The sequence below is a fragment of the Actinomadura sp. 6K520 genome, from assembly GCF_004349245.1.
In the GTDB taxonomy this organism is placed as follows: domain Bacteria; phylum Actinomycetota; class Actinomycetes; order Streptosporangiales; family Streptosporangiaceae; genus Spirillospora.
On record NZ_SMLC01000020.1, the window covers coordinates 1 to 57,671 of the forward strand.

A 57,671-nucleotide genomic window follows, 5' to 3' on the forward strand; every position below is an offset into this window, starting at 1 on the left:
GGGCGTGTGGCTGGCCGAGTCGTTCGTCCGGTTCGGTGACCCGGCCGCCCGGCTGGAGGCGATCCAGTCGCTCAACGGCGGGATGGGACTGCATTTCGTCCTGCCGCGTTACCTGGCGACGCTGAACGGACGGGAGTCGTGCCCGCCCACGACGGTGGACTGCGGCGCGGTCGGGTCCGCCACGGTCCTGTGGTGGGCCGGGGGCCTCGCGCTGGCGGGTGCGGGGTTGTGGGCGGCCAGGGGTGAGGCTCGCCGCGCCCTGCTGGTCTGCATCGGGACGGCCGCCGTCTTCGGTGGCGCCTATTTCGTGCTGACCGACCTGGCCGTGCCCCGCTACCTGCTTCCGGTTTTCGCCTTGATGTCCCTGCCGGCCGGTGTGGGGCTCACCGCGATCCTGCGCGGGGCGCGACGGTGGCGTGCGGGCTGGGTTCTGGCCGCCGGTGTGACAGCGGCGGTTCTCGTCCACGCGGGACTGCAGGCCGCCAGGGCCGGCCGTGTCGCGGATCGTGCCGAGGCGGCTCTGACCTGGCCCGAGGAGGCCGCCGGCGCCCTGGCCGTTCGCGGTGTCGGCGGGGACTGCGCCGTGCTCGGCAGGTTCGCGCCGCAGATCGCCTTCCTGCGCCGCTGCCAGGGCGCGGACATGCGCGACGGCCTCGGTGAACGCGACGCGTCCGCCGCACTCACCGCCGCCAACGTCGAAAGCCTGCAAAGCCGCGGGCTACGGGTGGCCCTGGTCATCGACGACCGCCCTGACCTACCCGGACACTGGCGCCCGGTCCCCGTAGCGGGCACTGGCCCACGCCTCTACCTCTCTCCAGTGCCCGGCCGCCCCTGATCCCCGCACCGGGATTCCCGCTACTCCAGGACGGCGCCCTTGGAGGCCGACTGGACGAGCTTTGTGTACTTCGCCAGGACGCCCCGCTTGTACGGGTGCGGTACCGGAGTCCAGGCCGGTGTTCGCCGGGCGGCGAGTTCGGTGGCGTCTACCAGGATGTCGAGTCGCTTGGCCTTCACGTCCAGGCGGATGCGGTCGCCGTCGTGCACGAACGCGATCGGGCCGCCGTCGACGGCCTCGGGGGCGATGTGGCCCGCGCACAGTCCCGTCGTCCCGCCGGAGAAGCGGCCGTCGGTGACCAGCAGGACGGTCCGGCCGAGGCCCGCGCCCTTGATCGCGCCCGTGATGGCGAGCATCTCGCGCATGCCCGGCCCGCCCTTCGGGCCCTCGTAGCGGATGACGACGACGTCCCCGGCCGTGATGGTGCCGTCCGCCAGCGCGTCGAGCGCCGCGCGCTCGCGCTCGAAGACGCGGGCCGTGCCCTCGAACACGTCCTCCTCGAAGCCGGCCGACTTCACGACGGCGCCTTCGGGGGCGAGCGACCCGTGCAGGATCGTGATCCCGCCCGTTGTGCGGATCGGGTCGCCGAGCGCCCGCACGATCTTCCCGTCCGGGTCGGGCGGGTCGAGGTCGGCGAGGTTCTCGGCCACGGTCCGCCCGGTGACGGTGAGCGCGTCGCCGTGCAGCAGCCCGGCGTCGAGCAGGGCCTTCATGACGACGGGGACGCCGCCGACGCGGTCGACGTCGTTCATGACGTACCGGCCGAAGGGCTTGAGGTCCCCGAGATGCGGCACGCGGCTCGCGACGCGGTCGAAGTCGGCGAGGGCGAGGTCGACCTCGGCCTCGTGCGCGATCGCCAGAAGGTGCAGCACCGCGTTGGTCGAGCCCCCGAACGCCATGACGACGGCGATCGCGTTCTCGAACGCCTCCCTGGTCATGACGTCCCGCGCGGTGACGCCCCGCCGCAGCAGGTCCACGACGGCCTCCCCCGACCGGCGCGCGAACGCGTCGCGGCGCCGGTCCGCGGACGGCGGCGCCGCCGACCCGGGCAGCGACATCCCCATCGCCTCGGCCGCGGACGCCATGGTGTTCGCCGTGTACATGCCCCCGCAGGCGCCCTCGCCCGGGCAGACCGCGCGCTCGATCCGGTCGACGTCCTCGCGGCTCATGAGTCCCCGCGCGCACGCGCCGACGGCCTCGAACGCGTCGATGATCGTGACGTCCTGCTCGGTGCCATCGGACAGCCTGACCCGGCCGGGCATGATCGAGCCCGCGTAGAGGAACACGCTCGCGAGGTCGAGCCGGGCGGCGGCCATGAGCATCCCGGGCAGCGACTTGTCGCAGCCCGCGAGCAGCACCGTCCCGTCGAAGCGTTCCGCCTGGACGACGGTCTCGACGGAGTCGGCGATGACGTCGCGGCTCACGAGGGAGAAATGCATCCCCTCGTGCCCCATCGAGATGCCGTCGGACACCGAGATGGTGCCGAACTGCAGCGGGTACCCGCCACCGGCGTGCACGCCCTCCTTGGCGCCCTGCGCGAGCCGGTCGAGCGACAGGTTGCACGGCGTGATCTCGTTCCACGAGTCGGCGATGCCGATCTGCGGCTTGCCGAAGTCCCCGTCGCCCATCCCGACGGCCCGCAGCATGCCGCGCGACGCCGCCGCCTCCAGCCCGTCCGTGACCTGGCGCGACCGCGGTTTGAGCTCGGCTCCGGGCTGTCCCGGCGATATGGCTGACATTCCCTGCCCCTACCCACGGAGCGCCACCTCGCCCCACTGCCGGACCGGCGGCTTCGGGGCCCGACGAGGGCGGTGTACTCGGCCGTCAATCCCGCTCGGCGAATCCCGCCGAGCAGAAGTCCCAGACCTCGTCGGCCGTGATCGGGTGCGCGTTCTCGTCGGCGGAGACGGCGCTGGACTGGGCGACGGACATGACGGTCTGCATCGTGAGGGCGGCCGCGCGGCGCGGCGTGGTCGCGGCACGCAGCCGGCCGGCCTCCGCGGCCTCCGTCATCAGCTCGGTGAGCCGCGCGAGCAGCGGGGTGTGCGCGACCCGCACCTCCGCCGGGTGCGAGACCAGCAGCTGGGGGGCGAACTCGGTGAACAGCGGGCGCCGGGCCGCCGGGTCCGGCCGGCAGAGCTCGAACAACACCTGCACGGCGACCTTCAGCCGCTCCAGCGGATCGGGCTCGCCGGACGCCGCGGTGCGGATCTGGTCGGCGGCCCGGCGCAGCGCGTCCTCGAACAGGGCGAGCAGCAGCTCGTGCTTGCCGTCGAAGTGCTGGTAGAAGCTGCGCAGCGACTGGCGGGACCGGTCGACGACCTCCTGCACGGTGAAGTCGGTGGTGCCCTTTTCCGTGATGGTCGCCTGCGCCGCGTCGAGGAACCGCTCGACCCGCTGCTCGGCGCGCAGCTTCGCGGCCTTCGTGGAACGCTCGACCGCGCGCTGCTTCCAGGCCGGTTCCTCGCTCGTCGAGCTCACTCCCTGTTCCGTTCCGTGCACCATGGGCGAGACTTTACTTCAGGGCACCGCGAATCCCCCTTCCGTGCGGTCATCGGTGGCCGATCGAGGATGCGACTCTTACTCTCCGGATCCGCGCGCTCCGGTCGCGGGGTGAAGCGGGCGGCGGCGAGGTCTCCACCGGGGCGTCCCCGGTCCCGCTGTGGCGGGCGGGTCGCGGGGGACGACAGACTTGGGTAGGTGGATCGGGTCTAGGAGGCTGTATGGGGTCGTCCCGGCGATTGCCTCGGCAGGTGTACGAGAGTGAGCTGCTCCGGCTCCAGGAGCAGTTGCTGATATTGCAGGAGTGGGTGCGCGAGGAGGGCGTGCGCATCGCCGTGGTGTTCGAGGGGCGGGACGCCGCCGGCAAGGGCAGCACCATCAAGCGCGTCACCGAGTACCTCAACCCCCGCGTCGCGCGCATCGTGGCGCTTCCGGTGCCGAGCGACCGGGAGCGGACCCAGTGGTACTTCCAGCGGTACATCCAGCACCTGCCCGCCGCCGGGGAGATCGTCCTGTTCGACCGGTCGTGGTACAACCGCGCGGGTGTCGAGCGGGTCATGGGGTTCTGCACGGGCAAGGAGTACCGGCGTTTCCTGCATCAGTGCCCCATATTCGAGCGGATGCTCGTCGAGGACGGCATCCTGCTGCGCAAGTACTGGTTCTCCGTCAGCGATGCCGAGCAGGAACGCCGATTCCGCAAGCGCCTCGAAGATCCGATGCGGAGGTGGAAACTGTCGCCGATGGACATGGAGTCCATCTCGCGCTGGGAGGATTACTCGCGCGCCAAGGACGAGATGTTCGTCCACACCGACATTCCCGAGGCGCCCTGGAACGTGGTCGACAGCGACGACAAGCGGCGCGCCCGCATCAACATGATCCATCACCTCCTGTCGAGCATTCCGTACCGCGAGGTGGAGCGTCCGGCGCTCCGGCTTCCAAAGCGCCCTCCGTCCAAGGGGTACGTGCGGCCTCCACGCGGCGAGCAGAACCACGTCCCGGATCACGCGGCGACCCTCGAACGCTGACGGGCAGGCGCCCGGACGCTCACACCCCTGCCGAAGGTCCCCTTGTTTCCGGACGGACGCCACTCGTGGAGACGGCCATGTGCGGGGAAGGCTGATGGTGACGGAACTTGGAGATGGGCCAGGAGGGACGAGCTATGAGCGCCGAGCCGGTCAGCGGGGTCGTCGTCGGCTATGACGGCTCCCAGGAAGCGATCCTTGCCCTGGACTGGGCCGCCGCCGCGGCCCGGACCCGGGGCCTGCCGCTCACCGTGATCCACGTGTGGGAGATCTACATCGGCAGCCCGGTGGCCATGCCGATGGTGGATCTGGGAGCGGTGGCACAGCAGACCCTCGACGGGGGAGTGGAGCACGTCCGCAAGGCGGCCCCCGACCTTGAGGTGCGGGGCGTTCTCGGGCGCGGGCAGGCGGCCGCCACGCTCATCGACGCGGGGAAGACCGCGGGCCTGATCGTGCTCGGGCCGCGGGGCATCGGGGGGTTCGTCGGGCTGGTGGTGGGATCGGTCAGCACCCAGGTTGTCGCGCACGCGTCCTGCCCGGTCGTGATCGTCCGGGGCGACTTCGAACCGCTGCCGGCGGAGGGGCCGGGACGTGTGGTGGTCGGCGTGGACGGTTCGCCCGCGTCCCGGGCCGCGCTGGCGGCGGCCTTCGCCGAGGCCCGGTTGCACGGGCTGTCCGTGCACGCCGTGGTGGCCTGGGAGTCGGTGCCGGTGGACGAGCTCCCGCCCCTGGCCGACGAGGCCGGCATGCGGCTGGCGGCCGAGACACGGCTGGCGCGCATGATGGACGCCTTGCGGAAGTCGCACCCCGGAGTGAACGTGCGCGCGGAGGTGGTCAGCGGGGCGCCGCGGGAGGTCCTGATGAAGGCCGCGGACGGCGCCCGCCTGCTCGTCGTCGGCTCGCGCGGACTGGGCGGCTTCCGCGGCCTGATGCTCGGGTCGGTCAGCCAGGCGCTGGTGCAGCACGCACCCTGCCCCGTCGCGGTCGTCCACGCACCGGACGAGGACACAGGCGACTAGGAGGAGATGCCCGGCTCTCTTGCGGGCCGCCGCAAGGGGACTCGTGCCGGCGGGTCGGTTCAGTCAGGTGCGCCCTGCGGCGCCTGGCTGCCCTGACCTCCCGTTTCGCTCACGGACCGAATAGGCTTCGGCGTCAATGTGATCATCCGTAGGCGGGCCGGAGCCGGCCGCGAGGAGTGAGCCATGAGTTCCACCCCGACCAGTGACGGCGGCCGGCTGGGGGAGCCCCTCACCCTGCCGTCGGGGCTGACCCTGCCGAACCGGCTGATGAAGTCCGCGCTGAGCGAGGGGCTCGCCGGGGCCGACGGGTCGCCCGGTACCCGTCTGGAGACCCTTTACCGCAGGTGGAGCACCGGCGGATACGGTCTGCTGGTCACCGGGAACGTCGCCGTCGACCTCCGGCACCTGAACGAGCCCGGCAACGTCGTCATCGAGGACGACCGCCATCTGGACGCGCTGGCCCGGTGGACCGGGAGCTACCGCGAGCACGGCGGGCCGATCTTCGCGCAGCTCAACCATCCCGGCCGCCAGGCCAACCGGCGCGCCGGGCGGAGCCGCCCGGTCGCGCCGAGCGCGATCGCGGCCCGTGTCCCCGGCGCCGCCAGGCCCCGCGCCCTCACCGACGAGGAGATCCGCGAGATCGTCGAGCGGTTCGGCGCCGCCGCCGCCGTCGCCGAGGCCGCCGGGTTCGACGGGGTGCAGATCCACGGCGCCCACGGCTATCTCGTCACCCAGTTCCTGTCGCCCATATCGAACCGGCGTGACGACGCGTGGGGCGGCGACCCCGAGCGCCGCCGGGCCTTCGTGCTGGAGGTCCTGCGCGCCGTCCGCGCCGGCGTGCGCCCCGGGTTCTCCGTGGGGATCAAGCTCAACTCCGCCGACTTCCAGCGCGGCGGATTCACCGAGGAGGAGTCCCGCGAGGTGGTCCGGGCCCTCGTCGCGGAGGGGATCGACCTCATCGAGATCAGCGGGGGATCCTACGAGGCCCCGGCGATGATGGGGGTGCTGGCCGAGTCCACCCGTGCGCGCGAAGCCTACTTCCTGGACTACGCCCGGACGGTCCGCGGGATCGCCGGCCGGACGCCGATCGCCGTCACCGGGGGGTTCCGCACCCGCGCCGCGATGGAGCGGGCCCTCGCCGACGGCGACTGCGACGTCGTCGGCATCGGGCGGCCCACCTGCCTCACCCCCGACGCGCCCAAGGCGCTCTTCGAGCGCGGCCGGGAACGGCTGGAGGTCCCCGCGATCGGGGTCGGCGCCCGCGGGGTGATCGGGCGCCTCACCGACATCCGCCCCCTGGACAGCGCGCTGAACGTGCAGTGGCACGCCGACCAGCTCCACCGGATGGCGGCGGGCCGGGACCCCGACCCCACCGTGCCGTGGTGGCGCACCCTCGGCTCGATGATCCGGCACGGTCCCGCCGCCCTGCGCCCCAAGCGGAGCTGACCGCCGGCCGGGACACGGCGGCCCGGTCAGCCGCCGATGCCGGTGAGGGCGATCATGAGGGGCAGGCCGAGAATGATCAGGAGGGCGCCGAAGACGTCGAAGCCGAAGCCGGAGCGGATCATGGTGGTGATGGGGACGACGCCGGAGCCGTAGGCGATCGCGTTCTGCGGGGTGGACACCGGGAGCATGAAGCCGAACGAGGCGGCGAAGGTGGCCGCCAGGGCGGGCACGAACGGGTCGACCTGCGCGGCCTGCGCGATCGGGATGATGATCGGCACGACCACGGCGGCGGACGCGGTGTTGCTGGTGGTCTCCGAGATCAGGATGGCCAGCACGGCGGCGAACGCGGTGATGAAGAACGTGCTGGTCAGGCCGAGGGCGTCGGACGCGGAGCCGCCGATGGTGCGGGCCAGGCCGGTGTCGGCGAGCAGGGAGCCGAAGATGATGCCCGTCCCGAAGAGCAGGATGGTGCCCCAGTCGATGCGCGCGGCGTCGCTCCAGTTCAGGGTGGTCTCGCGGCGGCCCCAGTCGGTGGGGAGGAGGAACAGCAGGGACGCGCCGAGCACCGCGACGATGCCCTCGTTCAACCGGCCGCTGACGGTCTCGTAGATCGACGAGTCGGTGCCGGCGGCCAGCGCGATGACGCCGGGGAAGATCCAGAGGACGACGGTGACGGCGAAGGCGACGAGGGTGGTCTTCTCCGCGCGGCTCATCCGGCCGAGGTCGGCGCGCTCGCGGGCCACGTACTCCTGGACGCCCTCGATCCGGCGGATCTCCGGCTTGTTGAGCAGCAGCAGGACGGCGACCAGCACCACCAGCATCACCGCGCACAGCGGCAGCGCGGTCAGCATCCACTGCGCGAAGGAGATCCGCTCGCCGGTGGCCTCCTCGATCAGCCCGCGCCCGATCAGGTTGGGCGGGCTGCCGACCGGGGTGAGCAGGCCGCCGACGGACGCGCCGTAGGCGAGCATCAGCACCAGCGCGGCGCCGACGCGCAGCCGGGCCGGGTCGAAGTCGGCGGCGACGAGGCCGCGGTCCTGCAGCATCTTGGCGATGACGGTGAGCAGCCCGAGCGCCGTGGGCAGCAGCATCGCCACGGTCGCGGTGTTGGACACGAACGCCGACAGCAGGCAGGTGACGAGGCCGAAGGTGGCGATCAGCCGGAAGGTGGACTCGCCGACGCCGGGCAGCGACAGGATGAAGAACGCGAACCGGCGCGCGACCCCGTGCTTCAGCATCGCCTGGGCGAGGATGAACGCCCCGATGAAGGTGAAGATCGTGGTGGAGCCGAACGGTTCGAGCGCGTCGTCGGCCGGGACCACGCCGAACAGGACGATCACGCCGACCCCGATCAGGCCGCCGATGGGGATCGGCACCGGCTCGGTCACCCACAGCACGATCACGCCGAGCAGGATCCCGGCCAGCGTCTGCTGGGACGGCGCCATGTCCAGCGGCAGCAGCAGGAAGACCGCGGTGACCAGCGGCGCCAGCCAGAACCCGGTGGTGCGGCGCGCCTTCTCGAAACGTTCCTCGGCGGGGGACAGGCGCTGCTCGCCGAGGCTGCGGTAGGTGGCCTGGCCCATCAGCGCCTTGGCGACGTCGGTGCGGGCGGGCGCCGCGGTGCCCGCGGACCCGGCGGCGGGATCGCGTGGCGGGGTCTCGTCCGATGTCATGGGAGCACTCCTCGGGAGCGGAACCCGGCGTTACGGCCGGGATCCTGGGGCGTTCCGGACAAGCGTTTCCGCATCAAATTGAAGATCGCCCTGGACGGCGAATCCAAGACGTGTCGGCTACTGGACTGAAAGGCTCCGCCTATAGGCGAGCGGAGGCGCGGGTGGACGTCCGGCAGCTGGAGTACTTCCTGGCCGTGGTGGACCACGGCGGCTTCAACCGGGCGGCGGGCGCGCTGTTCGTGGCGCAGCCGTCGCTGTCGCAGGCGATCCGCGGCCTGGAGAAGGACCTGGGGACGCCGCTGTTCCACCGCACCGGGCGGCGCGTCGTGCTGACCGAGGCGGGCCGGGCGCTGATCGGCCCGGCGCGGCAGGCGGTGCGCAGCCTGGAGGTGGCGCGGGAGAGCGTCACCGCGGCGCAGGGCCTGCGGACGGGACGCGTCGCCGTCGCCTCGATGCCGTCCCCCGCGATCGAGCCGCTCGGCGGCATGGTGCGGCGGTTCGCCGCGCGGTATCCAGGGGTGGAGGTGGTGCTGCGCGACGCGCCGGTGCCGGGCGCGGTCATCGACATGGTGCGGACCGGGGTCACCGAGCTGGGGCTGCTCTCGGCGTGGGACCCGCCCGCCGCGACCGAGGTCGACCTGTACCCGGTGGGGGAGCAGCGGCTCGTCCTGGTGGCGCCGCCGGACGGCCCGTTCGAGCCGGGCCCGCCGCTGCCGCGGGAGCGCCTCGCCGGGCACCGGCTGATCGCCGGGGAGCGCGGGACGGGCATGCGGCGGCTGGCCGACGAGATCCGGGCCGCCGGGGTGGACGTGCCGTTCGCGGTGGAGACCGACCACCGGGCGGCGATCCTCTCGCTGGTCCTGAAGGGGGTGGGCGTGGCGATCCTCGCGGAGGCGTGGCGCCCGCTGGCGCTGCGCGCGGGCGCGGTCGTCCGCGACCTCGACCCGCCCGCGTGCCTGCACCTCGCCCTGGCCGGCCGGAAGGGCTGGCTCAGCCCGATCGCCGAGGAGTTCCTGCGGATGGCCCTCTCCCGCGACCCGTAGATGGGCACGGCTTATCGACGCATTGGGGACGCGTCCGCCACCACCGGCGAACTCACCGACCACGTCATCACCGGACTGCGGCCCCCGAGCTGAGCGGCGGCGCGCTACCCGGCCGTTACCGATCGCTGCGCACAATGCGGTGGGAGGTACCCGGTGGTGACGGTGGACCGCGCGCACTACGCCCGCCTTCTGCGGCTCGCGTACCTGGTGCTGGACGACGGCGACGCCCCCCTCACCCGTGCCCGCCGCGCCGCCGCGCGTGCGGCCCGGGGGCGGCCGGGCGGTTATCCGGCCGGGCGGGCGCGGCTCGTCGCCGTCCTGCTGACCGAGCCGCCCGGCAGGCGGTACTCGCCGTACCGCATCCTCTTCGAGCCCGCGCCCGCACCGCGGGGGCCCGTCCGGGAGGCGCTGGCGGAGCTCGCGCCGCACGAGCGGCTCGCCTGCCTGCTGCGCCTCGACGGCCTCACCGTCCCCGAGGTCGCCGCCGAGCTGGGCCCGCACCGGCCCGTCGACTTCCGGGACGTGGAGCGGGCCACCGCCGCCCTGGACGCCCGGACCGGGCTGGACGCGGCGGCGCAGCGGGCCGAGATCGAGGCGTTCGAGCCCGACCTCGTCCGGCTCCGCCCGCCGGCCGTCCGGCCCGCGTGGCGCGCCGCCGTGGCGGTCGCGGTCGCGGTGGCGGTGCTGGCGGCCGCCGGGTCCGTCCTCACGCGGCCGGGGGAGGAGGCCGGTGGGCCCGCGGCGGTGGACGCGCGTGCCTGGCGGGAGACCCCCTCCCCCTCGATCAGCCAATGGCCGGCCCAGGGCGCGCTGCGGCACGACGCGGCACTGCTGCGCCGGGCCGCCGACGCGTGGCGGGCCCACCACCGCCATCCGCCGGCCGGCCGCGTCTTCCTCCTGTACGCCGGGACGGTGGACGGCGCGTCCCTCGTCGTGCTGCGCGACACCCCCGGCGCGCGGGACGCGCCGAGCGTCGCGCAGTACTTCGAGCGGCGCCTGTCGCGCGGCGTGGAGTCGGTCCGCAGGCTCCGGACCGGCGCGGGGCAGCTGATCATGCTCGGCATGACGTGGCGCTACCTCGTCCCGCCCTGGCTGCGGGACGTGCGGGCGGCGGTGCCGCAGGGGCGCTCCCCGGAGTGGATGCCGCTGGCGGTCCGGGACGGGCTGAGCGACCGGCTGCCGTGGAACTGGTTCACGCCGCGCTGCCAGAACCACGTGGTGTTCCGGATGACGTTCCGGCCGGCGGCGGGCGGGACGGCGCGGGCGGTCACGCAGCTCGCCTCGCACGACCCGTGGTCGGCGGCGCCGCGGGTGTGGTTCCCCCAGGGGCCGGAACCGGGGGAGCGGTTCCGCTGGGCGGCCCTGCACGCCGTCGCCTGCGAGGGGGCGGTGACACTGAGCGAGTCGGGCGATCTGCGGCTGGGCCGGCTCTGGAGCGGAGAGCTGCCCGACGGCGGCGGCCGGGCCACACTGCTGACGGTGGACGCGTCCTCCCCGTGGGCCACTCCCGGAACCGCGGTCCTGATCTCTGACGGCGGGCGGGTGCTGTCCGAGCGGGGCGAGACGAACAGCGACACCACCGCGTCCTCCGCGTCGGTGGCCGCCGCCCTGTGGTGGCGCTCGCCGAGGCGCTGGCACCTGCTGGCGGCGGGCGGGCCGCGCGTCACACGGCTGAGGACGGTCGGCGAGCTGGGCCCCCACGAGGGGGACCCGGACCGGCCGGGCGAGGCGCCCCTGCTGATGGTGCCGGGCCCGCGCACCGGCGGCCCGCCCCCGGAGAGGGCGCGCCTCCCGGTCGTCCACGTCGTCGCCTACGAGACCGACGGGGACCGCACGGTCATCAGCCCCTGGTGACCGGCGCCGGCCGGACGGACCCGCCGCGGCCGGCGCCCGTGCGGGTCAGAGCGGGTAGCGCGGGGGTTCGGCGCGCATGGTGATCCAGCGGGTCTCGGTGAACGCCTCGATGTTGGCCGCGGCGCCGCCGAAGCGGGAGCCGGTGCCGGAGGCCCGCACGCCGCCGAACGGGGCGTTGGCCTCGTCGTTGACGGTCTGGTCGTTGATGTGGACGATCCCCGTCGGGATCTGCTCGGCGACGGCCAGGCCGCGCATCACGTCCCGGGTCACGATGCCGAGCGACAGGCCGTAGTCGCTCGAGGCCGCCAGCTCCACCGCCTGGGAGACCGACGACACGCGCGTGACCGGGGCGACCGGGCCGAAGACCTCGTCGGCGAACGCGGGGGCGGTCAGCGGCGTGCCGGCCAGCACCGTGGGCCGGTAGAACAGCCGCTCGTAGGTCCCGCCGGCGGCCAGGCCCGCGCCCTGGTCGACGCTCGCGGTCACCATGCCGTGGATCTTGTCGCGCTGGCCGGCGTCGATGACGGGGCCGAGCGCGACCTGGTCCGCGGCCGGGTCGCCGACCGAGAGCGCGTCGGCCTTGGCGGCGAGGCGTTCCACGAAGTCGTCGTAGAGGCGGTCGGCGACCAGGTGGCGGCCGGCGGTCATGCAGATCTGGCCCTGGTGGAAGAACGATCCCCAGGTGGCCAGGTTGACCGCCGCGTCCACGTCGGCGTCGTCCAGCACCAGCAGCGCGGAGTTGCCGCCGAGCTCCAGGTGGGCGCGCTTGAGGTGGCGGCCGGCCAGCTCGCCGATCCGGCGGCCGACCGGGGTGGAGCCGGTGAAGGAGATGACCCGGACGTTCGGGTCGCTGATCAGCGCCTCGCCCACGTCCGCGCCGCCGGGCAGCATCTGCAGGACGCCCGGCGGCAGCCCGGCCTCCTCGAACACGCGGGCCATCAGGGTGCCGCCGGTCACCGCGGTGCGCGGGTCGGGCTTGAGGAGGACGGCGTTGCCGAGCGCGAGCGCCGGGGCCACCGAGCGGATGCCGAGGATGACGGGCACGTTGAACGGCGAGATCACCGCGACCACGCCGGCCGGCATGCGGCGCGCCATGGACAGCCGCGGCTCCTCCGAGGGGAGTATCTCGCCGATCGCCCGGGCGGGCAGCGAGGCGGCCTCGTAGCATTCCTCGGACGCCACGTGCAGCGCGAACCCGGCCATGCCGGGGACCGCCCCGACCTCGCGGACGTTCCAGCCGCTGATCTCCTCGGCGTGCCGCTGCCACAGCTCACCGGCCTTGCGCAGGACGGCGGCGCGGGCGGTGTGCGGCAGGGCGGCCCACTCCCGCTGCGCCTCGGCCGCGCCGGCGGCGGCCTCGGCGACGTCCTCGGCGGTGGCCTGGCCCATCCGGCCGAGCTCACCGCCGGTGGCGGGTTCGACCACGGCGTAGTCGCCGCCGCGTCCCGGCGTCCACGCGCCGTTCTTGAAGATCTTTCCCTGCCAGTCGACGCTGTCGAGCAGTCCCACGGCATCTCCCTGTCGTTTCGGTGGTTCCTAGGCGGTACCCGGGCCTGAGCCCTTGGCCCATCTCCTCATGAACCTCCGCCGCGGGGGAAGAGCGGCCGGGACGGCCGCGGGGTCAGCCGCTCGACGAGGCGGGCCGCGCCGAGCCGGCGCAGCGCGTTTCCTTCTGACCCCGCCCCGCCTCAGGCGCCCTTCCAGTACGGGTCCCGGCCGATGAAGCCGAGCAGCCTCGTCTGGACGTCGGCGTCGTCGGGCACCTCGACGCGGGCCCCGTACTGCCCGGAGGAGCGGATCGCCTCCTCCACCTCCTCCATCCCCGCGAGGAGCTCGGCGCAGAGGCCGGGGTCCAGCCGGTCGTCCTGGCCGGTGGCCCTGGCCAGGTCCCAGGTGTGCATGAACACGTCGGCGGTGTAGAACCGGTCGATCGCGGTGTCCAGGGGCAGGGTGCCGATGTGCGGATTGCTCAGTTCGCGCCGCGCGGTCTGCGGGTCGTCCAGGACCGCCTGCACGCCGTCGCAGTGGACCCGCCAGGCTTCGGCCGGGTCCTCGTCCACCGACGGGCCCCGGGGCAGGTCGATGCCGGCGCCGGAGGCCAGGAACCCCGGGAACCACTCGGTCAGGTGGCGGACGACGTCGCGGGCGGACCATTCGGCGACCGGGGACGGCGCGTCCCAGGACCGGGTGCCGCGGACCCGTTCGGTGAACAGCCCGGCGACCTGGCGGTGCCGTTCGGCCGGGCGATCAGACAGCGTCATCGCGGAGCAGCCTCTCCAGCTTGGCGTAGCCCTCGTTGACACCGGTCTCCATGCCGCTGCGCAGCCAGGCGTCGCGGCCCTCGAAGCTGTCGACCAGCGACTGCGCCCGGAGCCGGGTGCGCCCTTCGCCCAGGTCCTCGAACCACAGCGTTTCCAGCGCGACCCCGTCAGGGTCGTCCTCGTAGGTGAAGGTCTGCACGATGCGGTCCGGCCGCACCTCGTGGAAGGTGCCGCGGAACCAGTACTCCGTGCCGTCCAGAACCGAGACGTACCGCCAGCTCCCGCCGGTGCGCGCGTCCCAGTGGTCGATCCGGGTGTCGGTGCCCTCGGGCCCCACCCACCGGGCGAAGAGCCCGGGATCGGTGTGGGCGCGGAACAGCTGCTCGGGCGTCGCCGCGAAGTCACGCGTCATCCGGATGACCGGCAACTTCGGGTCGGCCTCGATGGCCGCCTCGGTGATCTTCGTCATCTTCGTCCTCCTTCATCTGCGCCAGGACGGCGTCGAGGCGGCGGTAGCGCCGCTCGGCGCGGGCCCGGTGGCGTTCGATCCAGGTGTCCATCAGGTCGAGGGCCCCGACCTCCAGCCGCACCGGCCGGGGCTGCGGCCCCCGCGGCCGGCTGACGAGCCCGGCGTCCTCCAGGACCCGCAGGTGCTTGTAGACGGCCTGCAGCGTCATCCGGTACGGCTCGGCGAGCTGGCTCGCGGTCGCGTCGCCCTCGGTGAGCCGGGCGACCATGTCGCGCCGGGTCGGGTCCGCGAGGGCGGCGAAGACCCGGGACAGCGTGTCCTCGGTCATCGCCCTCCCGTTTCAACCTGTTAGTTGAAACGACGGTAGGCCGTGGGCTTCCCGGCTGTCAACTATTCGGTTGAAAGAGCTGGTCGCGACCTTGTTTTGCGGTCGGTCACGTGTCCCACCGGTGTTCCCCCGGGGGGCGGACCGAATCCGGCACGCGCGACCGGACGTCTGGAACGCGCCGCTGCGGTAAGGATTGGGGCATGGTGGACGCGCAGCGGGCGATGATCGCGGACGAGCTCGAAATGCGGGGCTCGCCCCTGTGCGACTGCGCGCGGCACGGGCCCGCGTTCAGCCGGGCCACCGGGGCGGCGATCGCGCACCACTGCGGCTGCGCGGCCGTGCGGGCATCGGCCCTGGCCCGCCGCGCCGCGTCCGCCACCCGGCACGCGCGCGAGTGCGGCTGCGACCAGGCCGACCGGGAGGCCGCGCTGTACTGGGAGAAGGAGTTCGCCGCCCGCCGCCCCGGCGGTCACGTACCGGGCTCGGGCGCCTGCTGACCCGCGTCGCCGGCCCCGGCCGCCGCGTGGCGGGGCAAGGGGGCCGGTCGAGCGGCCGCAGCGGCGCCGGCCTCAGACGGCGAGCAGGCGTTTGACCTCGTCGCCGCGCAGGTCGTCGGCTGTTCCGGAGTGCCGGACGACGCCGCCGTCGAGGATCGCGAACGTGTCGGCCAGGCGGAGGGCCAGGTCGAGGTACTGCTCGACGAGCAGGACGGCGAGGTCGTGCTCCTTGTGCAGCCGTTCGACGGCCTCCTCGATCTCCAGGATGATCGAGGGCTGGATGCCCTCGGTGGGCTCGTCCAGGATCAGGAGCCGCGGCCGGGTCACCAGGGCACGGGCGATCGCCAGCTGCTGCTGCTGCCCGCCCGACAGGAACCCCGCCCGGCGCTGCAGCAGCCCGGTCAGCCGGGGGAACACCGCCAGGGCGTCGTCGACGGCCCCGCGATCGCGCCCGCCCATCGCCTCCTGCGTCACCTGGAGGTTCTCCCAGACCGTCAGCTGCGGGAACGTCTCATGGCCCTGCGGCACGTAGCCCATGCCCGATCTGACCCGCTGGAAGGTGCTCGTCCGCGTGACGTCGGCGCCGTCGAAGACGACCGTGCCCGCCGTCGGGGCCAGCAGGCCCATGATCGTGTTGAGCAGGGTGGTCTTCCCCGCGCCGTTGCGGCCCATGACGCACGTCAGCTCGCCCGGACGCACCGTCAGATCCACGCCGAACAGCACGCGGGAGCGGCCGTAGGCGGTCTCCAGCCCGCTCACCCGCAGCATCACGTCCGCCATGTCGCCTCCCCGTTCTTCGCGCGGCGCCTCCCCGTTCGTGCGGCGGGTCACCGGGCCTCCCCGTTCGCGGATCGGCCGAGATAGACCTCCTGGACCCGGGGATCGTGCTGCACCGTGGCGACGTCCCCTTCCACCAGGACGGCGCCCTCGTGCAGAACCGTCACCTGCGACGCGTACCGCCGCAGGAACTCCATGTCGTGCTCGACGACGATGACGGTGTGGTCCCTGGCGATCTCGGTGAGCAGTTCGCCGGTCCGCTCGCGCTCCGCCCGGCTCATGCCCGCCACCGGTTCGTCGAGGAGCAGCAGCCGGGGCCCCTGCGCGATCAGCATGCCGATCTCCAGCCACTGCCGCTGGCCGTGCGAGAGCACCCTCGCGGGCCGGTCCGCCAGGTCCGCCAGCCCGGTCCGCTCCAGTGCGGCCGCCACGACGCCGGACACCCCGCGCCGCCGCCGCAGGAGGGTGACCAGCGGGCGGCGGAAGCTCGCGGCGAGGTCGATGTTCTCCACGACGGTGAGCGCCTCGAAGACCACGGACGTCTGGAACGTCCGGCCGATGCCGAGCCGCACGATCCGGTGTTCCGGGCGCCCGACGAGGGACGTGCCGGCGAAGGTCACCGACCCCTTCGACGGCCGGGTCAACCCGGTCACGACGTCGAGCAGGGTGGTCTTGCCGGCCCCGTTGGGGCCTATCAGGAAGCGCAGCTCCCCCCGCTCCACGGTGAGGTCGATGCCGTCGACGGCCTTGAACCCGTTGAAGACGACCTCCAGGCCGCGGATCTCCAGCAGCGCGGGAGTCCGGGCCCCGGAGGCGAGGACCTGCCCGCCGGCCGGTTCGGTATGGATGTTCACGCGGTGGCCGCCTCCTTCGGTTCGGCCGCGTCCGCCGCGGCGGCCGGTCCCGGGCGCGCGCCCGGCCGCCGGCGCGCGATCGCGTCGCCGGCCTGCCGGACGGCGCCGGCGATGCCCCCGGGCACCAGGACGATGACGAGGATGAACAGCAGGCCCTGCAGGTAGACCCAGCCGCTCGGGTACTGCTCGCTGAAGGCGGTGTGCGCCCAGTTGAGCAGCACGCCGCCGAGGACGGCGCCCGCCAGCGAGTACCGCCCGCCGATCGCCACCGCCACCACGAGCTCGATCGACGGGACGACCCCGAGCAGCGAGGGCGAGATGATGCCGACCACCGGCACGTAGAGCGCGCCGGCGATGCCCGCCATGGCCGCCGAGACGGCGAACGCGACGGTCTTGACCGCGGCGGCGTCGTAACCGAGGAACCGGACCCGGTCCTCCCCGTCCCGGACCGCGACGAGCAGCCTCCCGAAGCGGCTCCTGACCAGCTGGCGGGCCAGCAGGTAGAGCGCGCCCAGCACGAGGGCCACCACGAAGTAGAAGACGCGCTTGCTGCCGTCGTCCTCGGGGTCGCGGCCGAAGACGTCGTAGAAGTGGGTGAGCCCGTTGGTGCCGCCCGTGAGGCCCTGTCGGCCCACCAGCCAGATCACGAACGCGGCGGCGAGCGCCTGGCTGAGAATCGCGAAGTAGGCGCCCCGCACCCGCTGCCGGAAGATCAGGTAACCGAGCAGCGCGGCGGTGGCCGCCGGGACGAGCACGGCGGCGGCGATGGCGAACACCGGGCTGGCGAACGGCTTCCACAGCAGCGGCAGCTCCTCGACCCCGCTCCACACCATGAAGTCGGGAAGGTTGCCCGGCCCGGCGTCGTGGAGCTTGAGGTACATGGCCATCGAATAGCCGCCCAGCCCGAAGAACACGCCCTGGCCGAGCGTGAGCATCCCGCCCTGTCCCCAGGCGAGCCCGATGCCGAGCGCGGCGATGGCGAAGCACAGGTACTTCGTGAGCAGGCCCAGCCGGAACGGGTCCAGCGCGGCCGGCGCGACCGCGAGGACCAGCAGCGCCACGACGGCGAACAGCGCGACTCCGCGCCACCGGGCGGTCATGTCAGCGCCCGGCTGCGGAGGACGAACATGCCCTGCGGGCGCGCCTGCAGGAACGCCACGGTCGCCACGAAGACGATCACCTTGGCCAGGCTCGCGTCGGTCCAGAACTCCGCGTAGGAGTTGATCAGGCCGAGGACCAGCGCGGCGGCGACGGCCCCGCGCAGCCGGCCGAGACCGCCCGCGACCACGACCAGGAAGGCGTCGACGATGTAGTAGGTGCCGAGGTTGGGGCCGACCGGGCCGATCAGCGTCAGCGCGACGCCGGCGATCCCGGCGAGGCCGGAGCCGATGAAGAACGTCAGCCGGTCCACCCGCCGGCTGTCGACGCCGCTGCACTCGGCGAGCTGGCGGTTCTGCATCACGGCCCGCATCCGCCGGCCCTGCCGGGTCCGGTTCTGGTAGGCCCATATCGCGAGCACCGACAGCGCCGCGACGGCGAGGATGAACAGCCGGGTGTAGGGCACCTGCGAGCCGAACATCGGTATGCCGCCGCTCAGCCAGCCGGGGGCGCGGACCTGGACGTTGGGCGCCCCGAAGACGTCCCGTGCGAGCTGCTGGAGGACGAGGCCGACTCCCCAGGTGAGGAGCAGCGTGTCGAGCGGGCGTCCGTAGAAGCGGCGGATCGCCGCCCGCTCCAGGACCAGGCCCATCGCGCCGGCCGTCAGGAAGGCGGCGGGCAGGGCCGCCACGACCGCCTGGCTCCCGGCCCAGTCCTGCAGCACGTAGGCGGTGTAGGCGCCCGCCATGATGAACTCGCCGTGCGCCATGTTGATCACCCCCATCTGGCCGAACGTGAACGTCAGGCCCAGTGCCGCCAGCAGCAGCACGGCGGCGATGCTGAGGCCGATCGGCAACTGGCTGAGCAGGGCTTCCATGTGCCTCCTCGATGCCGGGTCTGCGGGCGGGGTCCCCGGCCGGGCCGGTCCCGGCCGGGGACGGAGCGGATCAGGACAGGCCCGCGGCCCACGGGTAGCTCTTGAGGTACGGGTCCGGCGCGATGGGCTTGCCGGAGTTCCAGGACTCCTTGATCGTCCCGTCGGGCTGGACGACGCCGATGCGGGCCGTCTTGTGCATGTGGTGGTTGCCGCCGTCGATCGTCACCTTGCCCTCGGGCAGTTCGAGGGAGATGCCGCCCGCCGCCTTCTTCACCGCCTCGGGCTCGGTGGTACCGGCCTTCTCGACCGCGGCCGCCCACAGCTTGACGGCGTTGTAGCCGGCCTCCATCGGGTCCGAGGTCACCTTGTCCGCGCCGTACTTGGCCTTGAACGCCTTCACGAACGCCTCGTTCGTCTTGCCCGGGGTGGTCATGTAGTAGTTCCACGCCACGAGGTGGCCCGCGATGTTGTCCACCCCGATGCCTTTGACCTCCTCCTCGGCGATGCTCACGGACATCACCGGAAGCGAGGACGCGGTGGCGCCGACGCTTTTGAGCTGCTTGAAGAACGCGACGTTGCTGTCACCGTTGAGGGTGTTGAACACCGCGTCGGGTTTCGCCTGCATGATCTTGTTGACGAGCGTGCCGTACTCCGTCGACCCCAGCGGGGTGTACTCCTCTCCGGCGATGGTCATGCCGTTGGCGGCGGCATACGCTTTGATCACCTTGTTCGCGGTACGCGGGAATACGTAGTCGCTGCCGACGAGGAAGAGGTCCTTCTTTCCCTGCTGCTTGAGATAGTCCAGCGCCGGGACGATCTGCTGATTGGTCGTGGCCCCGGTGTAATAGATGTAGGGCGAGCTTTCCAGTCCTTCGTATTGCACGGGGTACCAGAGCAGGGCCTTGTTGCGCTCGAAGACGGGCAGCATCGCCTTGCGGCTGGCCGAGGTCCACCCGCCGAACACCGCGGCGACCTTGTCCCTGCGGATGAGTTTCTGCGCCTTCTCGGCAAAGGTGGGCCAGTCGGAGGCGCCGTCCTCGACGACCGGTTCGAGTTGCTTCCCGAGGACGCCGCCGGCGGCGTTGACCTCGTCGATCGCCATCAGCTCGGCGTTCTTGACCGTGACCTCGCTGATGGCCATGGTCCCGCTCAGCGAATGGAGAACGCCGACCTTGACGGTGTTCCCGGCGGGCGAGGCGGCGCCGCCGTCCGTGCCGGGCCCACCGCCGCACGCGGTCAGCGCCAGCAGTGCCGCGGTCGCCAGCGAGCCGAGCCCCAGCAGAGATTTTCCGTGCACGTACCACTCCTTGCGGACAGGCCCCGAAATCTTTGTTCGCCGCGTACAGAATTGCGTCCCCTTGTTTCCGGTGGCAGTTCGGAAACGTTAAGGCGGTGTTAATCGGGCCGCCCGGTATTCGCGGCGGGTTTCAGTGGGCACCGGTAACTCCAGAAATGGTCGGCCAGGTGAACCGCGGGCGCGTCCTCGCGGGCCGGGTCAATGGAAACCCTGTGCTGTATCCCCCGTGATTCCGGCCTGTTTCCGGCCGGTGAACACGGGTTCACCTCCGCCGCCGCGGTCAGGTGCGGGCGCGTTCCTCGCCCTGGCGGAGCCGCCGGCGGAGCGTCGCCGAGTCGGGCGCGAGCGCGGTGACCAGCACGCCGGGGCCGGCGAGCGGCATGACCGCGATCCCGTCGGCCGCGTACGGCTCCACGGCCAGCCCGTGCCCGACGAGCAGCACGTTCCCGGTGCAGCGTGCGTCGCCCAGGACGGCGCCGCTCGTGCGGAGGGCGCGGTCGGGCAGCCGCAGCTCGTTCCGCAGCAGGGGCCGGCCGCCGACGGTGACGTCGACGCGGCCGCTGTACCGGCCGGCGGGCTCGCCGTGCCGGCCCAGGACGAGTTCCTCACGCCAGCGGAGCGTGGCCCCGGACTCCAGGGCGAGGTCGGTGACGGCGCGATGGCGGCACCCCGCCGCGGCGACCGCCGGCTCCAGGGCGAGGTCGAGGTGTGCCCCGTCCGCGACCGTCGCCCGGATGCGGGTCGTGGACTCGCCCCGGCCCGGGAGCAGCAGGGTGCTCGCGACCGAGCGCACCGCGAGGGCGGCGCCCGCCGCGACCTCCAGGTCGAGGTTCAGCTCGTCGCCCCCGAGGGGCCCCGCCGCGGCCCCGACCAGGTGGACGGCGTCCGGCGTGGCGCGGAGCGCGTACGGCCCGTCCGAGCGCAGCCGCGTCAGCCGGACCCGCCCGGCGCCGTCACGCTCGGCGCGCACGGCGGCATGCGCCGTGTAGTGCCGGGTCACGGAGCCCCGGTGGGCGGTGCCGTGCCCGCGGAGGCCGGCGCCGCCCCGGCCCCCCGGTGCTCGGCGAGGACGGACCGGACCCAGCCGGCGATCTCCGGGGCGCCGGGGTGCTCGCGCAGCGAACTGAAGATCACCGGCCTGCCGCCGCGGACCCGCGCGGCGTCGCGGTCCATGACCCCCAGATCGGCGCCGACGAGCGGGGCCAGGTCGGTCTTGTTGACGACGAGCAGATCCGCTCCGCTCACCCCGGGACCGCCCTTGCGGGGGACCTTGTCGCCGCCCGAGACGTCGAGGACGAAGATCTGCCGGTCGGCGAGGCCCCGGCTGAAGGTCGCGGTCAGGTTGTCGCCGCCGCTCTCCACGATGATCAGGTCGAGCCGGCCGTGCCGCCGCTCCAGCGCCTCCACGGCGTCCAGGTTGGCGGAGATGTCGTCGCGGATGGCCGTGTGCGGACAGCACCCGGTGCGGACGGCGGTGATGCGGTCGTCCGGCAGCACCGCGTTCCCGCGCAGGAAGTCGGCGTCCTCGGTCGTGTAGATGTCGTTGGTCACCACGGCAAGGTCGAGCTCGCGGCCGAGCGTCCGGCACAGCGCCGCCACCAGGGCGGTCTTGCCGCTGCCGACCGGTCCGCCGACGCCCAGCCGCAGCGGGCGCCCGCGGGCGGGGGCCGCCGGGTGCGGATCCTGGAGGTGATCGTGGTTCGTGCCCATCGGGATCCTCTCGTCACGACTCGAACAGGCGCGGGTCCGCCCGCAGGTGCAGCTCGGCGAAGACGTCGAGCGCGGGCGCCGACGCGGCCGGGGCCGCCGCGGGGTCGCCGGCCGCGAAGCTGGCGGCCTCGGCGGCGACGGCGTCCACCTGCGGGGCCAGCCCGGCGAGCGCGCGGTGCACGGCAAGCGGGTCCAGGGCGAGCAGGCGCACGGCCGCCGACGCGGGACCGGTGACCGCCCCGTACGCGCCGATCGAGGCCGCGGCCGCGGGCGTGCCGCCGGCCCCGGCGACGGCGGCGCCGAGGACGAGCGGGTGGTGCGGCGCCGGGAAGGCCGCGAGCGCGTCGAGCGCCGGGTGCGGCGCCGCGGTGCGGACGGCGCGCAGCAGCGATCTGCCCTGGGACCGGGAGGCCCGCCGCTGCGCGGGGGACGGCATCCTGGCGTCGGCCTCGGCGTCGAGCACCGCCCAGCCGCCGTCCCGCGCGTGGTCGGCCGCCGTGCGGGCGGTGCGGGCGCAGGCGGCGGCGGAGAGGGCGGCCGTGACGAGACCGGTCGTCGCGAGGCGCCCGCGCAGGAAGCTCACGAGCGTCTCCACGTCGGTGACCGCGCCCGCCGCCGCCGCGGGCTCCAGGCCGCCCGAGTGCGCGTGGCCGCCCGCCGGCAGCCGGGAGTCGGCCAGGAGCAGCAGCGGCGCGGGCAGGACCATCAGAACAGGAAGTAGCGCTGGGCCATCGGCAGTTCCGTCGCGGGGGCGGGCTCGACCTCGTCGCCGTCGATGGACACGGTGAACGTGTCCGGGTCGACCTCGATGCGCGGCAGCGCGTCGTTGAGGAGCATGTCCCGCTTGCCGACCCCGCGGGTGTCCTTGACCGGGACCAGTTCGCGGCGTACGGCCAGCCGGTCGGCGATGCCCCCGTCGAGGGCGGCGGGGGACACGAAGTGCACGGACGTGCTCGCGGCGGTGAGCGGGGCGGCCCCGAACATGGGGCGCGGCAGGACCGGCTGCGGCGTGGGGATCGAGGCGTTGGCGTCGCCCATCGTCGCCCAGGCGATCATCCCGCCCTTCAGCACCACCTGGGGGCGGACGCCGAAGTAGGCCGGGTGCCACAGCACCAGGTCGGCGAGCTTGCCCGGCTCCACGGAGCCGACCTCGGCGTCGAGCCCGTGCGCGATCGCCGGATTGATCGTGTACTTGGCGACGTAGCGGCGGGCCCGCAGGTTGTCGGCCGGGTCGCCGGGGCCGTCCAGCGGGCCGCGGCGGACCTTCATCACGTGCGCGGTCTGCCAGGTGCGCAGCACGGTCTCACCGATCCGCCCCATGGCCTGCGAGTCCGAACCGATCATCGAGATGGCGCCGAGGTCGTGCAGGACGTCCTCGGCGGCCATGGTCGTGGGCCGGATGCGCGACTCGGCGAACGCCAGGTCCTCGGGCACCGACGGGTCGAGGTGGTGGCACACCATCAGCATGTCGAGGTGCTCGTCGAGGGTGTTGATGGTGTGCGGCCGGGTCGGGTTGGTCGACGAGGGCAGCACGTTGGGGTGCCTGGCGATGGTGATGATGTCGGGCGCGTGGCCGCCCCCCGCGCCCTCGGTGTGGTAGGCGTGCACCGAGCGGCCGCCGATGGCGGCGAGCGTCGACTCGACGTACCCGGCCTCGTTGAGGGTGTCGGAGTGCAGCGCGGCCTGGACGCCGGACGCGTCGGCGACGCGCAGGCAGGCGTCGATGGCCGCCGGGGTGGAACCCCAGTCCTCGTGGAGCTTGAAGCCCGCCGCTCCGGCGCGCAGCTGCTCCCACAGGGCCTCCTCGCCGACCGTGTTGCCCTTGCCGAGCAGCGCGACGTTCACCGGCCAGGTGTCGAGCGACTCCAGCATCCGCCCCAGGTACCAGGCTCCCGTCACGGTGGTGGCCTTGGACCCCTCGGCCGGGCCGGTGCCGCCGCCGATGACGGTGGTGACCCCGGAGCCGAGCGCCTCCTCCAGCAGTTGCGGGCAGATGAGGTGGACGTGGGAGTCCACGGCGCCCGCCGTCAGGATGCGGCCGTTGCCGGCGAGGACCTCGGTGGAGGGCCCGATGACGAGGTCCGGGTGGACGCCGTCCATCGTGTCGGGGTTGCCGGCCTTGCCGAGCGCGACGATCCTGCCGTCGCGGACTCCGACGTCGGCCTTCACGACGCCCCAGTGGTCGAGGACCACGGCGCCGGTGATCACCAGGTCCAGGGCGCCCTCGGCGCGGGTGGCGCGCGCCTGCCCCATCGACTCCCGGATCACCTTCCCGCCGCCGAAGACCACCTCGTCGCCGGCCCCCGCGCCGCGGCTGCGGTCCTCGGTGACCTCGACGAACAGGTCGGTGTCGGCCAGCCGGACCCGGTCCCCGGCGGTGGGGCCGTACAGCCGGGCGTACCGGGCCCGCGACAGCTCAGCCATCCAGCGCACCCGCCTGCTCCGCCCGGAGCCCCGGCACCACCCGCCGCCCGGCCAGCGGCACCAGGTCGACCTCCCGGGTCAGCCCGGGCTCGAAGCGCACCGCGGTGCCGGCCGGGACGTCCAGCCGGTGCCCCCAGGCGGCGGCGCGGTCGAACTCCAGCGCCGGGTTCGCCACCGCGAAGTGGTAGTGGGAGCCGACCTGGACGGGCCGGTCTCCGGTGTTGTCGACGGTGACGCGGACGCGCGCGCGTCCGGGGTTGAGCACGACCGGCGGGCCGTCCGCCGGCACGACCTCGCCGGGGACGAGCGGACGCGCTGTCACGGGATCGGCCTGTGCACGGTGACGAGCTTCGTGCCGTCGGGGAACGTCGCCTCCATCTGCACCGAGTCGAGCATCTCCGGGACGCCCTCCATGACGTCCTCCCGGGTCAGCACCGCGCGGCCGGACTCCATCAGCTCCGCGACCGAGCGCCCGTCCCGGGCGCCCTCCAGCACGTGGACCGCGATGACGGCGGTCGCCTCCGGCTGGTTCAGCCGCAGGCCGCGGCCGCGGCGCTCGCGGGCGACCGACGCCGCGACATGCAGGAGCAGGCGCTCCTGCTCGTGTGGGCTGATCAACACGCTCGGCACATTACCGGCGGGAAAAGGGCGCGAGCGGAATCCGGCGCGGATTTAACGGCGAGTTAACGCCGCGCCGCCCTTTCGGTGACGAGGTCAGCCGCCGACCGGGGCGGGGGTGATGCGGTCCCACGCGTCCATCGCGAGCATGACGATGGACGCCGGGAACAGGCCGTGCTCCTCGTGGTCGATGTGCTCGCGCAGCTTCCCCAGGGCGCCGAGCACGGCGGGCCAGTCCGGGTCCCGGCGGTCGATCGCCCCGAGCACGGCGTGGATCTCGTCGTGCTCGGCGCAGAGCCGCGCCACCTCCTCGGCCAGCGAGCCCTCGGCGCGCAGCTCCGCGAAGAGGCCGCTCTCCTCGGTGGCGGTGTGCGGCACCAGCAGGTCCAGGAGCTCGTCCAGAAGCGGCACGGCGTCGTCGTACCGGCCCTGGCCGATGGCCCGCCGCAGTTCACCGGAGGTCTCCTCGATCTCCAGGTGCTCCCGGGACAGCCGCCCGAGCAGCGGGAATTCCCGGCAACCGCAGTAATTGCACATGGCGTCCCCTCGGTGGCGTTCATCGGTCGCTTTCATGATCTCCGGTGGAAGGGCCGCACCATAGGGAACAGGGTCGGGCAGGACCGGGACCTTCGTCCTCAGTGGGGTTCGCAGTGGGAGACGGCCAGGGCGGTCAGCGTCCGGGCGGCGGTGGCCACTTCGTTCAGGGACACGTGCTCGTCGGGGGCGTGCATCTGGGCGACATCGCCTGGGCCGTACTGGACGGTCGGGATGCCGCCCAGGCCGGTGAGGAGGCGCAGGTCGCTGCCGTAGGGGGCGCCCCAGACGGCGGGCGCCTCGCCCGTGACGCCGGTGTGGGCCCTGGTGAGGTTTTCCAGCAGCCCGTTGTCGCGGTGGGGGAGGCGGCAGGAGGCGAAGCGGCCGCCCCACCACTCGACCTCGACGGGGTGGCGGGACAGCCAGTCGTCGGAGGCGCAGACGTTCGCGACCGTTCGTTCGAGGGCGTGGCGGGCGGCGTGCTCGGGCTCGTCCAGGGCGACGCCGATCCTGCCCTCGGCGACCAGGTCGTCCGGGACGGTGGAGGACCAGTCGCCGGCGTGGACGGTGCCGATCTCGATCGCGTAGGGGAGCCTCCAGCGTGCCATCAGGGGGTCGGGGCCGGTGTTGCGGCGCCGTTCCAGGTCGCGGAGCGCGGTGAAGACCGGCAGGAACAGCTCCACCGCGCTCACGCCGGTGTCGCGGCGTGCCGCGTGGGCGGCCCGGCCGCGGATCCGGAGCCGGAACGTCAGCGCCCCGGCGTTGGCCGGGACGACGCCGAGGCCGGTCGGCTCGGGGATGACGCAGGCGTCGGCCCGCCAGCCGCGGTTCAGCAGGGCGTAGCCGCCGAGGCCGCCGTCCTCCTCGCCGGGGACGCAGGCGATCAGCACGTCGCCGCGCAGCCGCGTCCGGCGCAGGGCCCGCACCGCGAACAGCGCGGCGACCAGGCCGCCCTTCATGTCGCAGGCGCCGCGTCCGTAGAGGCGGCCGCCCTCGATACGGCCGCTGAACGGGTCGCCGGTCCAGGCGGCCGGGTCGCCCGGCGGCACGACGTCGACATGGCAGGTCAGCAGCAGGGAGCGGCCGCCGCCGGTGCCGGGGAGGCGGCCGACCACGCCCCACGCCTCGGTGCGCGCGGCCTCCATGCCGGGGAAGTCCTCCTCGGCGGCCAGGGCGTCGACGGGGATGGGCCAGTGGTCGACGTTGAGGCCCTCGGCCCGCAGCCACGCGGCGAGCCGTTCCTGGATCCCGGTCTCCGCCGGGGAGCCGCCGACGCTGGGGATGCGGACCAGTTCGGCGAGGAGGCCGGCCATCGCGGGGTCCGGCCCTTCCGCGGCCGCCCGGGTCATGGGCGGTCGGTGAGGTAGTCGCCCATCTTGCGGAAGTACTCGGTGGCGGGCAGGTCGGTGCCGTCCTCGGTGCGGACGCGTTCGATGAGCAGGCCGTGGCTGCGGCCGCGGCGGGCCTCCGCCCCGGCGACGATGACCACGCCGTCGCCCTCGCGGATGAAGACGCGGCCGGGGGTGCCCCCGTAGACGCCCCGGGAGACCGACGCCTTCAGGACGCGGACCCGTTCGCCCTTGTAGTGGGTGAAGGCGTTGGGGTACGGGTCGCACTGCGCGCGGACGAGGCGCTCGATGTCCTCGGCGGGCCAGGTCCAGTCGATGCGGCTGTCCTCGATGGAGCGCTTGTGGAAGAAGCTGGCCTTCGCGCGGTCCTGCGGCGTGAAGTCGGTGCGGCCGGACGCGATGAAGTCCAGCGACTCGGCGACGATCGGGCCGATGAGGTCGACGGTGCGGTGGAACAGGTCGGCGGCGGTGTCGGACGGGCCGACCGGGACGGCCCGCTGCACGACGATGTCGCCGGCGTCCAGTTCCTCGTTCATCATGTGCGCGGTGACGCCGACCTCCTCCTCGCCGTTGATGAGCGCCCAGATGATCGGGGAGAAGCCGGCGTAGGCGGGCAGCAGCGAGTCGTGGACGTTGAGCGTGCCGCGCCGGGGGAGGCCGAAGATCTGCGGCGGTATCCAGGTGCGCCAGTTGTTGGCGACGATGAGGTCGGGGTCGGCCTCCTTCAGGCGGCTCATCAGCTCCTCGTCGTCGGGGCGGTTGCGCAGCAGGACCGGCACGCCGTGCTCGGCGGCCAGGTCGGCGACCGAGTCGTCCCAGATCTTCTCGTATGCGTGGTCGCTCTTGGGATGCGTGACGACCAGGACGACCTCGTGATCCGACTCCAGCAGTGCCCGCAGCGTGCGGTGTCCCCAGGTCTGGTAGCCGAACATCACGACCCGCATATGGCCTCCTTGTGCCGTCGATCGAGGAAGGTTAGGCTCACCTTCATTAGGTAAACCTAACCTAAATCATGTGCCGGATCAGGGGAAGCCGACGACCCGCGCGATATGTGCCGGATCACAGGCCGCCGCTGACCCGGCGCAGGTATGCCCGGCCCAGTCCCGTCCCCCAGGAAAGGCCCGTACATGCTCCCCTCGGACACGCATGTCCACGATCTCGTCGGCATCGGCTTCGGCCCCTCGAACCTCGCGCTCGCGATCGCGCTGCGGGAGCGGCAGGCCCGGCACGGCGAGGCGGTCGACGCGGTGTTCCTGGAGAAACAGCCGCGATTCGGCTGGCACCGCGGAATGCTCATCGAGGGCACGACCATGCAGGTGTCCTTTCTGAAGGACCTGGTCACCCTGCGCAATCCGGCGAGCGGATTCGGCTTCCTCAGCTACCTGCAGGACCGCGGCCGGCTCCCCGACTTCATCAACCACAAGACGATGTTCCCCTCGCGGGCGGAATTCCACGACTACCTGGACTGGGCCGCGTCCGCCTTCGATGACCAGGTCGAATACGGTTCCGAGGTGGTCGGCGTCACACCGGTCGTGTCCGGCGGAGTCGTCGAGTACCTCGACGTGGTCGTCCGGCAGGGCGGCCGCTCGGACGAGCTCACCACGCGGCGCACCCGCAACCTGGTCGTCGCGGCCGGCCTGGAGCCGGTGCTGCCCGAGGGCACGGTGGCCGGCGACCGCATCTGGCACAGCGAGGAACTGCTCGACCGCGCGCCCGGCCTGCGCGACCCCCGGCGGCTGCTGGTGGTGGGCGCCGGGCAGAGCGCGGCGGAGGTCACCGACTACCTGCACCGCACGTTCACCGGCGCCGAGGTGTGCGCGGTCTTCGCCAAGTACGGCTACACGCCCGCCGACGACAGCTCCTTCGCCAACCGCGTCTTCGACCCCCAGGCGGTCGACCACTTCTTCACGGCCCCCGAGGAGGTGAAGCGGACGCTGATGGGATACCACCGCTCCACCAACTACTCGGTGGTCGACCTGGAGCTCATCGACGAGCTCTACCGGCGGCACTACCAGGAGAAGGTGGCGGGGAAGGAGCGGCTGCGCATCCTCAACGCCTCCCGGATCGTGGACGTCGCCGCCGACGGCGCCGGGGTGCGGGCCTCGGTGGAGTTCCTGCCGACCGGGGAGCGCGTCGTGCTGGACGCCGACGCGCTCGTCTACGCGACCGGGTACCGGCCGTGCGACCCGCTGACCCTGCTGGGCGAGGCGGGGGAGTACTGCCCGCGGCTTCCCTCCGGCGGCGTGCACATGGAACGCGACTACAGCGTCGGCACGAGCGCGGCGATGAAGTGCGGCATCTACCTGCAGGGCGCCACCGAGCACACGCACGGCATCGGCTCCACGCTGCTGTCCAACACCGCCGTCCGCGCCGGGGAGATCGCCGACTCGGTCGCCGGGCGCGTGCGGGCCCGTTCCCGCGACCCGTACGCCGTGCGCCGCTGACGGCAAAGGCCGGGGGCCGGAATCCACGGGGCCGGGGCCGGGAACCCGGGGGCCGGGAACCGGTCAGGCGGTCTCCCGGCCGCCGGCCCGCCGGTCCCCGTGGTGGCGTCCCATCGGGATGATCAGGGGGGTGCCGCTGACCGGGTCGGTGGCGACCTGGCAGCGGAGCCCGAAGACGTCCTCGACCAGCTCGGCGTCGACGGCCTCGCCGGGCGGCCCCTCGGCCACGATCGCGCCGGACTTCATCACGATGACGTGGTCGGCGTACCGGCACGCCTGGTTCAGGTCGTGCAGCACCATGACCACGGTGCGGCCCTCGCGCCGGTTCAGGTCGACGACCAGGTCGAGCACGTCGACCTGGTGGGCGAGGTCCAGGTACGTGGTCGGCTCGTCCAGCAGCAGGATGGGGGTGCCCTGGGCCACGGCCATCGCGATCCAGGCCCGCTGCCGCTGGCCGCCGGACAGCTCGTCGACCGGGCGGTCGGCGTACTCCAGCGTCCCGGTCGCGCGCAGCGCCGCGGTCACCGCGTCCTCGTCGGCGGACGACCACTGCCGCCACCACGTCTGGTGCGGGGCGCGGCCCTGGCCGACCAGGTCCACGACCGTCAGCCCCTCCGGCGCCACCGGCGCCTGCGGCAGGATGCCGAGGCGCCGCGCGACCTGACGGGTGGGCATCGCGTGGATGGACCGCCCGTCCAGGTGCACCGTGCCGCCGCGCGGCGCCAGCAGCCGGGCCAGCGCGCGCAGCAGCGTCGACTTGCCGCACGCGTTCGCGCCGATGATCGCGCTGATCTTCCCGGGCGGGACGACGAGGTCCAGGTCCTCGACCACCACGCGGTCGTCGTAGGCCAGCCGGAGCCCGCTCGCCCGGAGCTCCGGCCCGGCCGGCTCCGCCGCGCCCGCCGGGGCGGTGAGGTGGGGGGACGATGTTCGTGTCACGGGTTCAGCCTCCAGAGCCGATGCGGTTGGCGCGGGCGAGCAGCCAGAGCAGGAACGGCGCGCCGAGCACGCCGGTGATGACGCCGACCGGCAGCCCCAGGTCGGGGAACAGCCGCTGCCCGAGCAGGTCGCAGCCGAGGACGGCCAGCGCGCCGGTGACCGCGGAGGCGGTCAGCGGCGGCCGGGCGGTGCCGGCGAGCCGCAGCGCGATCTGCGGCGCGGCCAGCGCCACGAACGCGACCGGGCCGGCCGCCGCGGTGGCGAACGCGACGAGGCCGACGGCCGCGCACAGCAGCGCCAGCCGCGCCCGCTGCACCGGGACGCCGAGCCCGCCCGCCACCTGGTCGCCGAGGTGCAGCGCGCTTAGCCAGGGGCTGAGCAGCAGCACGAGCGGCACGAGCACCGCCAGCGCGAGGACGAGCGGGCGGGCGCTCTCCCAGCCCCGGCCGTTCAGGTTGCCGACGAGCCATCCCACGGCCTCCTGTGCCTGGTAGACCTTCGCCCGGACGATGAGGTACTGGGTGGCGCTGACGCACACCCAGTTCACGCCGATGCCGACGAGGACGATGCGGAAGCCGGTGGTGCCGCGCTTCCAGGCCAGCACGTAGATGAGCACGGCGGTGAGCAGCGCCCCCGTCAGGCCCAGCGTCTGGGTGCCGAGGCCCGCGCCGAGGCCGAGCACGATGCCGCCGACCACGGCGACGCCCGCGCCCTGCGTGATGCCCAGCATGTCCGGGCTGGCGAGCGGGTTGCGGGTCAGGGTCTGGAAGATCGCGCCGGACACGCCGAAGGCGGCGCCGGCGAGCATCCCGGCCAGGGCCCGCGGCAGCCGGAACTCCTGGACGATGAGCCTGGCGCCCGGGTCGCCGCCGCCCCACAGCGCAGGCACCGCCTCCGTCACGGGCAGCGGGAACTCGCCGGTGGTCAGGCTCACGCACAGGACGGCGAAGGTCGCGCAGGCCAGGACCGCGCACGTCACCAGCAGCCGGGGGCGCACGACCGCCGACACGGGCGGCCGGGCGAGCCGTACCGCGGTGCGTCCGCCGAGCCGGGAGACCTCGATCACGCTCGTGTTCCCCCGTCCGGGCCGGTGCGTCTGCTGGTCGTGGTGCGCGCGCCGGTCCGGCGGCCGCTCACGGGCGGCGCTCACAGCTCGGCGAGGCGGCGACGGCGGATCAGGGCGATGAAGAACGGCGCGCCGAGGAACGCGGCGACGATGCCGACGTCGATCTCCTGGGGCCGGGCCACGACCCGTCCGATGATGTCGGCGGCCAGGAGCAGGCAGGGGGCCAGCAGCGCGGTCAGCGGGACGAGCCAGCGCTGGTCCGGCCCGCTGACGGCGCGCACGGCGTGCGGGACGACCAGCCCGATGAAGACGATGGGCCCCGCGACCGCGACGGCCGCCCCGGTGAGCAGCATCACCGAGAGCGCGCCCCGCATGCGGATCCGCCCCAGCCGCCGGCCCAGCGCGGCGGCGACGTCGTCGCCGAGGGCGATGTTGTTCAGCGCGGGGGTGATGCTCAGCGCCAGGATCGCGCCGCCCGCCAGGAACGGCAGGACCTGCAGGATCGTCGCGGTCTCCTGCCCGGCCAGCGAGCCGGACGCCCAGTAGCGGTAACGGTTGAGCACCTGCGGGTCGATCAGCGAGACGCCGCGGGTGACCGACTCCAGCATGAACGTGACGGCGATCCCGGCGAGCGCCAGCTTGACCGGCGTCTGGCCGCCGCGGCCGAGCCCGCCCACGACGTACACAACGACGCTCGCGGCCAGGGCGCCGGCGAAGGCGAACCAGACGTAGCCGTACAGCGAGGTCATGCCCATGACCCCGACGGCGAGCATCAGCGCGAAGGCGGCGCCCGCGCTGACGCCGAGCAGGCCGGGGTCGGCCAGCGGGTTGCGGGTCAGCGCCTGCATGACCGCGCCGGCGACCCCGAGCGCGGACCCGGCGAGGACGCCGAGGAGGGTGCGGGGGACGCGCACGTCCCACACGATGCGGCCGATCTGGGTGTCGTGCGGCCCGGTGAGGACGGCGAGGACCTGGCCGAGGGGGATCTGGCGGCTGCCCACCGCGATCGACAGCGCGCACAGGAGCGCGAGGAGGCAGAGCGCCCCCGCCAGTAACAGGAGCCGGTGGACCCGTGACCGCCCGAAGCCGGCGCCGGACCGCGCGCCGTGGCCGCCGGGGCGGGTGGCGTCCGGGACGTCCGGGGACGCCTTCCGCTCGGCTCGTTCGGCGGCCACCGGGCCGGGCGACCGGGTGTCTTCCGTCACGTGGATCACAACCTGTCCGGTATGGGCCGGTCGCGGCCCGGCATCGGGAGCGCGGTTAGGTGAGCCATACCTTATCGGTTCCGGGGAACCTTGTGCTTAGGTAAGGCTTACCTTAGCATCGCAGCGGTGCCGGGCTCCGCACGAGTTCCCCCTGCCCGGCCGTTCCCCGAACCCCCGACATCTGAAGGGCAGCCGATGTCCCCCACATCGCGAACGCCGGCCGATAGGTCGCTCCCCGGGAAGATCACCATGGCCCTGGTGACCGTCCTGCTCCTGACGCTGGGCCTCGCGGCCTGCGGTGGCGAGGAGACGGACTCGGGCGGCGACGGCAAGGCCGCCGCCGGGGCCGGTTTCCCGGTGCGCGTCCAGCACAAGTACGGGACGACCGAGATCAAGGCGGCGCCCGAGCGGGTGGTGACCGTCGGGATGACCGACCAGGACGCGGTGCTGGCACTGGGCGTCAAGCCCGTCGGGGTCGTGGAGTTCACCGGGCTCGGCCTGGGCGTCGCCGAGTACCCCTGGAGCGCGCAGCAGTGGCAGGGCACCGAGCCCGAGGTCGTCGGGCAGCGCGAGGACCTGGAGTTCGAGAAGATCGCCGCGCTCCGCCCCGACCTGATCATCGGCCTCTACACGGGGATCACGAAGGCGGACCACGACAAGCTCTCCAAGATCGCTCCCACCGTCGCGCAGTCCGCCGACCACGCCGACTACGCGATGCCGTGGCAGGAGATGACGCTGGTCACCGGGCGCGCGCTCGGCAAGGAGGCGGAGGCCGAGGAGGTCGTCGCCGGGGTCGAGCGCGGCTTCGCCGAGGCGCGTGAGAAGAACCCGTCGCTCGCCGGCAAGACGTTCGCGGTCGCCGACCCGTTCAAGCCGGGCCAGTACGCCGTCTTCGGGCCGACCGACCCCAAGGTGGAGTTCATGAAGAGCCTCGGCATGACCGTCCCGGACCCGGTCGCCAAGGCGGCCGGCAAGGAGCAGGCGGCCGTCATCGGCTCCGAGCGGCTGGACATGGTCGACGTCGACCGGCTGATCTTCCTGACGTCCGTGCCGAACGCCGAGCAGACCGTCGAGAAGGACGACGTCTACACCGGCCTGAAGGTGGCCGAGGAGGACCGCGCCGTCTTCGTGCCGTACAACCCGACCGGCGCGGCGGTCTCCTTCAACACCGTGCTGAGCATCCCGTACGCGATCGGCCAGATGGTGCCGCTGCTCACCAAGGCGGGCTGACGCCCCCACGGAAGGACCACCGGACGACACCGCACGTGCGGACCGGGCCGGGCGACGGCCCCGGCCCGGCCGCGGAGGTGGGCAAGCCAGGAGTGTGCGAGCGCGGCCGGCCGTGCCGGCCGTGGCGGAGGTGCGGTTGTGACCCAGGAATTCACCGCTGACCAGGACACCGCCGAAGCGGGGGCGGAGCCTTCCCCGGCGGAACTCCACCGGATCCTCGTCGAGTGGAACGACACCGGCTGCCGGGTGCCGCCGGCGACGCTCCCCGAGATGTTCCGGGCGCGGATGCGGCGGCACCCGGACGCGGTGGCGCTGGTGTTCGGCGGCACCGAACTGACCTACGCCGAGGTGGACGCGCGGGCGAACCGGCTGGCGCACGCCCTGGCCGAGCGCGGCGCCGGCCCCGAGCGGGTCGTGGCGCTGGCGCTGCCGCGGTCGCCGGACCTGATCGTGGCGGAGCTGGCCGTGCTCAAGGCGGGCGCCGCCTACCTGCCGCTCGACCCCGGCTACCCGGCGGAACGCCTGGCTTTCATGCTGGACGACGCCCGGCCGGTCTGCCTCGTCACGACCCGGGAACTGGCGGAGGCCGTGCCCGAGGTCGCCGGGACGTCGCGCCTGCTGCTCGACCTGCCCGACGTCGCGGCCGAGATCGCCGCCCGCCCCGGCGCGGACCCCGGCGTCGCGCTCGACGTCCGGAACGCGGCGTACGTGATCTACACCTCCGGCTCCACCGGCCGGCCCAAGGGCGTCGTCGTCACCCACTCCGGGGTGGCCAAGCTGGTCGCCACGCAGTCGGGGCGGCTCGGCGTCGGACCGCACAGCAGGGTCCTGCAGTTCGCCTCGCCCAGCTTCGACGTCGCGTTCTGGGACCTGTGCCTCGGGCTGCTCTCCGGCGGGCGGCTGGTGATCGTCCCGTCCGAGCGGCGGGTGCCCGGCCCGGAGCTGGCCGACTACGCCGCCGAGCACGACGTCAACTTCATGATCCTGCCTCCGGCGCTGCTCGCCACGATGCCGGCGGACTGCACGCTGCCGTCCGGCGCCACCCTGCTCGCCGGCACCGAGCGCGTCTCCGCGGAGCTGGTGGCCCGCTGGTCGCCCGGCCGGAACATGTTCAACGCGTACGGGCCCACCGAGGCGACGGTCAACTCGACGCTGGGCGAATGCCCGGACGACCCCGAGCCCGGCTCGACGGTGCCGATCGGGCGCCCGGACCCGGGCACCCGCGCCTACGTGCTGGACGACGCCCTGCGCCCCGTCCCGGCGGGGGTGACGGCGGAGCTGTACCTCGGCGGGCCGGGGCTGGCCCGCGGCTACCTCGGCCGGCCCGGCCTGACCGCCGAACGCTTCGTCGCCGACCCGTTCGGCCCGCCCGGCGGGCGGCTGTACCGCACCGGGGACCTGGTGCGGTGGCTGCCCGACGGCCGGCTGGAGTTCGCCGGGCGCGCCGACGACCAGGTGAAGATCCGCGGCTTCCGCGTCGAGCCGGCCGAGATCGAGGCCGTGCTCGGCGGGCACCCGGCGGTCGCGCAGACCGCGGTCACCGTCCGCGAGGACCGGCCGGGCGACCGGCGGCTCGTCGCCTACGTCGTGCCCGCCGCGGGAGCCCCGGCGCACCGCGACGAGCGCCGCGAGCGCGAGCAGGTCGACGAGTGGAAGCGCCTCCACGAGCTGCTCTACACCGCCGTGGCGTCCGGCGACGGCGGGCCGGCGGAGAGCTTCACCGGCTGGAACAGCACCTACGACGGCCGCCCCATCCCCCTGGACCAGATGCGGGAGTGGCGGGAGGCCACCGTCGATCGGATCCTGTCGCTGCGGCCCCGCCGGGTGCTGGAGATCGGCGTCGGCAGCGGCCTGATCCTGTCGGGGGTCGCGCCGCACTGCGAGTCGTACTGGGGCACCGACCTGTCCGAGGAGGCGATCACCGCGCTGCGCGCCCGGGTCGGCGGCGACCCCGGCCTCGCCGGCCGGGTGGAGCTGCGGGCGCAGCCCGCCCACGACTTCGCCGGCCTGCCCCGCGGCCACTTCGACACCGTCGTCGTCAACTCGGTGGCGCAGTACTTCCCCAGCGCCGACTACCTCGCCCAGGTACTCCGGTCGGCGGTGGACCTGCTCGCCCCGGGCGGCAGCGTGTTCGTCGGGGACGTCCGCAACCTGCGGCTGCTGCGCACCCTGCGGGCCGCCGTGGAGGTCGCGCGGCACGACGGCGAGATCGCGCCCGGCGCCGTCCCGGAGCTGCGGTCGGCGGTCGAGCAGGCGGTGCGCTGGGAGGGCGAGCTGCTCCTCGACCCCGACTTCTTCCCCGCCCTGGCGCGCACCGTGGAGGGTGTCCGCGCGGTGGACCTGCGCGTCAAGCGCGCCAGGCACCACAACGAGCTGAGCAGGCACCGCTACGACGTGGTCCTGCACACCCGGGCCGGCGCCGCGCGGGACGGCCGGGAGCCGCGCGAGCTGCGCTGGGGCACGGACGTCGCCGACCTCGCGGCGCTGGCGGAACGGCTGGCCGAGGGGCCGCCCCCGCTGCGGGTCAACGGCGTGCCCAACGCCCGCCTGACGCCCGACCTGGAGGCCCGGCGAGCCCTGTGGCCCGCGGAGCCGGTCCCCGAGGCGATCGACCCCGAGACGCTCTGGAGCCTGGGCGAGGAGTCCGGCTACACGGTGACGGCGACCTGGTCCGGTGATGCGGCGGACGGCTCCGTCGACGTGCTCTTCACCGCACCCGGCGCCGATCCCGGCGAGGTCTACCGCCCGCGCGGCGACGCCGGCGCCGCGCCGTCCGCGTACGCCAACACGCCGTCCGGCTTCCGCGACGTGGGCGCCCTGGTGCACGCCCTGCGCGCCCACCTGCGGGACCGGCTGCCCGCCTACATGGTGCCCGCGGCGTTCGTGCCGCTGGCCGAGCTTCCGGTGCTGCCCAGCGGCAAGATCGACCGCGCGGCGCTGCCCGCCCCGGACTACGCCGCCCTGGCCTCCGCCCGCCGCGCCGCGCCGGCGGGCCGTGCCCGCCTCTCCGACCGGGCCCTGCGGGCGCGCGCGGAACTGCTGTGCGGCGTGTACGCCGAGGTCCTCGGCCTGCCGGACGTCGGCGCCGACGACGACTTCATCGAGCTCGGCGGTGACAGCATCCTGGCGATCCAGGTGCTCATTCGGGCGCGTGCGGCCGGCCTCACGCTCTCGGCGGGGGACGTCTTCCGGAACCGCACCGCCGCCGCGCTCGCCGCCGCCGCGTCCACGGGGGAGGGGTCCGCGCCCCCCGCCGGGGACGCCGCCGGGCCGCTGGTGCGGCTCGGCGCCGACGACACCCGCCGGCTGGGAGAACTGGCCGGCGGTGCCTGCGAGGTGCTGCCGCTCACGCCGCTGCAGGAGGGCTTCCTCTTCCACACCCTCGTCGACGAGCCGTCCGGCAACGTCTACGTCGTCCAGCACGTCATCGACCTGCGCGGGCCGCTCGACGCGGAGGCGCTGCGCCGGGCCATGCAGGCCGTCCTCGACCGGCACGCCCCGCTGCGGGCCGGGTTCGTCCGCCTGGACGACGGGCGCATCGTGCAGGTCGTCCCCGAGGGACCGGTCACCGTGCCGTGGCGCGAGGTCGACCTCAGCGGCCTCGCCGCGGCCGAACGCGGGGAGCGCGCCGCCGCCGTGGCGGCCGAGGAGAACGCCCGCGGCTTCGACCTGGAACGGCCGCCGCTGCTGCGCTGCACGCTCGTCCGGCACGACCGCGACCACCACGCCCTGGTGCTGATGTTCCACCACATCGTGGCCGACGGCTGGTCGGTGCAGGTCATGCTCCGCGAGCTGCTGGAGTTCTACGGGCACCCGGGCACCGCGGACGCCGCAACGCGCCCGCCGGCCCCGCTCACCCCCTACCGCGACTACCTCGCCTGGCTGGCGGGGCGCGACCGCGACGCGGCCCTGGCGGCCTGGCGGGCCGCCCTCGACGACCTGGACGGGCCGACCCGGCTCGCCGACACCCTCCCGCCCCCGCCCGGCGGCGGGGACGCGCCGGCGCGCCGGCGGGCCGACGTCCGCGTCGAGCTGCCCGAGGAGACCACCGCCGGGCTCGCCGACCGCGCGCGCCGCCACGGCCTCACGCTCGGCACCCTGGTCCAGGGCGCGTGGGGGCTGCTGCTCGGGCGGATGACCGGCCGCGGGGACGTGGTCTTCGGCACGGCCGTCTCCGGGCGGTTCGCCGACATCCCCGGCATCGAGTCGATGGTCGGCATGTTCGTCAACACGCTGCCGGTGCGGATGCGGTGGCGGCCGGGCGAGCCGCTCGCCGCCGCGCTCACCCGGCTGCAGGACGCGCAGTCGGCGCTGCTCGACCACCAGTACCTCGGGCTCGCGCGGATCCAGCGGCTCGCCGGGGCGGGGGAGCTGTTCGACACCCTCGTCGTGCTGGAGAACTATCCCGGGGAGCGGGACCTGCGCGACCCGTCGGGCACCGTCGAGATCACCGGTGTCGACTTCACCAACGTCGAGCAGTACCCGCTCGCGCTGATCGTCCTGCCCGGCCGGAGGCTGGCGCTGCGGATCGACCACGACGCCGCCAGGATCGACGCGGCCACCGCCGAGCGGATCGCCGCGCGCCTGGTGGCGGTGCTGGAGACCCTGGCCGCGGACCCGGCGCGTCCCGTCGCGGCCCTGGAGCCGCCCTCGGAAGACGAGCGCGAACGCGCCGCGCTCACCGGAGCGCCGGTGCGGCCGGCCGCACCCACCCTGCACGGCATGATCGCGGCGCGGGCCGCCGCGGCGCCGGACGCCGCCGCCGTCATCGGCGACGGGCCGGACGCGACGCTCACCTACGCCGCCCTGGACCGGCGGGCGGACGCCGTCGCGCGCCGCCTCCGGGCGCGCGGGACGCGGCCGGGCGACATCGTGGCGGTCGCGGTGCCGCGCTCGCCGGAGCTGGTCGCCGCGCTGCTCGGCACGCTGCGGGCGGGCGCCGCCTACCTGCCGCTCGACGTGGACCTCCCCGCGGACCGGCTGGCGTACCTGCTCGCCGACTCCGCCGCCCGCACCGTCCTCACCACGCGGGAGGCCGCCGGGCGCCTTCCGGAGGCGGGGGGCGTGTCCCACGTCCTCCTCGACGAGGACGGCTACGCCGCGGACGACCACCCGATCCCGGAGACGGCCGGGCCGGAGCACCCCGCCTACCTCCTCTACACCTCCGGGTCGACGGGTCGCCCCAAGGGCGTGCTCGTCCCGCACCGCGCCGTCGTCAGCCAGCTCACCTGGCTGGCGGAGCGGTTCCCGCTCGGTGCGGACGACCGCGTCCTGCAGCACCTGTCGGCCGGCTTCGACGCGTCCCTGCTGGAGCTGTTCTGGCCGCTGTGCGCCGGCGCCGGGATCGTCCTGACCCGCCCCGGCGGGCAGCGCGACGCCGCCCATCTGGCGCGCCGCGTCCGCGAGCACGGCGTTACGACGATCGCGATGGTGCCGTCGATGCTCGCGGCGTTCCTCCAGGCCGCCGAGGACGCGGGGGACCTGGCCGCCCTGCGCGGCCTGCGCCGGGTGTTCAGCGGCGGCGAGGCGCTGACCGGCGAGTTCGCCGCGCGGTGGACCGGGCTGACCGGCGTGCCGATGTACAACGTGTACGGGCCGACGGAGACGACGATCCAGGTCGCGTACCGGGAGTACGGCGGTGCCGCGGACGGCCCGGCCGTCCCGATCGGGGGACCGGTGGGGGCCACCCGCCTGTACGTCCTCGACGGCGCGCTGCGTCCCGTGCCGCCGGGCGCGGCGGGCGAGCTGTACGTCGGCGGGACCCAGGTCGCGCACGGCTACCACCGCCGGGCGGGGCTGACCGCCGAGCGGTTCGCCGCCGACCCGTTCGGCGCGCCCGGCGAGCGGATGTACCGCACCGGCGACCTCGTGCGCAGGCACGCCCGCGGCGGCGAGGAGTACCTCACGTACCTGGGGCGGGTCGACCGGCAGGTCAAGGTCCGCGGCAACCGGGTCGAGCTGGGCGAGGTCGAGACGCGGATCGCGGCGGAGCCGGGCGTGCGGCGCGCGGCCGTGGTCGACCGGCACGACGGCCCGGGCGGCGCGCGGCTGGCCGCCTACGTGGTGCCCGACGCGGGCGTCCACCTGGACGCCGGGGCGCTGCGCGCGTCCCTCGCCGCGACGCTTCCGGAGGCGATGATCCCCGCCGACGTCGTCGTGCTCGGCGAGCTGCCGCTGACCCCGGGCGGCAAGATCGACCGGGCGGCGCTGCCCGCACCCGCCGCCGGCCGGCCGCGGCCGCGGGCGCCGCGCACCGACCGCGAGCGGCTGTTCTGCGAGATCTTCGCCGAGGTGCTGGAGACCGCCGAGGTCGGCGCGGACGACGACTTCTTCGCGCTGGGCGGCGACAGCATCCTGTCGATCGTGGTCTCCGGGCGGGCGCACCGGGCCGGGCTCGTCGTGGGGCCGCAGGACGTGTTCGAGCACCCCACACCCGCCGCGCTGGCCGCCGCCGCGCGGGAGGCCGGCTCCGCACCGACGACGGACACGGCGGGCTCCGGCGGCACGGCCGAACTCGTCGCGCTGACGGACGCGGAACGGGAGCGGGTGTCGCGGGTCGCGCCGCTGCCGGTCGAGGAGGTCTGGCCGCTGTCGCCGCTGCAGGAGGGACTGTACTTCCACTCCAGCTACGACACCGGCGCGCTCGACGTCTACACCGCGCAGGTCGCGTTCGACTTCGGCCACCGCGTGGACGCCGGCCGGCTGCTGGACGCGTGCGCGGCGGTGCTGGCCCGGCACACCGCGCTCCGGGCCGGGTTCACCAACGACGGGCTCCCGCAGCCGGTCCAGTTCATCGGCGCCGGGCCCCGGCCCCGCCTGGAGGAGATCGACCTCTCCGGGCTCGACCCCGAGAGCCGGGAGGCGGAGATCGGCCGGATTCTGGCGGCCGACCGCAGGCGGCGCTTCGACCTCGCCGCGCCCCCGCTGTTCCGGCTGCTGCTGATCCGGCTCGGCGACGGAGCGGACGGAGCCGCGGCGGACCGGCTCGTCATCACCCACCACCTGATCCTGTGGGACGGGTGGTCGGCGTGGCTGTTCTTCGAGCAGCTCATCGCCATGTACGAGCGGCGCGGCGACGCGTCCGAGCTGCCGCCGCCCGGCTCGTACCGCGACTACCTGGCCTGGCTCGGCACGCAGGACACCGGCCGCGCCAGGGAGGCATGGCGGGAAGCGCTGGCGGGCCTGGCCGAGCCGACCCTCGTCGGCCCGGTGGACCGGGCCCTCGAACCGGTGATCCCCGACCGCGGCCGGGCCGAGCTTCCGGTGCCGCTCACCGAACGGCTCCACGCGGCGGTGCGCCGCCACGGCCTCACGCTCAACACGGTGTTCAGCGCGGCGTGGGCGCTGGTGCTGTCCAGCGCCACCGGCCGCGAGGACGTCGTGTTCGGCACGGCGGTGGCGGGGCGGCCGGGCGACGTGCCGCGGGTGGAGAGCGTCATCGGGATGTTCCTCAACACCGTCCCCGTCCGCGTCACGCTGGACCCGCGCGAACCCGTCCCCGGCCTGCTGCGGCGCGTCCAGGGCGAACGGGTCGCGCTCATGCCGCACGACTACCTCGGCCTGGGCGACATCCAGCAGGCCGCCGGGCACTCCCGGCTCTTCGACACCCTCTACGTGCTGCAGAACCTCGGCGACGAGGACGACATGGCCGAGCTGCAGGAGCGGCACGGCATCGTGGAGGCGGAGGGCCTCGACGCCACCCACTACCCGATCACGTTCGTCGTCACGCCCGGAACGCCGGTGCGGATGAAGCTGGACCACCGTCCCGACGTCATCGGCCGCGGACTCGCCGAGTCGCTGCTGCGGCGCTTCACGACATTCGTCGAACGGCTCGTCGGCGGTCTGGAGAGCGAGGAGCGGGGCGACGGGGCGGTACCGCGCGTCGGTGCGCTCGACCCTTTGGAGCCGGCGGAGTGGCGGGCCCTGGCGGACGAGTGGGACGCCACCCGCCGCCCGGTGCCCGACGAGACCGTGTCGGAGATGCTCGCGGCGCAGGCCGCGCGCACCCCCGGCGAGGTGGCCGTCGTCGCCGGGGACGAGACCCTCACCTACGCCGAGCTGGACGCCCACGTCAACCGGCTCGCCCGGCTGCTGCTGTCGCGCGGCGCCGCACCGGAACGGGTGGTGGCGCTGGCGCTGCCGCGCTCGGCCGACATGGTCGCGGCGCTGTTCGCGGTGCTGCGCACCGGCGCGGCGTACCTGCCGCTGGAGCTGGACCACCCCGCCGACCGGCTGGCGCACATGCTCGCCGACGCGGCGCCGGCGTGCGTCCTGACGACGGAGTCCGTCGCCGCGTCCGTCCTGCCGGACGGGCCGGGCCGCGTCGCACTGGACGCCCCGGACATCGCCGCCGAACTCGCGTCGCTCCCCGGCGGGAAGATCACCGGCGCGGAGACGCCCGGTTTCGAACCCGGCCGCCCGGGGCGCCTGGAGCACCCGGCGTACCTCATCTACACCTCCGGCTCGACCGGCCGCCCGAAGGGCGTCGTCACGCCGTACCGGGGGCTGACCAACATGCAGCTCAACCACCGGGAGGCGATCTTCGGCCCGGCGGTCGCGTCGGCGGGCGGGCGGCGGCTGCGGATCGCGCACACGGTCTCGTTCGCCTTCGACATGTCGTGGGAGGAGCTGCTGTGGCTGGTCGAGGGCCATGAGGTCCACGTGTGCGACGAGGAGCTGCGCCGCGACGCCGAGGCGCTCGTCGCGTACTGCGACCGCCACCGCGTGGACGTCGTCAACGTCACGCCGACGTACGCGCACCACCTCATCGAGGAGGGCCTGCTGGACGGGCACCGGCCCCCGCTGGTGCTGCTCGGCGGCGAGGCGGTCACCGAGACCGTCTGGTCCCGGCTGCGCGACACCGAGGGCACGTCCGGCTACAACCTGTACGGCCCTACCGAGTACACGATCAACACGCTCGGCGGCGGCACCCGCGACAGCGACACCCCGACCGTGGGCCGCCCGATCTGGAACACCCGCGCCCACGTCCTCGACACGGCGCTGCGCCCGGTGCCGGACGGGGCGCCCGGCGAGCTGTACATCGCGGGCACCGGCCTGGCGCGCGGCTACCACCGGCGGGCCGGGCTCACCGCGGAACGGTTCGTGGCCGACCCGTTCGGCGCGCCCGGCGACCGGATGTACCGCACGGGCGACCTGGTGCGCCGCCGCCCGGACGGGAGCTTGTCTTCCGCCGACCCCCTGAAGGGGGCCCATCCCCTCCTCGACTTCCTCGGCCGCACCGACGACCAGGTCAAGATCCGCGGCTACCGGGTGGAGCCCGCCGAGGTCGGCGCGGCGCTGGAGGAGCACCCGGCGGTCGCGCACGCCGCCGTGGTCGCCGACGCGTCCGGGCCCGGCGGCGTGAAGCGGCTCGCCGGATACGTCGTCCCGGAGACCTGGCCGCCGGGCGACGCCGCCGCGCTGACGGCGGCGCTCCGCGCGCACCTGAAGGAACGGCTGCCCGACTACATGGTCCCGGCGGCGCTCCTGCCGGTGGAGCGGCTGCCGCTCACCGTGAACGGCAAGCTCGACGTCCGGGCGCTGCCCGCGCCCGCCGTCACCGCCGCCGCGGCGAGCCGCCCGCCGCGCACGCCCGCCGAGGAGGCCCTGTGCGGCCTGTTCGCCGAGCTGCTCGGCGTCGGCCGGGTCGGCATCGACGACGACTTCTTCGACCTCGGCGGCCACTCGCTGCTGGCCACCCGGCTGATCGGCCGCGCCCGCGCCGCGCTCGGCGCCGAGCTGGCGATTAGCGACCTGTTCGAGGCGCCCACGGTCGCCGAGCTGGCCGGGCGCGCCGCCGCGGCCGGCGCGGGGGCGCGCCCGGCCCTGACACCGGCCGCGGACCGCCCCGGCGAGCCGCCGCTGTCGTCCGCGCAGCAGCGGCTGTGGATGATCGAGCAGCTGACGCCGTCGGCCGCCTACAACTTCCCGCTGGTGATGCGGCTGCGCGGCCCGTTCGACATCGAGGCGTTCCGTGCCGCGCTGGCCGACGTCATGGACCGTCACGAGGCGCTGCGGACGCTCGTCGGCGAGCGCGAGGGGCCGCCGTTCCAGCGGGTGGTGCCGGCCGGTGAGGCTCGTCCCGGACTGCGCGTGGTCGAGGCGGCGGAGGACGCGCTCGGCACGGTGCTCGCCGACGCGCTGGGACGCCGGTTCGACCTCGCGTCCGAACCGCCGCTGCGCGCGACCGTGGTCCGGCTGGCCGAGGACGAGCACGTGGTGGCGCTGCTTCTGCACCACATCACCACCGACGAATGGTCGGACGGGCCTTTCCTGCGCGACCTGTCCACCGCCTACGAGGCCCGCGCCGCCGGGCGGGCTCCCGGGTGGGAACCGCTGCCGGTGCAGTACGTCGACTACACGCTCTGGCAGCGGCGGCTGCTCGGCGACCGCTCCGACCCCGGCAGCCTGGCCGCGCGCCAGCTCGCGTTCTGGAAGAAGACACTCGACGGTGCGCCGGAAAGCCTGGAACTGCCCACCGACAGGCCGCACCCGGCGCGGCCGGCCATGTCCGGCGGCGAGCTGGCCGTCGAGCTGGACCCCGGCGACTGCGCGGGCCTGCGCCGGCTCGCCCAGCGCGGCGGCGCCAGCATGTTCATGGTGTGCCACGCGGCCGTCGCCGCGCTGCTGCACCGCCTCGGCGCCGGGGACGACCTCCCGCTCGGCGCGCCGATCTCCGGCCGCACCGACGAGGCGCTGACCGACCTGGTCGGCTTCTTCGTCAACACGCTGGTGCTGCGCACCGACGTGTCCGGCGACCCGACGTTCGCCGAGCTGCTCGCCCGCGTCCGGGAGACCGACCTGGCCGCCTTCTCGAACCAGGACGTGCCGTTCGAGGCCGTGGTGGAGGAGCTGAACCCGGTCCGCTCGCCCGACCGCAACCCGCTGTTCCAGGTGATGGTCGGGTACCGCAACCAGGCCCCCGGGGATCTCGGGTTCGCGGGGCTGGACGTGCGGCCCGAGCCCGTCGAGGCTCGGACAGCGAAGTTCGACCTGGTGTTCAGCTTCGCCGAGGACGCGGAGACAGGCCGGATCTCGTGCGTGCTGGAGTACCGCTCCGACATCTTCGACCGGCCGACGGCCGCGACCCTGGGGGAGCGGCTGTCGCGCCTGGTCGCCGCCGTCGCCGCGGACCCGGGGCTGCGCGTCGGCGACATCGACGTGGTGACCGCCGAGGAACGCGCCCTGGTCGTCGACGGCTTCAACCGCACCGGCCGCGAGGTGGCCGAGGAGACCATCCCCGGGATGTTCCGGCGGCGGGCGGCCGAACGTCCCGGCGCCGTCGCCGTCGTGGACGGCCACCGCACCGTCACCTACGCGGAACTGGACGCGCTGTCCGACCGCATGGCGCGGCTGCTCGCCCAGCACGGCGTCGGCCCGGAGAGCGTCGTCGGGGTCGCGGTGCCGCGCTCGGCGGAGATGGTCGCGGTGATGCTGGGCGCGGGCAAGCTGGGCGCGGCGTTCCTGCCGCTGGACCTGGCGCACCCGGCCGACCGGCTCGCCTACATGCTCGGCGACGCGAACGCCGCGGCGGTCGTCGTCACCGAGCAGGTCGCCGGGAAGGTGCCCGAGGTCGAGGGCGTCCGGCCGGTGGTGCTGGACGATCCCGAGGTCGCGGCGCGGCTGGCCAGCACAGAGCCGGGCGGTCCGTTCCCGCCCGTCGCGCTGGACCAGGCCGCGTACGTCATCTACACGTCCGGTTCGACGGGACGGCCCAAGGGCGTCGTCGTCCCGCACGAGGGCATCGGCAGCCTCGTCGCCACGGCCGTCGACCGGATGGGCCTCACGCCGGACAGCCGCGTGCTGCAGTTCGCGTCCATCGGCTTCGACGTCACGATCTTCGAGCTGGCGATGGCGCTGTGCCACGGCGGGCGGCTCGTGCTCGTCCCCGACGAGGCGCGCGTGCCGGGCCCGGAGCTGACCGGCTTCATGAACGACCAGGGCATCACGCACGCGATCCTGCCGCCGTCCCTCGTCGCGGCGCTGCCCGCGGGCTGCGCCCCGCCCGAGGGCGCGACGGTGCTGGTCGGCACCGAGACCGTCCCGCCGGAGGTGATCGCGCGCTGGGCCGGGCACCTGCGGCTGCTGGCCGCCTACGGGCTGACCGAGGCGACGGTGAACTCCACCCTGTGGCCGGCCGAGGAGGGCTGGGCGGGCGCGGTCCCGATCGGCGCCCCCGACCCCAACACCCGCGTGTACGTGCTGGACGAGCGCCTGCGGCCGGTGCCGCCCGGGGTGCCCGGCGAGCTGTACGTCGCCGGGCGCGGGCTGGCCCGCGGCTACCTCGGCCGGCCCGGCCTGACCGCCGAGCGGTTCGTGGCGTGCCCGTTCGGCCCGCCCGGGACCCGCATGTACCGGACGGGCGACCGGGCCCGCTGGCGCCCCGGCGGCGACATCGACTTCCTCGGCCGCGCCGACGACCAGGTGAAGGTCCGCGGGTTCCGCATCGAGCCCGGCGAGGTCGCCGGGGCGATGACCCGGTACCCGGGCGTCCGGCAGGCGGCCGTGGTCGCCGACCGGGCCGGGCCGGACACCAGGCTGATCGGCTACGCCGTCCCGGAACCGGGGGAGGGCCCGCCCGACCCGGCCGGGGTCCGGGCGCACGTCGCGACGCTGCTGCCGGACCACATGGTCCCGGCGGCGGTCGTGGTGCTCGACGGTCCGCTGCCGCTCACCCCCAACGGCAAGCTCGACCGCCGCGCGCTGCCCGCCCCCGACTGGGCGTCGATGACCGGGGCGGCCCGGCCCGTCACACCGCGCCAGCGGGAGCTGGCCGCCCTGTTCGCCGAGGTGCTCGGCCTGCCCGAGATCGGCCTGCACGACGGCTTCTTCGAGCTCGGCGGCCACTCCATGTCGGCGATGCGGCTGCTCGGCCGGGTCCGGGCGGTGCTGGACGCCGGGCTCGCACTGCGCGACGTGTTCGACGCCCCCACCGTCGCCGCGCTGGCCGAACGCCTCGACGCGGACGGCGGCTCCGGCGGCGGGCGGTGGCCGGCCGCACCGAGGCTCGTCGCCGGCGCCGAGCGCCCGGAAACGGTGCCGCTCGCCCCGCCGCAGGAATGGCACTGGACCCGCTACCGCCAAGGCACGGGCCGGGCGTACACCGCGGCGTTCGCGCTGCGCTCGGACGACCTCGACGGCGCCGCCCTGGCGGCGGCGCTCGCCGACGTCGCCGCGCGGCACGAGCCGCTGCGCACCCGCTTCCCCGGCGGGCGGCCGGAGCCCGCCGAGCCGGTACTGGAGCACGTCCCGGTCACCGATCTGGACGGATCGCTCCGGGAACTGGCCCGCGAACCCGCCGACCTGGAGGCGCGCCCGCCGCTGCGGGCCCGCCTGCTCACCGATCCCGGCGGCGCGCAGGCGCTCCTGCTGACCACGCACCACATCGGCGTGGACGACTGGTCCACGGTCCCGCTGAGCCGCGACTTCGCCGCCGCCTACGCGGCACGGCGAAGCGGGCGCGAGCCGGAGCCGCCGCCCCTGCCCGTCTCCTACACCGACTACACGCTGTGGGCGCACCGGGTGGCCGGTGACGCCGAGGAACGCGGGCTCGCCTACTGGCGCGAAGCGCTGGACGGGCTGCCCGGCCGCATCCCCCTGCCCTACGACCGGGAGCCGTCCCCGGGACACCGGGGCGCAGGCGAGTACGTGGAGTTCCAGATCGAGGCCGGACTGCACCGGGCGATCGGCGCGCTGGCCGCGCGGACCGGGACGAGCACGTTCATGGTGCTCCAGGCCGCGTTGGCGACCCTGCTGACCCGGCACGGGGCGGGCACCGACGTCCCGGTCGCCTCCCCGGTCGCGGGCCGCGCCGAGGACCGGCTCACCGACCTGGTGGGCTGCTTCTCCAACACCGTCCTCCTGCGCACCGACACCGGCGGCGACCCCGGACCCGCCGAGCTGCTCGCCCGGGTGCGGGACACCGACCTGGCCGCGTTCGACCGGCAGGACGTCCCGTTCGACCGGGTCGCCGCCGCGCTCGGCCTGGCGGCCCCGCAGGTGTTGCTGATCCAGCACGAGCAGGCCGCCCTCGCGGAGATCCCGGGCCTCGGCGCGCGGTTCGACCTGGTCCCGACCGGCGCGCTCCCCGCGGAGCTGGCGCTCAGCTTCTACGAACCGCCGGACGCCGGGCCCGTGGACTGCGTACTGGTCTACGACGCGGAACTGTTCGGCCGTGCCACGGCCGGGCGCCTGGCCGGTGAGCTGCTCGACATCCTGAGGAGGAACACCCGATGAGCACCAACCCGTTCGAGGACCCCGAGGGCCGCTTCCACGTCCTGGTCAACGACGAGGGGCAGCACTCGCTGTGGCCGTCGTTCGCGGACGTCCCGGCCGGCTGGCGCGCCGTGTTCGGCGAGGACACCCGCGCCGCCTGCCTGGAGTACGTCGAGCGGAACTGGACCGACCTGCGCCCCCGCAGCCTCGCCGAGGTCATGGAGGCCGACGCGGGCCGGCGTGACTGAGGGAACGGGCTAGGAGCGATGGCCGTCGGACCAGGCCCGCCATAGGGCGGCGTACCGGCCTCCGGTGCCCACCAGTTCGTCGTGGGTGCCGGTCTCCACCACGCGGCCGCCGTCGAGCACCACGATGCGGTCGGCGGTGGCCGCCTGGGTGAGCCGGTGCGCCACGACCAGGGCCGTCCGGCCCTCGATCGCGGCGGACGCCGCGGACTCCAGCTCCCGGGCCCCCGCGCTCCCGGCCTCGGCGGTGGCCTCGTCCAGCACGACGACGGGCGGGTCGGCCAGCACCAGGCGCGCGAGGGCGAGCTGCTGCGCCTGGGCGGCCGTGAGCCGGTGGCCGCTCTCGCCGACGACCGTGTCCAGCCCCTGCGGCAGCGCCAGCGCCCAGTCCAGCGCGCCCACCCGGGCGAGCGCCGCGCGCAGCTCGTCGTCCGCCGCGTCCGGCCGGGCCAGCCGCAGGTCGTCGGCGAGCGGACCGGCGAAGACGTGCACCTCCTGGGTCACCAGCCCGACCTCGCCGCCGGTGCGGGCCGTGCCGGCGTCGGGACGGTGGATGCCCGCGATGAGCTTGGCCAGCGTCGTCTTGCCCGCCCCGCTGGCGCCGACCAGCGCCACCCGCTCCTGCTCGGTGATGTCGAGGTCGATGTCGTGCAGCACGGGATGACCGGTCCGGTAGGAGTAGCGGACGCCGCGGACCTCGACCGGCCCGCGGCCCGGTCCGGTGCGCCCGGAGGCCGCCTCTTCGGACCGGGGCGGGGCGGCGTCGGCGACGCCGACCAGGCGGGCCAGGCCGGCGGTGGCGCTCTGCGCGTCGTCCGCCAGGCCGAGCGCGATGTTGATCGGGGCGAACAGGTTGTGGAAGTACAGCGCGGCGGCGCTGGCCGTGCCGATGCTCACCGCACCGCCCCGCACCAGCAGGAAACCGGTCGCCAGCACGGCCGACAGCCCGACGAACTCGGCGAGGTTGAGGCGGGAGTAGAACCGCGTCACCAGCCGCGCACCGCGCAGCACCAGGTCGACCGCCGCGAGCGAGCGGGCGGCGACGCGCCCGGTGTGCTCGTCCTCCAGCCGGAACGCCCGCACCGTGGCCGCGCCGCCGACCGAGCCGAGCAGCTCCTGCTGCTGGGCGCCGACCGCGACGCGCTGCGCCGCGTACAGCGGGACGGCGCGGCGCACGTACCACCGCACGGTGTGCGCCTGGATGGGGACGGCCAGCAGCGCCACCAGCAGGAACCGCCAGTCGAGGAACGCCAGCGCCACCAGGGTCAGCCCGATGGCGAGCAGTGACCTGGCCAGCGCCGGCACGGCGTCGCGGACCGCGGTGGTCACCTCCGACACGTCGTTGGTGACCCGCGACGTCAGGTCCCCGGAGCCGGCCAGCTCGACCCGCTCCAGCGGCAGCCGCAGGGCCCGCTCCACGAAGCGCTCGCGCAGCGTCGCCAGCATGCCCTCGCCGGCGCGGGCGACCAGCCCGAGCCCGTAGGCGGTCGCCAGCCCCTGCACGACCGCGATGACCGCGAGCCAGCTGACCGGGGTGGTGAGCGCGGACGCGGGCCGGCCCTTCGCCACCAGGTCGACGACGTGGCCCAGCACCGGCGCGGTGAGCAGCCCGACCGCGGTCGCGCCGGTCAGGGCGAGGAACCCGCCCGCGATCGTGCGCCGGTGCGGGCGCGCCAGTTCGCGGACGGCGGCGCGGGTGCGCGCCGCCGACGCCGTGGGCAGCAGCTCCCGCTCGTCTGTGGTCGTCACCGGGGGTCGTTCTCCTCTGCCTGAAGGACGGTCGCGCTAAAGGACGGTCGCGCGGTAGGCGGGGTGCTCGTGGACGAGTTCGCCGTGGGCGCCCTCGGCGGCGACGGCGCCGCCGTCCACGAACACCACCCGGTCGGCCGCGGCCAGCAGCGCCGGGCTCGTCGCCACCACGATCGTCGTGCGCCCGCCGCGCGCCTCCCGGACGCCGGCGGCGATCCGCGCCTCGGTGAAGGCGTCGACCGCGGTGGTCGGATCGTGCAGCACCAGCACCGGTGCGGCGGCGGCCAGCGCGCGGGCGAGCGCGACGCGCTGCCGCTGCCCGCCCGACAGCGAACGCCCGCGCTCGGTGAGGACGGTGTCCGTGCCGCGGGGCAGGTTGGCGGCGACCTCGTCCGCCGCCGCGGCCGCCAGCACCGCCGCCGTCGCGTCGGCCCCGCCGGGCGCGGCGGCGGTCACGTTCTCCAGGAGGGTGCCCTCGAACAGGTCGGCGTCGTGCTCGGCGACGACGACGGCGCGGCGGACGGCGGCGGGGTCCAGGTCGCGCAGCGGCGTCCCGTCGAGTTCGATCGTCCCGGACTCGGGGTCGGCGGACCGGCCGAGCAGGCGCAGCAGCGCGGTCGCCGCCGCGGGGGAGGCGGCCGCGACCCCGAGCAGCTCGCCCGGTGCGACGTCCAGGTCCAGGCCGCGCAGCGCGTCGCCGTACCGGACGCCGCGCAGCCGCAGGCCGCCCCGCACGGGCCGCGGCGGCTCGCCGTCCCCGCCGGCCACGGCGGGCGGCGCCCCCAGCACCGAGCCCACACGGGCGGCGGACGCGCGGCCCTGCGCGAACTCGCCGTTCGCCCACGACAGGATCGACAGCGGCCCCAGCAGGAACTGCGCCAGTCCCACGGCCGTGACCAGCTGGCCGACGGTGATGTCGCCGGAGATGGCGAGCCGGCCGCCGACCAGCGCGACGACCGCGATGAACACCCCGGTCAGGGTGAGCATGCCGCCGTCGTGCCACGCCTGCGCGCGAGCGGCCCGCACGGTCGCGGCCAGCGAGTCGCGGCTGGTGCGCCGGTACCGCGCCACGGCCGCCCGCTCCGCGCCGATGCCCTTGAGGACCCGCAGCCCGGCGAGCAGGTCCGCGGCGACGCCGGACGCGTGGGCGGCGCGTTCCTGCTCGGCGCCGCTGCGCCGCTCGAGCGGCTTGCCGATCACGTGCGCGAGCCCGAGCAGGGGCGGGATGCCCAGCAGGACGAGCAGCCCCAGCGGCACCGACATCCACAGCAGCGCGACGCCGCCCGCGACCAGGCCCGCCAGCGCCGCGGTCCCGGCCGCCATCGCGACGTGCACGCCGCCGGCCCGTTTGGTGTCGCCGGTCGCGATGTTCACCAGCTCGCCCGGCAGCCGCCCGGTCTCGGCGCCGCCGCGCGGGTCGAGGGTGCGCCTGGTCAGCTCCAGCCGCAGCTCGTGCGCGGCCTGCTCGGACGCCCGTTCGGCGAGGCGGAAGCTGAACCGGTAGCTGTAGGAGAGCCCGGCGAAGACCGCGCCCAGCACGGCGAGCCACCGGACGAGGGCGCCGGCGTCCCCGGGCAGGATCGCCTTGTCGATCACCACGCCGATCACCACGGGCACCAGCACCTCGCCCGCCTGGTGCCCGGCGGCCAGCACGGCGCCGCCCGCCGCGAGCCGCCACTGTCCCGTGATCACCCGCCGCAGGACGTCACGACCGCGCACCGGCGCTCCTCCGTTCTCCGTCCCGGGCGGTGTCCGCGGTGCCGGTGACGCAGCAGGTCGGGCAGATGCCCTGGTCCAGCGTCACCCAGAGGCAGCAGGTGCGGCGCCGCAGTTCCGGGAGCGCGGGCAGCTCGACCAGCCCGGCCACCGGCTCGCCGACCGACTCCAGGAGCGTCCGCGCGCCGTCGCCGGGGTCGTCCAGCAGGTCGGCGGCGAACGTGACGAGGGGGTGGACCAGCGCCTCGGCCACCGACCCCCACAGCCCGCGCCGCCCGGCGCGGGTGAGCGTGTGCAGGGCCTCGATGACCGGCGCGTGCAGGTCGCGCAGGAGCGAGTCGGCGATGACCGCGCCGAGTTCGCGGGCGTCCCCGGTGGCGACCCGCGGCTCGCGCATCGCGACGAGCATGCCGGGCTCGGCCGCGGGGGTGCTCAGCATCGCGGTCTCGGCGGTCAGCACCGGCACGCGCCGGTTGAGGGCCCAGCCCAGCGCGACCGGCAGCGTGGTCCAGTACGAGAAGTTCTTCCACCACAGGGCTGCGGCGACGTGCGGCGGGGCCTGCCAGCGCCGCTCCGACTCCGCGATCAGGGCGCCGAGCCGCTCGCGCGGCCGCGCGGCCAGGTCGGCCACGGGGAACCAGCCGCCGCCGGTGGGTCGCAGGCCGGGCGCGACGCCCAGCGGGCCGTCGGTGTCGGCGGCGGCGCGCAGCCGCGCGCCCAGGGGCTCCAGCGCCTGCTCGGCGGCCCGCCCGACGGCGACCGCCCCTGCCCGGGTCTCGTTCACAGAAGCTCCGCGATAGGCAAATAAGGCAAGGCTAACCTAAAGCACTTTTCCCGCCGAGGGCACCCCGGGGCCGGTCCGGGAAGGCGTCGGACGATCGTCCTCCCCAAAAAAACCTTATCGATCTATTGAATATAACCAATAGGCGTCTTAGGTTGGTGCGCCACGAGCCGGGCGCATCCGGCTCGGCACGGACGTCACGGACGGAAGGGGCCACGGCCATGGCCGAGTGGACGATCGACACCACCGTCGGTGAGCTGCTGCGCCGCGAGCGGGACCGCCGGGACGGGGGCAGGATCACCGACCGGTGGCCGGGACTCGACCTCGGCACCGCCTACCGGGTCCAGGACGCCGTGCTGGACCGCAAGGTCCGCACCGGGGAGACCGTCGTCGGGGTGAAGCTCGGCCTCACCTCGCGTGCCAAGCAGCGGCGCATGGGCGTGGACGCCCCGCTGACCGGCTGGCTCACCGACGCGATGACGCTGCGGCCGGGCCGCCCGGTGCCGGTCGGGGAGCTCATCCACCCGCGCGCCGAACCCGAGATCGCCTTCCTCATGGGCGCGCGGCTGAGCGGGCCCGGCGTGACCGCGGAGCAGGCGATGGGCGCGGTCGAGAGCGTCCACGCCGGCTTCGAGGTCATCGACAGCCGCTACCGCGACTTCAGCTTCGACCTGCCGGACGTGGTGGCCGACAACGCCTCCGCGTCCCGGTTCGTCATCTCCGCCCAGGCCGTGCCGCCCGCCGGCCTGGACCTCGCGGCGGAGACCTGCCGCCTGGACGTCGACGGCCGCACCGTGGGCACCGCCACCGGCGCGGCCGTCCTGGGGCACCCCGCCAACGCCCTCGCGCTGGCGGCCAACGGGCTGGCCGAGCGCGGCGCCGCCATCGAGCCCGGGTGGATCGTCCTGACCGGCGCGCTCACCGACGCCGTCGCGCTGCTGCCCGGCCGCACCGTGTCCGCGGAATTCGACTCTCTCGGAGCCCTGTCCATCACCGGAACCCACTGACGACCCTGTCGCGCCCGAGGCGCCGCACACCCTGGAGTCCCGAAATGCCCATTCCCCGTCGTGTCCCCGGACGCCCTCTCAGACTCACCGCCCTCGCGTCCGCCGCCGTCCTCGCCCTGACGGCGCTCACCGGCTGCGGCTCCGACGAAGGCGAGGTCTCCGCCGACGGCATGGCGGAGGTGAAGCTCGGCGTCATCCCCATCATCGACATCGCGCCCGTGCAGCTCGGGATCAGCAAGGGCGTGTTCGAACGCCACAAGCTGAAGATCACCACGCAGAACGCGCAGGGCGGCGCCGCCATCGTCCCCGCCGTCGTCAGCGGCGACTTCCAGTTCGGCTACTCCAACATCGTCAGCCTGCTCGTCGGCCGCGGCAAAGGCGTCCCGCTGAAGATGGTGTCCATCGGGGCCCGCGCCTCCGCCGACGAGATGGACGACGGGTCCGGGCAGCTGATGACCCGCGATCCCGCGATCAAGAAGGTCACCGACCTGAAGGGCAAGAAGATCGCGGTCAACACCCTCAAGGGCATCAACGAGGTGGCCGTGGCCTCCAACCTGAAGAAGAACGGGATGCGGCCGGGCGACGTCCGGCTCGTGGAGGTGCCCATCCCCAACATGCCCGCCGCGCTCAAGGACGGCCAGGTGGACGCCGCGATGGTCGGCGAGCCGTTCATCACGATCGCCGAAGGCGAGGGCGCCAGGCCGCTGCCGGTCAGCTACGCGGGCATGGGCGAGCGGCTGCCGTTCGCCGCGTGGTTCACCTCCGAGCAGTACGCGTCGCGGAACCCCGACGTCGTCAAGCGCTTCACCGCCGCCCTCCAGGAGTCCATGAAGTACGCCGAGGCGCACCCGGACGAGGCCCGCGCCGCGCTGGACGGCTACCTGAAGCTGGACCCCGGTCTCAGCGAGAAGGTGACCCTGCCCGGCTGGAACCCGGAGGCCGGGAAGGCCGACGTGGCGCCGCTCGCACGGCTCACCGCCGAGACCGGCCTGATCGAGGGCACCGGCTCGCTGGACGAGCTGTTCGACCGGTGACGTGACGAGGACACCACAATGATCATGAAGACCCATCACCGGGGCCGCACCGGATCGGCGGCACCGGCCGGAGACCGGCCGCCCGCGCCGGCCGGCGGCCCCGGTGGCCCGGCGGGGGCCGCCACCGGGCCGCCGCCCGCCCCCCGGCCGGGGGGCGGGCGCGTGCCCGACCGGCTCCTCGGCCTGCTCGGCGCCGGCGCCTTCGTCGCGCTGCTCGAAGTGCTGCCGCGGGCGGGCGTGATCTCCCGGGACGACCTGCCCCCGTTCAGCGAGATCGCCGGGGCGCTGGCCGGCGAGGCGGGCGGCGGCGCGTTCTGGGGCGCGCTGCTCGACACGCTCCGCGGCTGGGGGTACGGGCTGGCCATCGCGCTCGCGGCCGGCCTGGGACTGGGCCTGCTGATCGGCAGCGTCCCCTTCCTCCGCGACGCCACCGCCTCGACCATCGAGTTCCTCCGCCCGATCCCCTCGGTCGCCCTCGTCCCGCTCGCGGTGCTGCTGTACGGGACGCAGCTCGGCTCGACGCTCATGCTGGTCGTGTACGCGGCCTTCTGGCCCGTCCTGCTCCAGGCGATCCACGGGGTGCAGGACGTCGACCCGGTGGCCAGGGAGACCGCGGCCACCTACGGGTTCTCCCGGTGGGCCCGGCTGCGGTACCTGGTGTGGCCGACCGCGCTGCCGTACCTGATGACGGGCGTGCGGCTCGCGGCCTCGGTCGCGCTCATCCTCGCCGTCGCCGGAGAGCTGATCATCGGGGCTCCGGGACTGGGCAGCGCGATCGCGCTCGCCCAGGCGAGCAACGCCGTCGCGGAGATGTACGCGCTGATCCTCGTCACCGGCGCGCTCGGGGTCGGCGTGAACCTGCTGACCCGCGCGCTGGAGCGGCGCGTCCTGGCGTGGCACTCCTCGGTGCGGACGGAGGTGCCGGTATGAGGACCGTCCTGCACGGTGCCGCGCGCCTCGGCCACCTGCTCGGGCTGCCGGCCGTCCTGCTGGGCCTGTGGTGGGTGCTGACCGACCGGAGCACCAGTTTCTACTTCCCGCCGCTGCGCTCCATCCTGGGCGCGTTCGGCGAGACGTGGTTCTCCGGCCGCGTCCTGGACGACGTGCTGCCGAGCGTCGCCCGGCTGGCCGCCGGGTACGCGGGCGCGGTGGCCGTGGGCGTGACCGTCGGCGTGCTGCTCGGATCGAGCCGCCGCACGAGGCTGGCCGCCGAACCGGTGCTGGAGTTCTTCCGCGCGGTCCCGCCGCCCGTGCTGATCCCGGTGCTGATGCTCTTCACCGGCATCGGCGACACCATGAAGATCACCGTCATCGTCATCGGGTCGATGTGGCCGGTGCTGCTGAACACCGCCGAGGGCGTCCGCGCCATCGACGAGGTGCTGGCCGACACCGCCCGCAGCTACGGGCTGACCGGCGCCGCCCGGCTGCGCCGGCTGGTCCTGCCCGCCGCCGCCCCGCAGATCGTCACCGGCATGCGGCAGGCCCTCTCGATCTCCATCATCCTGATGGTCATCAGCGAGATGTTCGCGAGCTCCAGCGGACTCGGCTACACGATCGTCCAGTTCCAGCGCGGATTCGCCATCCCCGAGATGTGGAGCGGGATCCTCCTGCTCGGCCTGCTCGGCTTCCTGCTGTCGCTGCTGTTCGGACGGTTCGAGCACCGCGCGCTGCGGTGGCACCGCGGATGGCGCCAAGCCCAGAAAGGACGGACATGACCGGCACGAAGATCGCGTCCACCGCCGCGGCGGGCACCGGGAGCGGGCCGTTCCTGCTCGACGTGCGCGGGCTCAGCAAGACCTACCGGTCGTCCGACCGTACGGTGGAGGCCGTCCGGGACCTCACGTTCGGTGTCGCCCCCGGCGAGCTGGCCTGCATCGTGGGGCCCTCGGGCGCCGGGAAGACCACCCTGCTGAAGTGCGTCGCCGGGCTGCTGCCGCCGAGCGGCGGCGAGGTGCTGCTGGACGGCGCCCGGGTGCTGCGGCCCCCCGAGAACATGGCGGTGGTCTTCCAGGAGTACGGGCGGAGCCTGTTCCCCTGGCTGACCGTCGAGCAGAACATCGACCTGCCGCTCAGGCAGAAGAAGGTGCCGAAGCGGCGGCGGCGGGAGCTGGTCGCCGAGGCGCTGGAGTCGGTCGGCCTCGCGGACGTGCCCGGCGCCTACCCGTGGCAGCTCTCCGGCGGGATGCAGCAGCGGGTGGCGATCGCCCGCGCCGTCGCCTACGAACCGGCGGTGCTGCTCATGGACGAGCCGTTCGCCGCGGTCGACGCCCAGACGCGCGCGGAACTGGAGGACCTCACCCGCGAGCTGTGGCGGCGGCTCGGCATGACGGTGCTGTTCGTCACCCACGACATCGAGGAGGCGGTGTACCTGGGCCAGCGCGTCCTCGTGCTCTCCGCCGCGCCGACGGTGATCATGGAGGACACCGCGATCGACCTGCCCGCCGAACGCGAGCAGCTCGCGACGCGCTCCGCCCCCCGGTTCGCGGAACTGCGCGCCCACATCTACTCGCAGGTTCAGCGGGCCAAGACCTACCATCGAGCCGATCCCGCGGGCCGTCCGGCCGACCCGGCGGGGGACGAGGCCGATCACGCGGAGGCCCGGCCATGATGTCCGCAGACGTCCGCGACGACGCCGTGTTCGCCGGCACGCTGGCGGAACTGACCTGGCACGAGGTCGAGCGCGCCGCGCGCTCCGGGGCGGTCCTGCTGTGGGCGTTCGGCGTGATCGAGCAGCACGGCCCGCACCTGCCGACCGGGACGGACGTCTACCTCCCCGGGGCCCGGCTGCGCGCCGTCCGGGCGCTGCTGGCCGAACGCGGCGTGGAGGCGCTGATCATGCCGCCCTACTACTGGGGCGTCAACGTCGTGTCCGGCGCCTTCCCCGCGTCCTACGGCGTGCGGCCCGAACTGATGCGCGAGGTGATGGCCGACCTCCTCGCCGGGATGGCGCGCGACGGCTTCCGGCACGTGTTCTGCTTCTCCGGCCACGGCGACGCGCTGCACAACCGCACCGTGCACGACGGGATCCGCGCCGCCCGCGAGCGCGCGGACGTGGACGCGAGCTTCGTGACCGAGCCGGCGCTCGCCCGCCGCATCGGCCTCGACCTCGACGACCCCTGCCTGACGCTCTGCGGCCCCGACGAGCCGCCTCCGGACGGCCCGCCCGACGTCCACGCCGGACACTGGGAGACCTCCCTGATGATGCACACCCACCCCGGGCTGGTGCGCGAGGAGACCCGCGCCCGGCTGGCGCCCACCGGCCTGGGCCCCCGCGAGCTGGCCGTCTGGCGCCGGGGCCACGAACACGCCCGCCGTGTCACCCCGGACGGCTACTTCGGCGACCCGGCGGCGGCCGACGCGGCCGAGGGGCGGCGGCTGCACGCCGACGCCGCCGGGCACGCCGCCGACGCCATCGCGCTCCGGCTGCGCCGGACCGCGCCGCCCACCCCGAATCCCGGACGGAGGAACAATGGCTGAAATCAGCGTCGCCATGGCCGCGAGCCATGCTCCCGGCCTCACCGGCTGGTTCGACAAGGCACCCGAGCCCGACCAGC

At 74.5% G+C, this 57,671-nt stretch carries 45 protein-coding genes (1 of these 45 running past the window's edge); 18 read left to right on the top strand and 27 right to left on the bottom strand.

The window, feature by feature from the left end; genetic code table 11:
• Positions 1-835, top strand: an 835-nt coding sequence (locus E1289_RS38065) for a hypothetical protein (protein ID WP_207928857.1), incomplete at its 5' end; no start/stop codon positions are given.
• 20 nt (positions 836-855) lie between these two features.
• Here E1289_RS38065 and ilvD read toward each other — a convergent pair.
• Positions 856-2,574, bottom strand: a complete 1,719-nt coding sequence (gene ilvD / locus E1289_RS07980) for a dihydroxy-acid dehydratase (protein ID WP_131976889.1) — start codon at positions 2,572-2,574, stop codon at positions 856-858.
• An 85-nt stretch (positions 2,575-2,659) separates the two neighbouring features.
• Complete coding sequence (locus E1289_RS07985) at positions 2,660-3,340, bottom strand: TetR/AcrR family transcriptional regulator (protein WP_131976891.1); 681 nt, start codon at positions 3,338-3,340, stop codon at positions 2,660-2,662.
• Positions 3,341-3,588: 248 nt separating this feature from the next.
• Between E1289_RS07985 and ppk2 the strand changes: the two genes are divergently transcribed.
• The 3 genes from ppk2 (at position 3,589) to E1289_RS08000 (ending at position 6,824) form a co-directional block, all read left to right on the top strand.
• Entirely contained in the window at positions 3,589-4,362 is a 774-nt protein-coding gene (gene ppk2, locus E1289_RS07990) for a polyphosphate kinase 2 (protein ID WP_243712686.1), read from the top strand.
• A 134-nt stretch (positions 4,363-4,496) separates the two neighbouring features.
• A complete protein-coding gene (locus E1289_RS07995; RefSeq protein WP_165970392.1) occupies positions 4,497-5,378 on the top strand; it encodes a universal stress protein in 882 nt (293 codons plus the stop codon).
• Positions 5,379-5,561: 183 nt separating this feature from the next.
• On the top strand, positions 5,562-6,824 hold the full coding sequence (locus tag E1289_RS08000) for an NADH:flavin oxidoreductase/NADH oxidase family protein (RefSeq protein WP_131976897.1): 1,263 nt from the start codon (positions 5,562-5,564) through the stop codon (positions 6,822-6,824).
• Positions 6,825-6,850: 26 nt separating this feature from the next.
• On the opposite strand, the gene E1289_RS08005 is transcribed toward E1289_RS08000, so the two are convergent.
• The gene (locus E1289_RS08005) at positions 6,851-8,497 is read right to left on the bottom strand and encodes a DASS family sodium-coupled anion symporter (protein WP_131976898.1); all 1,647 of its coding nucleotides are present in this window, start codon (positions 8,495-8,497) and stop codon (positions 6,851-6,853) included.
• A 161-nt stretch (positions 8,498-8,658) separates the two neighbouring features.
• Here E1289_RS08005 and E1289_RS08010 point away from each other — a divergent pair, with 161 nt between their 5' ends.
• Positions 8,659-9,540, top strand: coding sequence for a LysR family transcriptional regulator (locus tag E1289_RS08010; protein WP_131976900.1), 882 nt, complete (start codon positions 8,659-8,661; stop codon positions 9,538-9,540).
• A 153-nt stretch (positions 9,541-9,693) separates the two neighbouring features.
• Entirely contained in the window at positions 9,694-11,394 is a 1,701-nt protein-coding gene (locus E1289_RS08015) for a sigma-70 family RNA polymerase sigma factor (protein WP_131976902.1), read from the top strand.
• A 45-nt stretch (positions 11,395-11,439) separates the two neighbouring features.
• On the opposite strand, the gene E1289_RS08020 is transcribed toward E1289_RS08015, so the two are convergent.
• The 4 genes from E1289_RS08020 to E1289_RS08035 all read right to left on the bottom strand — a co-directional run bounded on the left by E1289_RS08020 (position 11,440) and on the right by E1289_RS08035 (position 14,452).
• On the bottom strand, positions 11,440-12,903 hold the full coding sequence (locus E1289_RS08020; protein WP_131976904.1) for a benzaldehyde dehydrogenase: 1,464 nt from the start codon (positions 12,901-12,903) through the stop codon (positions 11,440-11,442).
• Positions 12,904-13,082: 179 nt separating this feature from the next.
• Positions 13,083-13,655 carry a TIGR03086 family metal-binding protein gene (locus tag E1289_RS08025; protein WP_131976906.1) on the bottom strand — a complete coding sequence of 191 codons (573 nt, stop codon included), beginning with the start codon at positions 13,653-13,655 and terminating at the stop codon, positions 13,083-13,085.
• Entirely contained in the window at positions 13,642-14,124 is a 483-nt protein-coding gene (locus E1289_RS08030) for an SRPBCC family protein (protein ID WP_131976908.1), read from the bottom strand. The genes E1289_RS08025 and E1289_RS08030 overlap by 14 nt, the downstream gene beginning before the upstream one ends.
• On the bottom strand, positions 14,057-14,452 hold the full coding sequence (locus tag E1289_RS08035; protein WP_131976910.1) for a metalloregulator ArsR/SmtB family transcription factor: 396 nt from the start codon (positions 14,450-14,452) through the stop codon (positions 14,057-14,059). The genes E1289_RS08030 and E1289_RS08035 overlap by 68 nt, the downstream gene beginning before the upstream one ends.
• A 200-nt stretch (positions 14,453-14,652) precedes the next feature.
• Between E1289_RS08035 and E1289_RS08040 the strand changes: the two genes are divergently transcribed.
• On the top strand, positions 14,653-14,949 hold the full coding sequence (locus E1289_RS08040; protein WP_131976912.1) for a hypothetical protein: 297 nt from the start codon (positions 14,653-14,655) through the stop codon (positions 14,947-14,949).
• A 72-nt stretch (positions 14,950-15,021) separates the two neighbouring features.
• Here E1289_RS08040 and urtE read toward each other — a convergent pair whose 3' ends face one another.
• The 14 genes from urtE to E1289_RS08110 form a co-directional block, all read right to left on the bottom strand.
• Positions 15,022-15,717, bottom strand: a complete 696-nt coding sequence (gene urtE / locus E1289_RS08045; RefSeq protein WP_131976977.1) for an urea ABC transporter ATP-binding subunit UrtE — start codon at positions 15,715-15,717, stop codon at positions 15,022-15,024.
• Between the two features lie 59 nt (positions 15,718-15,776).
• Positions 15,777-16,574: an urea ABC transporter ATP-binding protein UrtD gene (gene urtD / locus E1289_RS08050; protein WP_243712694.1), complete on the bottom strand. Its 798-nt coding sequence runs from the start codon at positions 16,572-16,574 to the stop codon at positions 15,777-15,779.
• A 2-nt stretch (positions 16,575-16,576) separates the two neighbouring features.
• Positions 16,577-17,680: an urea ABC transporter permease subunit UrtC gene (urtC, locus tag E1289_RS08055; protein ID WP_131976914.1), complete on the bottom strand. Its 1,104-nt coding sequence runs from the start codon at positions 17,678-17,680 to the stop codon at positions 16,577-16,579.
• Positions 17,677-18,555 carry an urea ABC transporter permease subunit UrtB gene (urtB, locus tag E1289_RS08060; protein WP_131976916.1) on the bottom strand — a complete coding sequence of 293 codons (879 nt, stop codon included), beginning with the start codon at positions 18,553-18,555 and terminating at the stop codon, positions 17,677-17,679. The genes urtC and urtB overlap by 4 nt, the downstream gene beginning before the upstream one ends.
• 70 nt (positions 18,556-18,625) lie before the next feature.
• Positions 18,626-19,795 (bottom strand): urea ABC transporter substrate-binding protein, encoded by a 1,170-nt coding sequence (gene urtA, locus E1289_RS08065; RefSeq protein ID WP_243712695.1) that lies wholly within the window; start codon positions 19,793-19,795, stop codon positions 18,626-18,628.
• A 337-nt stretch (positions 19,796-20,132) separates the two neighbouring features.
• A complete protein-coding gene (locus E1289_RS08070; protein WP_131976921.1) occupies positions 20,133-20,852 on the bottom strand; it encodes an urease accessory protein UreD in 720 nt (239 codons plus the stop codon).
• Positions 20,849-21,562 (bottom strand): urease accessory protein UreG, encoded by a 714-nt coding sequence (ureG, locus tag E1289_RS08075; protein ID WP_131976923.1) that lies wholly within the window; start codon positions 21,560-21,562, stop codon positions 20,849-20,851. The genes E1289_RS08070 and ureG overlap by 4 nt, the downstream gene beginning before the upstream one ends.
• A gap of 13 nt (positions 21,563-21,575) precedes the next feature.
• The gene (locus E1289_RS08080) at positions 21,576-22,268 is read right to left on the bottom strand and encodes an urease accessory UreF family protein (protein WP_131976925.1); all 693 of its coding nucleotides are present in this window, start codon (positions 22,266-22,268) and stop codon (positions 21,576-21,578) included.
• Entirely contained in the window at positions 22,268-23,986 is a 1,719-nt protein-coding gene (locus E1289_RS08085) for an urease subunit alpha (protein ID WP_131976927.1), read from the bottom strand. Before E1289_RS08085 ends, E1289_RS08080 begins: the two co-directional genes overlap by 1 nt.
• Entirely contained in the window at positions 23,979-24,308 is a 330-nt protein-coding gene (locus E1289_RS08090; protein ID WP_131976929.1) for an urease subunit beta, read from the bottom strand. Before E1289_RS08090 ends, E1289_RS08085 begins: the two co-directional genes overlap by 8 nt.
• Positions 24,305-24,607, bottom strand: a complete 303-nt coding sequence (locus E1289_RS08095) for an urease subunit gamma (RefSeq protein ID WP_131976931.1) — start codon at positions 24,605-24,607, stop codon at positions 24,305-24,307. Before E1289_RS08095 ends, E1289_RS08090 begins: the two co-directional genes overlap by 4 nt.
• 93 nt (positions 24,608-24,700) lie before the next feature.
• Positions 24,701-25,177, bottom strand: coding sequence for a hemerythrin domain-containing protein (locus tag E1289_RS08100; RefSeq protein WP_243712687.1), 477 nt, complete (start codon positions 25,175-25,177; stop codon positions 24,701-24,703).
• 62 nt (positions 25,178-25,239) lie between these two features.
• Complete coding sequence (locus E1289_RS08105; protein WP_131976933.1) at positions 25,240-26,487, bottom strand: ArgE/DapE family deacylase; 1,248 nt, start codon at positions 26,485-26,487, stop codon at positions 25,240-25,242.
• Complete coding sequence (locus E1289_RS08110; protein ID WP_131976935.1) at positions 26,484-27,431, bottom strand: methionyl-tRNA formyltransferase; 948 nt, start codon at positions 27,429-27,431, stop codon at positions 26,484-26,486. The genes E1289_RS08105 and E1289_RS08110 overlap by 4 nt, the downstream gene beginning before the upstream one ends.
• A 183-nt stretch (positions 27,432-27,614) precedes the next feature.
• Here E1289_RS08110 and E1289_RS08115 point away from each other — a divergent pair, with 183 nt between their 5' ends.
• Positions 27,615-28,931, top strand: coding sequence for a lysine N(6)-hydroxylase/L-ornithine N(5)-oxygenase family protein (locus tag E1289_RS08115; protein WP_131976937.1), 1,317 nt, complete (start codon positions 27,615-27,617; stop codon positions 28,929-28,931).
• Between the two features lie 63 nt (positions 28,932-28,994).
• Here the strand turns inward: E1289_RS08115 and E1289_RS08120 are convergent, their stop codons facing one another.
• From E1289_RS08120 to E1289_RS08130, 3 genes are all read right to left on the bottom strand, one after another.
• Positions 28,995-29,783, bottom strand: coding sequence for an ABC transporter ATP-binding protein (locus tag E1289_RS08120; RefSeq protein ID WP_243712696.1), 789 nt, complete (start codon positions 29,781-29,783; stop codon positions 28,995-28,997).
• Between the two features lie 91 nt (positions 29,784-29,874).
• The gene (locus E1289_RS08125; protein ID WP_243712688.1) at positions 29,875-31,020 is read right to left on the bottom strand and encodes an iron chelate uptake ABC transporter family permease subunit; all 1,146 of its coding nucleotides are present in this window, start codon (positions 31,018-31,020) and stop codon (positions 29,875-29,877) included.
• Positions 31,017-32,141: an iron chelate uptake ABC transporter family permease subunit gene (locus tag E1289_RS08130; protein WP_243712689.1), complete on the bottom strand. Its 1,125-nt coding sequence runs from the start codon at positions 32,139-32,141 to the stop codon at positions 31,017-31,019. The genes E1289_RS08125 and E1289_RS08130 overlap by 4 nt, the downstream gene beginning before the upstream one ends.
• Positions 32,142-32,399: 258 nt before the next feature.
• Here E1289_RS08130 and E1289_RS08135 point away from each other — a divergent pair, with 258 nt between their 5' ends.
• From E1289_RS08135 to E1289_RS08145, 3 genes are all read left to right on the top strand, one after another.
• Positions 32,400-33,371 (top strand): iron-siderophore ABC transporter substrate-binding protein, encoded by a 972-nt coding sequence (locus E1289_RS08135; RefSeq protein ID WP_207928858.1) that lies wholly within the window; start codon positions 32,400-32,402, stop codon positions 33,369-33,371.
• Positions 33,372-33,509: 138 nt separating this feature from the next.
• A complete protein-coding gene (locus E1289_RS08140) occupies positions 33,510-47,606 on the top strand; it encodes a non-ribosomal peptide synthetase (RefSeq protein ID WP_243712690.1) in 14,097 nt (4,698 codons plus the stop codon).
• A complete protein-coding gene (locus E1289_RS08145) occupies positions 47,603-47,833 on the top strand; it encodes an MbtH family protein (protein ID WP_131976943.1) in 231 nt (76 codons plus the stop codon). Before E1289_RS08140 ends, E1289_RS08145 begins: the two co-directional genes overlap by 4 nt.
• 9 nt (positions 47,834-47,842) lie before the next feature.
• Here E1289_RS08145 and E1289_RS08150 read toward each other — a convergent pair whose 3' ends face one another.
• From E1289_RS08150 to E1289_RS08160, 3 genes are read right to left on the bottom strand one after another with little or no spacing between them, the layout of a single operon-like run.
• Positions 47,843-49,579 carry an ABC transporter ATP-binding protein gene (locus tag E1289_RS08150; RefSeq protein ID WP_131976945.1) on the bottom strand — a complete coding sequence of 579 codons (1,737 nt, stop codon included), beginning with the start codon at positions 49,577-49,579 and terminating at the stop codon, positions 47,843-47,845.
• A 36-nt stretch (positions 49,580-49,615) separates the two neighbouring features.
• The gene (locus E1289_RS08155; protein ID WP_131976947.1) at positions 49,616-51,298 is read right to left on the bottom strand and encodes an ABC transporter ATP-binding protein; all 1,683 of its coding nucleotides are present in this window, start codon (positions 51,296-51,298) and stop codon (positions 49,616-49,618) included.
• On the bottom strand, positions 51,285-52,079 hold the full coding sequence (locus tag E1289_RS08160) for a hypothetical protein (RefSeq protein ID WP_131976949.1): 795 nt from the start codon (positions 52,077-52,079) through the stop codon (positions 51,285-51,287). Before E1289_RS08160 ends, E1289_RS08155 begins: the two co-directional genes overlap by 14 nt.
• Positions 52,080-52,297: 218 nt before the next feature.
• Between E1289_RS08160 and E1289_RS08165 the strand changes: the two genes are divergently transcribed.
• The 7 genes in view from E1289_RS08165 to E1289_RS08195 are tightly spaced (at most 53 nt apart) and all read left to right on the top strand, a layout consistent with a single transcriptional unit that may run on beyond the window.
• Entirely contained in the window at positions 52,298-53,083 is a 786-nt protein-coding gene (locus E1289_RS08165; RefSeq protein WP_131976951.1) for a fumarylacetoacetate hydrolase family protein, read from the top strand.
• 44 nt (positions 53,084-53,127) lie between these two features.
• A complete protein-coding gene (locus tag E1289_RS08170) occupies positions 53,128-54,117 on the top strand; it encodes an ABC transporter substrate-binding protein (RefSeq protein WP_131976954.1) in 990 nt (329 codons plus the stop codon).
• An 18-nt stretch (positions 54,118-54,135) separates the two neighbouring features.
• On the top strand, positions 54,136-55,047 hold the full coding sequence (locus E1289_RS08175) for an ABC transporter permease subunit (RefSeq protein ID WP_243712691.1): 912 nt from the start codon (positions 54,136-54,138) through the stop codon (positions 55,045-55,047).
• Entirely contained in the window at positions 55,044-55,832 is a 789-nt protein-coding gene (locus E1289_RS08180) for an ABC transporter permease subunit (RefSeq protein WP_131976956.1), read from the top strand. Before E1289_RS08175 ends, E1289_RS08180 begins: the two co-directional genes overlap by 4 nt.
• 53 nt (positions 55,833-55,885) lie before the next feature.
• A complete protein-coding gene (locus E1289_RS08185; protein WP_243712697.1) occupies positions 55,886-56,725 on the top strand; it encodes an ABC transporter ATP-binding protein in 840 nt (279 codons plus the stop codon).
• A complete protein-coding gene (locus tag E1289_RS08190; RefSeq protein ID WP_131976959.1) occupies positions 56,722-57,594 on the top strand; it encodes a creatininase family protein in 873 nt (290 codons plus the stop codon). The genes E1289_RS08185 and E1289_RS08190 overlap by 4 nt, the downstream gene beginning before the upstream one ends.
• Positions 57,587-57,671, top strand: the start of a protein-coding gene (locus E1289_RS08195) for a hypothetical protein (protein WP_131976961.1). The gene runs 764 nt beyond the window's last position; only the first 85 of its 849 coding nucleotides appear in the window; its start codon is at positions 57,587-57,589; its stop codon lies off the right edge, out of view. Before E1289_RS08190 ends, E1289_RS08195 begins: the two co-directional genes overlap by 8 nt.

Bases quoted from the DNA above. Each gene is read 5' to 3' on its own strand.
- E1289_RS08175 (WP_243712691.1), top strand. From the start codon at position 54,136: ATGATCATGAAGACCCATCACCGGGGCCGCACCGGATCGGCGGCACCG.
- E1289_RS08025 (WP_131976906.1), bottom strand. From the start codon at position 13,655: ATGACGCTGTCTGATCGCCCGGCCGAACGGCACCGCCAGGTCGCCGGG.
- urtC (WP_131976914.1), bottom strand. From the start codon at position 17,680: ATGACCGCCCGGTGGCGCGGAGTCGCGCTGTTCGCCGTCGTGGCGCTG.
- E1289_RS08035 (WP_131976910.1), bottom strand. From the start codon at position 14,452: ATGACCGAGGACACGCTGTCCCGGGTCTTCGCCGCCCTCGCGGACCCG.
- E1289_RS07995 (WP_165970392.1), top strand. From the start codon at position 4,497: ATGAGCGCCGAGCCGGTCAGCGGGGTCGTCGTCGGCTATGACGGCTCC.
- E1289_RS08170 (WP_131976954.1), top strand. From the start codon at position 53,128: ATGCCCATTCCCCGTCGTGTCCCCGGACGCCCTCTCAGACTCACCGCC.
- E1289_RS08145 (WP_131976943.1), top strand. From the start codon at position 47,603: ATGAGCACCAACCCGTTCGAGGACCCCGAGGGCCGCTTCCACGTCCTG.
- E1289_RS08085 (WP_131976927.1), bottom strand. From the start codon at position 23,986: ATGGCTGAGCTGTCGCGGGCCCGGTACGCCCGGCTGTACGGCCCCACC.
- E1289_RS08005 (WP_131976898.1), bottom strand. From the start codon at position 8,497: ATGACATCGGACGAGACCCCGCCACGCGATCCCGCCGCCGGGTCCGCG.
- E1289_RS08165 (WP_131976951.1), top strand. From the start codon at position 52,298: ATGGCCGAGTGGACGATCGACACCACCGTCGGTGAGCTGCTGCGCCGC.
- urtE (WP_131976977.1), bottom strand. From the start codon at position 15,717: ATGCTGCGGGTGAGCGGGCTGGAGACCGCCTACGGCCGCTCCCGCGTG.
- ureG (WP_131976923.1), bottom strand. From the start codon at position 21,562: ATGGGCACGAACCACGATCACCTCCAGGATCCGCACCCGGCGGCCCCC.
- ilvD (WP_131976889.1), bottom strand. From the start codon at position 2,574: ATGTCAGCCATATCGCCGGGACAGCCCGGAGCCGAGCTCAAACCGCGG.
- E1289_RS08030 (WP_131976908.1), bottom strand. From the start codon at position 14,124: ATGACGAAGATCACCGAGGCGGCCATCGAGGCCGACCCGAAGTTGCCG.
- E1289_RS08190 (WP_131976959.1), top strand. From the start codon at position 56,722: ATGATGTCCGCAGACGTCCGCGACGACGCCGTGTTCGCCGGCACGCTG.
- E1289_RS08080 (WP_131976925.1), bottom strand. From the start codon at position 22,268: ATGGTCCTGCCCGCGCCGCTGCTGCTCCTGGCCGACTCCCGGCTGCCG.
- E1289_RS08180 (WP_131976956.1), top strand. From the start codon at position 55,044: ATGAGGACCGTCCTGCACGGTGCCGCGCGCCTCGGCCACCTGCTCGGG.
- urtB (WP_131976916.1), bottom strand. From the start codon at position 18,555: ATGGAAGCCCTGCTCAGCCAGTTGCCGATCGGCCTCAGCATCGCCGCC.
- E1289_RS08040 (WP_131976912.1), top strand. From the start codon at position 14,653: ATGGTGGACGCGCAGCGGGCGATGATCGCGGACGAGCTCGAAATGCGG.
- E1289_RS08000 (WP_131976897.1), top strand. From the start codon at position 5,562: ATGAGTTCCACCCCGACCAGTGACGGCGGCCGGCTGGGGGAGCCCCTC.
- E1289_RS07985 (WP_131976891.1), bottom strand. From the start codon at position 3,340: ATGGTGCACGGAACGGAACAGGGAGTGAGCTCGACGAGCGAGGAACCG.
- E1289_RS08105 (WP_131976933.1), bottom strand. From the start codon at position 26,487: ATGACCCGGGCGGCCGCGGAAGGGCCGGACCCCGCGATGGCCGGCCTC.
- E1289_RS08110 (WP_131976935.1), bottom strand. From the start codon at position 27,431: ATGCGGGTCGTGATGTTCGGCTACCAGACCTGGGGACACCGCACGCTG.
- E1289_RS08115 (WP_131976937.1), top strand. From the start codon at position 27,615: ATGCTCCCCTCGGACACGCATGTCCACGATCTCGTCGGCATCGGCTTC.
- E1289_RS08100 (WP_243712687.1), bottom strand. From the start codon at position 25,177: ATGAAAGCGACCGATGAACGCCACCGAGGGGACGCCATGTGCAATTAC.